This is a genomic window from Streptomyces sp. F63 (genome assembly GCF_018070345.1).
GTDB lineage: Bacteria > Actinomycetota > Actinomycetes > Streptomycetales > Streptomycetaceae > Streptomyces.
This window is the reverse complement of record NZ_JAGPXX010000013.1, coordinates 114747-166721: the sequence shown is the minus strand read 5'-3', so window position 1 is coordinate 166721 and position 51975 is coordinate 114747. Positions and strand designations below refer to the sequence as shown.

33 protein-coding genes and 1 pseudogene (1 of these 34 cut by a window edge) are annotated in these 51975 nt (G+C 74.0%); 9 read left to right on the top strand and 25 right to left on the bottom strand.

Going from position 1 to position 51975, the window contains the following annotated elements:
* Positions 1-9: 9 nt before the first annotated feature.
* Entirely contained in the window at positions 10-1785 is a 1776-nt protein-coding gene (locus KBZ10_RS16180; protein WP_247702451.1) for an IucA/IucC family siderophore biosynthesis protein, read from the bottom strand.
* A gap of 278 nt (positions 1786-2063) precedes the next feature.
* Positions 2064-3599, bottom strand: a complete 1536-nt coding sequence (locus KBZ10_RS16175) for an aminotransferase class V-fold PLP-dependent enzyme (RefSeq protein ID WP_210988343.1) — start codon at positions 3597-3599, stop codon at positions 2064-2066.
* 562 nt (positions 3600-4161) lie between these two features.
* Between KBZ10_RS16175 and KBZ10_RS16170 the strand changes: the two genes are divergently transcribed.
* Positions 4162-5880, top strand: coding sequence for a SpoIIE family protein phosphatase (locus tag KBZ10_RS16170; RefSeq protein WP_210988342.1), 1719 nt, complete (start codon positions 4162-4164; stop codon positions 5878-5880).
* 181 nt (positions 5881-6061) lie between these two features.
* Here the strand turns inward: KBZ10_RS16170 and pepN are convergent.
* Positions 6062-8816, bottom strand: a pseudogene (pepN, locus tag KBZ10_RS30590) (aminopeptidase N).
* Positions 8817-9066: 250 nt separating this feature from the next.
* Entirely contained in the window at positions 9067-9390 is a 324-nt protein-coding gene (locus KBZ10_RS16155; RefSeq protein WP_210988341.1) for a chorismate mutase, read from the bottom strand.
* Between the two features lie 118 nt (positions 9391-9508).
* On the opposite strand from KBZ10_RS16155, the gene KBZ10_RS16150 reads away from it, so the two are divergent.
* Positions 9509-10396 carry a hypothetical protein gene (locus KBZ10_RS16150; RefSeq protein WP_210988357.1) on the top strand — a complete coding sequence of 296 codons (888 nt, stop codon included), beginning with the start codon at positions 9509-9511 and terminating at the stop codon, positions 10394-10396.
* Between the two features lie 368 nt (positions 10397-10764).
* A complete protein-coding gene (locus KBZ10_RS16145; protein ID WP_210988340.1) occupies positions 10765-11199 on the top strand; it encodes a CBS domain-containing protein in 435 nt (144 codons plus the stop codon).
* A 193-nt stretch (positions 11200-11392) separates the two neighbouring features.
* Here KBZ10_RS16145 and KBZ10_RS16140 read toward each other — a convergent pair whose 3' ends face one another.
* The 15 genes from KBZ10_RS16140 to hisI form a co-directional block, all read right to left on the bottom strand.
* The gene (locus KBZ10_RS16140; RefSeq protein WP_210988339.1) at positions 11393-12268 is read right to left on the bottom strand and encodes a hypothetical protein; all 876 of its coding nucleotides are present in this window, start codon (positions 12266-12268) and stop codon (positions 11393-11395) included.
* Between the two features lie 371 nt (positions 12269-12639).
* Positions 12640-14100: a glutamate synthase subunit beta gene (locus KBZ10_RS16135; protein WP_210988338.1), complete on the bottom strand. Its 1461-nt coding sequence runs from the start codon at positions 14098-14100 to the stop codon at positions 12640-12642.
* The gene (gene gltB / locus KBZ10_RS16130) at positions 14093-18691 is read right to left on the bottom strand and encodes a glutamate synthase large subunit (RefSeq protein ID WP_210988337.1); all 4599 of its coding nucleotides are present in this window, start codon (positions 18689-18691) and stop codon (positions 14093-14095) included. Before gltB ends, KBZ10_RS16135 begins: the two co-directional genes overlap by 8 nt.
* A gap of 311 nt (positions 18692-19002) precedes the next feature.
* Positions 19003-19773 carry a VIT1/CCC1 transporter family protein gene (locus tag KBZ10_RS16125; RefSeq protein ID WP_210988336.1) on the bottom strand — a complete coding sequence of 257 codons (771 nt, stop codon included), beginning with the start codon at positions 19771-19773 and terminating at the stop codon, positions 19003-19005.
* A 279-nt stretch (positions 19774-20052) separates the two neighbouring features.
* On the bottom strand, positions 20053-21123 hold the full coding sequence (gene lgt, locus KBZ10_RS16120) for a prolipoprotein diacylglyceryl transferase (RefSeq protein WP_210988335.1): 1071 nt from the start codon (positions 21121-21123) through the stop codon (positions 20053-20055).
* Positions 21124-21309: 186 nt separating this feature from the next.
* Positions 21310-21693, bottom strand: a complete 384-nt coding sequence (locus KBZ10_RS16115) for a hypothetical protein (RefSeq protein WP_210988334.1) — start codon at positions 21691-21693, stop codon at positions 21310-21312.
* Between the two features lie 240 nt (positions 21694-21933).
* On the bottom strand, positions 21934-22749 hold the full coding sequence (gene trpA, locus KBZ10_RS16110; RefSeq protein WP_210988333.1) for a tryptophan synthase subunit alpha: 816 nt from the start codon (positions 22747-22749) through the stop codon (positions 21934-21936).
* Entirely contained in the window at positions 22749-23996 is a 1248-nt protein-coding gene (gene trpB, locus KBZ10_RS16105; protein ID WP_210988332.1) for a tryptophan synthase subunit beta, read from the bottom strand. The genes trpA and trpB overlap by 1 nt, the downstream gene beginning before the upstream one ends.
* Before the next feature lie 805 nt (positions 23997-24801).
* Positions 24802-24984 (bottom strand): tryptophan biosynthesis modulator TrpM, encoded by a 183-nt coding sequence (trpM, locus tag KBZ10_RS29495; protein ID WP_247702450.1) that lies wholly within the window; start codon positions 24982-24984, stop codon positions 24802-24804.
* A gap of 10 nt (positions 24985-24994) precedes the next feature.
* A complete protein-coding gene (trpC, locus tag KBZ10_RS16100) occupies positions 24995-25804 on the bottom strand; it encodes an indole-3-glycerol phosphate synthase TrpC (RefSeq protein WP_210988331.1) in 810 nt (269 codons plus the stop codon).
* A gap of 180 nt (positions 25805-25984) precedes the next feature.
* Entirely contained in the window at positions 25985-27055 is a 1071-nt protein-coding gene (locus tag KBZ10_RS30585) for a DUF2752 domain-containing protein (RefSeq protein WP_210988330.1), read from the bottom strand.
* An 83-nt stretch (positions 27056-27138) separates the two neighbouring features.
* On the bottom strand, positions 27139-27366 hold the full coding sequence (locus KBZ10_RS16090) for an HGxxPAAW family protein (protein WP_210988329.1): 228 nt from the start codon (positions 27364-27366) through the stop codon (positions 27139-27141).
* A gap of 253 nt (positions 27367-27619) precedes the next feature.
* The gene (locus KBZ10_RS16085) at positions 27620-28357 is read right to left on the bottom strand and encodes a TIGR02234 family membrane protein (protein ID WP_210988328.1); all 738 of its coding nucleotides are present in this window, start codon (positions 28355-28357) and stop codon (positions 27620-27622) included.
* Between the two features lie 447 nt (positions 28358-28804).
* On the bottom strand, positions 28805-30316 hold the full coding sequence (locus KBZ10_RS16080; protein WP_282107840.1) for an anthranilate synthase component I: 1512 nt from the start codon (positions 30314-30316) through the stop codon (positions 28805-28807).
* Between the two features lie 333 nt (positions 30317-30649).
* Complete coding sequence (gene hisI, locus KBZ10_RS16075; protein WP_210988327.1) at positions 30650-31069, bottom strand: phosphoribosyl-AMP cyclohydrolase; 420 nt, start codon at positions 31067-31069, stop codon at positions 30650-30652.
* Positions 31070-31284: 215 nt separating this feature from the next.
* Between hisI and KBZ10_RS16070 the strand changes: the two genes are divergently transcribed.
* From KBZ10_RS16070 to KBZ10_RS16055, 4 genes are all read left to right on the top strand, one after another.
* Positions 31285-31914, top strand: a complete 630-nt coding sequence (locus tag KBZ10_RS16070) for a TIGR03085 family metal-binding protein (RefSeq protein ID WP_210988326.1) — start codon at positions 31285-31287, stop codon at positions 31912-31914.
* A 47-nt stretch (positions 31915-31961) separates the two neighbouring features.
* Positions 31962-32228 carry a type II toxin-antitoxin system Phd/YefM family antitoxin gene (locus KBZ10_RS16065; RefSeq protein WP_210988325.1) on the top strand — a complete coding sequence of 89 codons (267 nt, stop codon included), beginning with the start codon at positions 31962-31964 and terminating at the stop codon, positions 32226-32228.
* Positions 32221-32625 carry a type II toxin-antitoxin system VapC family toxin gene (locus KBZ10_RS16060; RefSeq protein ID WP_307847475.1) on the top strand — a complete coding sequence of 135 codons (405 nt, stop codon included), beginning with the start codon at positions 32221-32223 and terminating at the stop codon, positions 32623-32625. The genes KBZ10_RS16065 and KBZ10_RS16060 overlap by 8 nt, the downstream gene beginning before the upstream one ends.
* Positions 32626-32714: 89 nt before the next feature.
* Positions 32715-33485, top strand: a complete 771-nt coding sequence (locus KBZ10_RS16055) for an isocitrate lyase/phosphoenolpyruvate mutase family protein (protein WP_210988323.1) — start codon at positions 32715-32717, stop codon at positions 33483-33485.
* Between the two features lie 92 nt (positions 33486-33577).
* On the opposite strand, the gene KBZ10_RS16050 is transcribed toward KBZ10_RS16055, so the two are convergent.
* From KBZ10_RS16050 to KBZ10_RS16035, 4 genes are read right to left on the bottom strand one after another with little or no spacing between them, the layout of a single operon-like run.
* The gene (locus KBZ10_RS16050; protein WP_210988322.1) at positions 33578-35731 is read right to left on the bottom strand and encodes a DEAD/DEAH box helicase; all 2154 of its coding nucleotides are present in this window, start codon (positions 35729-35731) and stop codon (positions 33578-33580) included.
* Positions 35728-37059, bottom strand: a complete 1332-nt coding sequence (gene brxD / locus KBZ10_RS16045; RefSeq protein WP_210988321.1) for a BREX system ATP-binding protein BrxD — start codon at positions 37057-37059, stop codon at positions 35728-35730. The genes KBZ10_RS16050 and brxD overlap by 4 nt, the downstream gene beginning before the upstream one ends.
* Positions 37056-39854, bottom strand: a complete 2799-nt coding sequence (gene pglZ / locus KBZ10_RS16040; RefSeq protein ID WP_210988320.1) for a BREX-2 system phosphatase PglZ — start codon at positions 39852-39854, stop codon at positions 37056-37058. Before pglZ ends, brxD begins: the two co-directional genes overlap by 4 nt.
* The gene (locus KBZ10_RS16035) at positions 39854-43831 is read right to left on the bottom strand and encodes a PglY protein (RefSeq protein ID WP_210988319.1); all 3978 of its coding nucleotides are present in this window, start codon (positions 43829-43831) and stop codon (positions 39854-39856) included. The genes pglZ and KBZ10_RS16035 overlap by 1 nt, the downstream gene beginning before the upstream one ends.
* A gap of 389 nt (positions 43832-44220) precedes the next feature.
* Here KBZ10_RS16035 and KBZ10_RS16030 point away from each other — a divergent pair, with 389 nt between their 5' ends.
* The gene (locus KBZ10_RS16030; protein WP_210988318.1) at positions 44221-47511 is read left to right on the top strand and encodes an AAA domain-containing protein; all 3291 of its coding nucleotides are present in this window, start codon (positions 44221-44223) and stop codon (positions 47509-47511) included.
* A 200-nt stretch (positions 47512-47711) separates the two neighbouring features.
* On the top strand, positions 47712-51263 hold the full coding sequence (locus KBZ10_RS16025; RefSeq protein WP_247702449.1) for a WD40 repeat domain-containing protein: 3552 nt from the start codon (positions 47712-47714) through the stop codon (positions 51261-51263).
* Here KBZ10_RS16025 and KBZ10_RS16020 read toward each other — a convergent pair.
* Positions 51250-51561 (bottom strand): NIPSNAP family protein, encoded by a 312-nt coding sequence (locus KBZ10_RS16020; protein WP_210988317.1) that lies wholly within the window; start codon positions 51559-51561, stop codon positions 51250-51252. The two genes, KBZ10_RS16025 and KBZ10_RS16020, sit on opposite strands and share 14 nt — an antisense overlap.
* Before the next feature lie 105 nt (positions 51562-51666).
* Positions 51667-51975 carry the 3' portion of an ATP-binding protein gene (locus KBZ10_RS16015; RefSeq protein WP_210988316.1) on the bottom strand. It continues 174 nt past the right edge of the window, so 309 of the gene's 483 nt are visible here — the last part of the coding sequence; the start codon falls outside the window, past its right edge — the gene reads right to left on this strand; it ends in the stop codon at positions 51667-51669.

The following is a 51975-nucleotide window of genomic DNA, read 5'->3' as shown; positions in this document are numbered from 1 at the left end:
GGTGGGGGGTCATCGGCGGGCCTCGGCGATGGGGTTGGGGATGTCGACGTAGACGGACTGGTTTTCGAGGGGGCCGATGAGTTCGTCCATGCCGTGGATGCGGGTGAGGAGGTTGGCTTTGCAGCGGAGGGTGGGGGCTTCGCGGAGGGTGGTGGCGAGGGTGAGGCGGTTGCCGTGGCGGGTGGCGAGGCCGGCGAGGTGGCGGTCGGTTTCGGCGAGGAGGTCGGTTTCGTCGGCGAGGCCTTGGGAGCCGAGGGCGCCGATGGTGCCGAGGATGTTGTTGATGCCGATGTAGTAGCCGAGGCGTTCGTCGATGACGGTGTCGTCGACGTAGGTGCCGAGGTCGCGGCCGGCGCCGGGGATCCATTGGTGGAGGGCTTGGCTGCGGGTGGGTGAGAAGTAGTAGCCCTGGTTGTCGCGGTAGTGGCCGCCGGTGGGCCAGCCGTCGGTGTCGAGGGTGACGAGGGTGTTCTGCTGGTGGGCTTCGAGGCCGAGTCCGTACTCGGCGTAGAGCCAGAGGAGGGGGGTGATGACGGTGTCGAGGTAGCGGGTGAACCAGGCGCGGGCGGTGCGGGGGGTGGTCTGGCCGGTGCGTTGGGCGAGGTGCTGGATGAGGTGGGCGAGGCGGCTGCGGTGGTCGGTTTGGTCGGGGCGTTCGGCGAGGAGTCCGGCGAGGCAGCCGGTGCGGGTGCGGGGGGCGCCGGGTGGGGTGGGGGTGGTGGTGCGGAAGGGGTTGTCGCGGATGACGGCGTCGAGGCCGGTGGGGGTGGTGGCGGTGGTGGTTCCGGGGGTGTCGACGGCGATCCAGGCGGGGTCGCGGACGATGTGGAAGTGGGGGTGGGTGGTGTGGAGAGCGTGGGCGAGGCCGGCGTCGAGGAGGCGGTGGACGGCGAGGCCGCGGCGGAGTTCGGTGCGGTTGTTCTCGCGGCGTGAGTTGGTGATGCGGATGCCGAGGGAGAGTTTGAGCATGACGGGGGCGTCGGGGCGGTAGAGGGTGCGGACGGAGCTGGTGGGGGTCCAGTGGGGGCCGGAGGGGCCGAGGTGGTGGAGGTGTCCGTCGTCGAGGAGGGTGCGGATGGCGGGGCGGTGGAGGAGGTCGTGGGCTTGCCAGGGGTGGGCGGGGACGAGGTGAGTGCCGGGGGGTGCGGTGGGGTGGCCGGCGAGTTCGGCGAGGAGGTCTTGGAGGGGTTGGCCGAGGGCGGTGTCGCTGTGGAGGACGGCGGGGTCGGCGGCGAACCAGTGGAGGGGGAAGTGTCCGTGGAGTTCGGGTGAGTAGTGGGCGGTTTCGGTGTCGCTGAGTCCTTCGCGGCTTTTGGGGGTGGGGTGGAGGGGGTGGCCGGTGATGAGGGCTTGTTCGGTGTCGAGGAAGGGGGTGGTTCCGGGGGTGGTGGGGGTGTGGGGGCGGGTGCGGAGGAATTGTTCGATGCGGTGGGCGGAGTCGGTGACGCGGCTGGTGAGGTCGGTGACGGAGGTGGGGTCTCCGGCGGCGATCTCGATGCCGAGGAGGGAGGCGATGAGGGGGGCGGGGGCTTTGGTGCCGGTGTGGAGGCGGGCGCGGCCGAAGCGGTGGTGGCCGGTGGGGGACCAGTGGATGACGGGGGCTTCGAGGGTGGTGCCGGAGGCGGGGAGGCGGAGGCGGAGGATGCCGTCGGTGGGTCTGGGGGTGCCGGTTTCGCGGATCCAGCAGCGGAGGAGGTTGCCGGTGGTGACGGCGTCGGCGATGGCCGCGGGGTCGCCGGGCCGGTGGTGGCCGGTGGTGGCGCGGGCGGGAAGCGTCATGCTCATCGGTTCTCTTTCTGTCCGGGGGCCGATGCGCCGGCCGGGCCGTCCGTGCCCTGGTGGGGTCGGTGGTCCGCGGTGGGTGGTGCGGTCGGGCCTGGTCCGTGTGGGGGTGGGCCGGGTGTGGCGTGTGGTACGTCGCACCGTCGGTGAGAAGTCGGTGGCTGCCGCTGTGCGTGGGGGGTGGTTGCCGGTGTGACGGCTGTGTGGTGCGTGGTCGGCGGGGTGTGCCGCCGGGGGGTGGCCGTCGTCCGGGGTGCTCTGTGCGGTCGGGGCCGGTGCGGTCAGGGGCGGGTGGCGGCGATGGTGTCGGCGAGGGCCTCCAGGTCGGTGGTGCGGGCGTCGGGGTGGAGCAGGGTGGCTTTGAGCCAGAGCCGGGGGCGGCCGTCGGTGTCCTCGGCGCGGGCGCGGCCGATGACGGCGGTTCCGGCCGTGAGGAGGCGGCGGCGTACGTCGGCGACGAGTGCGTCTCCGGCTTCGTCGCCGTCGGTGTCGGCGAGCCGGTCGGCGGCGGTGGGGCGGAGGAGGACGGTGCTGATGCCGATGGGGCCGGGGCGGCGGCGGAGTGCGGGGTGCCGGTCGGTGATGGCGGCGAGTTCTTCGGCGGAGTGGACGCAGTGTTCGACGAGCCGGGCGAGTCCGGTGCGGCCGAGGGCGCGGAGGGTGACGGCCATTTTGAAGGCGTCGGGGCGGCGGGTGGTGCGGATGGAGCGGCCGAGGAGGTCGGGGAGTCCGGCTTCGGTGTCGTCGTCGGCGTTGAGGTAGTCGGTCTGGTGGCTGAGGGGGTCGAGTTCGGTGGTGTCGCGGACCGCGAGGAGGCCGGCGGCGACGGGCTGCCAGCCGAGTTTGTGCAGGTCGAGGGTGACGCTGATGGCGTTGTCGAGTCCGTCGAGGCGGTGCCGGAGGGTGTCGCTGAAGAGGAGGGGGCCGCCGTAGGCGGCGTCGACGTGGAGTTCGGCGCCGTAGGTGGTGGCGATGCGGGCGAGTTGGGGCAGGGGGTCGATGAGTCCTTCGTCGGTGGTGCCGGCGGTGGCGACGACGAGGGCGGGTCCGGCGGTGTCGGCGAGGGCGCGGTCGAGGGCGGCGGGGATGATGCGGCCGGCGTGGCAGGCGACGGTGAGGGGGGTGGGGAGCCCGAGGAGCCAGGCGGCGCGGTGGACGCTGTGGTGGGCGTTGGTTCCGCAGACGACCTGGACGGTGCGGGCGCCGTGGGTGCGGGCGCGTTCGCGGGCGAGGAGGAGGGCGACGAGGTTGGACTCGGTGCCGCCGCTGGTGACGAGGGCGTCGGGCTGGGGGCTGCGGGGGTGGACGAGGGTGGCGACGGCGCGGGTGAGGCCGGTTTCGAGGGCGGTGGCGGCCGGGGCTTGGTCCCAGGAGTCCATGGAGGGGTTGAGGGCGGCGGCGGCGAGGTCGGCGGCCACGGCGACGGCGAGCGGGGGGCAGTGGAGGTGGGCGGCGCAGTGGGGGTCGGCGGGGTCGGCGGCGCCTTCGGTGAGGGCGTGGACGAGGGAGCGGAGGGCTTCGTGGGGTCCGGTGCCGTGTTCGGGGAGGACGGGGTCGAGGGTGGTGCGGAGCCGGTCGGTGACGATTTTGGGGCCGCCGGGTGGCAGGGGGCCGCGGCGGTCGCGGCTGCCGGTGCGGAGGGCGTCGAGGACGGTGTGGAGGAGGGGTTCCAGGGCGGTGGGGCCGCCCGCCCCGCCGGCCAGGGCGGCGGGGCCGGGCGGGGCCGGTGGGGCGGTGTCGTTCCGTGGCGTGTCGCGGGGGCCGGCCGGGGTGGCGGGGCCGGTGCGGTGCGGGGGGCGGGAGGCGCCGAGCGACATGGAGGAGCCCTTTGGTCGAGGTATGGAGGCACACGAACCAGTGGGGTGCCCCGGTCGGGCGGGGTGTGCCTCATACTCCTCTACACGCTTCCCGGTCGTGCCGGGTTCACCGCAGGACCGAACAGAACGGGCCAACTCCCGCAAAATCGCAGTGTGTTGAGGTGTGGTTACGGAGTGCGCGGCGTTCCGGGGCGGGGGTGATGGGGCGGGCGCCGTGTTGACATGGGCGGTCGGGGGGCCGGGGCGGGACGCCGGTGCGGGGGCCGGTGCCGGGGGGCCGGTGCCGGGGGGCCGGTGCGGGTGCGGATTCGCCGTTTCGGTGGTAGCGGGTGTTCCGGGGGTGACGGGTCCGGAAGGGGCTGCCGGGGTGCGGTGAGGGGCGTGAAACGGGGCGGGCTGGGTACTTCTGCGGTGCGTCCGCTGCCCGTCCCTTCCGTCCTGCCCGCCCGGTGTTCCGGTGTCCCCGTCTCCGGTGGCTCGTTTCCGTTCGTCCTCCGGTCCGCCCGTTCCGTCTTTCCCTTCCGTCCGTCTCCGTCCCCCCGTTCCGCAGGAGTGCCCGTTGATGGCTGATCCCGGGTATTCGTCCGGCGATGCCGAGTACCGTCCGCTGCCCGGCGAGGAGCTGCTGCAGGCGATGTTCTACGGCCTGGACGCCGGGGTGTGGGTGATGGATTCCGCGGGTCGGATCCTGGTGGTGAACCCGCGGGGTGCGGAGATCGTCCGGATGCCGCCGGAGCGGTTCATCGGTGCGGACGCGCACGATCTGCTGCACCGGGAGGAGGACGGCAGCCTTCAGCCGCGTTCCCGGTGTCCGCTGCTGGAGGCCATGGCGGCGGGTCTGCCGACGAGGACGCAGGCTGCCTGGTTCCGGCGGGGGGACGGTTCGCTGCTGCGGGTGGGGTGGCTGCTGGCTCCGTATCTGGTGCGGGGCGAGCAGGCGGGCGCGGTGGTGACCTTCTTCGACATCTCGGACCAGGAGGAGGAGGCGCGTCGCCGGGAGGCCCATCTGGCGGCATTGCGCAAGCGCGCCGAGCGGCTGTCGCTGGTGTCGGAGGTGACGGCGGTCCTGACCTCGACGCTGGATGTGCGGGAGGCGCTGCGGCGGCTGGTGCGGCTGGTGGCGCCCCGGCTGTCGGACTGGGCGGTGGTGGATCTGCTGGATGAGCAGGGAGAGGTGCTGCGGGTCGCGGTGGTTCACCACGAGAACGGCCGGCATGTGAGTGTCACGGAGCTGGAGGGGCCGCTGCCGGATCAGCTGTCGTGGGATTCCCGCTCGCCGCTGCAGCGGGTGCTGCGGGGTGCCCCGGCGCTGATCGCGGGCCCGGAGGACTATGCCGAGGTGCCGGACTCGGCCATTCAGCAGGTGCAGAGCGATCTGTTCCGTTTCACCGGGATCCATTCGGCGGTCCTGGCGCCGTTGCGGGGCGGCCGGGGAGTGCTGGGGGCGCTGACCCTGGGCCGGGCGGATCAGGAACAGCCGTTCGACCGGGAGGATCTGGAGCTGATCGACGACATCGCCCGGCGGGCCGGGCTGGCCGTGGACAACGCGCAGTTGTACGACCGGCAGCGGCGGGTGTCGGAGACGATGCAGCTGCATCTGCTGACGCCGCTGCCCCGGGTGGAGGGCCTGGAGATGGCGGCCCGCTATCTGCCGGCGCCGCACGGTTCGCAGGTGGGCGGTGACTGGTACGACGCGTTCGTCATGCCGGACGGGGCGACGACGCTGGTGATCGGGGATGTGATCGGGCACGACCTGCAGGCCGCGGCGAACATGTCGCAGGTGCGCAATATGCTGCGCGCGTTCGTCTGGGACCAGCGGGAGGTGCCGAGTCTGATCATCGACCGGCTGGACAGTGCCCTGGGGCACATCAGCGATGTGCCGATGGCGACGCTGGTGCTGTGCCGGCTGGAGGGCGGGGGTGGCGAGCCGTGGCTGCTGCGATGGTCCAACGCCGGGCACCCGCCGCCCCTGCTGATCGCGCCGGACGGGGAGGCCCGCTTCCTGTGGGAGGGGCACGGCCTGCTGCTGGGCACGGAGGCCGGCCCGCCGAGGGTGGACGCCACGGTGCCGCTGGCGCCGGACACCACCTTGGTGCTGTACACGGACGGGCTGGTGGAGGCGCCGGGGCAGCCCCTGGACACCGGGCTGGAGCGGTTGCGGCAGCGGGCGGCGCGGCTGGTGGAGCGGCCGCTGGGCGAGTTCTGCGACCGGCTGCTGGTGGAGGTGGCGCCGGAGGGGTCGGCGGACGACATCGCACTGCTGGTGGTGCGGGTGCCGTGACGCGGGTGCGGCGGCGCGGGTGCGGCGGCGCCCGCGTCACGGGGGATGGGTGCCGCCGCGGACGGGTCCGCGCCGCGGGTGGACGGGTCGGTGCGCCCTGCGGGTGGGTGCGTGTGCGTGCCGCGGCTGGTGGCCGCGTTCGCCTCCGGCGTTCCCCGCCGGGTGTGGCTCCCGGGCCGGGTCAGCCGCCGGCCCGTGTGACGGTGGCGCGGGCGCGCAGGATGCGGGCCAGGTCGTCGAGGTGGTCGGCGAGTTTCCGGCGGAGGGCCGGGAGGACGTCGTCGCGGCGGAGGCATTCCCGGCCGAGGCGGAGCGTTTCCTCGTCGACGGCGTGGGCGGGGTAGCCCTCGTGGCCGAGGAGGGTGGCGATGGCGGGTCCGCGCCGGGCGGCGGCCGCGACGGCCGCGGGGTGGTAGCGGCGGACGTAGCCGGTGAGGAGGTCGCGCTGCTCGGGCTGCCAGAAGCCCTCGGCGGTCGCTTCCACGATCCGGTTGGACAGCCCGTCGGAGTCGAACAGAGCGCTCCAGGCGGCCTCCTTGGCGTCGGGGTCGGGGAGGGCGGCACGGCAGCGGGCGGCGCCCTCCCGGCCGGTGGCGCCGGGGTCGGTGGCGAGTTCGGTGTCGATGTCGTCGGGTCCGGCGGCGCCTAGGACGGTGAGGCGCAGCAGCAGCCGCCAGCGGAGTTCGGGGTCGAGGGCGGGGCCGCCGGGGGCGGTGCCGGCGGTGAGCCAGGAGCGGAGTTCGCCGGTGTCGGTGAGGTTGTCGAGGCAGCCGCGCAGGGCGGCGAGCCGGAGGCCGGGGGCGTGGCCGTCGGTGGTGCGGTCGAGCAGGCCGCGGCAGACGGCGGCGAGGCCGGCGAGGGCCTCGGGGCGCTCCTGCGGGAGCAGGTGCCGGTCGGCTATCTCGTTCCGGGCGAAGCGGAGGACGCCCTGGACGATGGCGAGGTCGGTTTCGTGCGGGAGGTGGGCGCGGACGGCCCGGAGGTAGCCGGCGGGGGCGAGTTCGCCGTCGCGGACCATGTCGCGGACGGTGTTCCAGACGACGGCGCGGGTGATCGGTTCGGGGAGTCCGGAGAGGGCGTCGAGGGCGGTGTGCCGGGAGCAGGGGTCGAGCCGGATCTTGGCGTAGTCGAGGTCGTCCCCGTTGAGGAGGACGAGCGGGGGGCGGGGGCCGGGGAGGGTGCGGGCGGGGGCGTCGCCGTCGGCGGGGACGTCGGTGGTGAAGTGGTCGCGGAGGGTGAGCGCGGCCGGGGGGCCGGGGCGGGTGGCGGCAGGGTCTGTGCCGGGGCCCGCGGCCGGGGCGGGGGCGTGGTCGTAGGTGGTGACGGTGACCCGGTGGGGGCGGGTGCCGGTGTGGCGGAGGGTGAGCCGCCACGGGGGTGCTGCGGCGGGGGGGGGGGCCCGGGCCGTCGCCGGGGCCCGGGCCGTTCCGCGGGGTGTCGCCGCTGCCGGTGGCCGTCTGTTCCCCTGCGGCGGGGCCGCGGTGGCTGCCCGGTGGGGCCGGCACGGCCGGCGCGGCCGGCGCGGTGCCGGTGCCGGTGCCGTCCTCGGCGGCGTCGGCGGTGACCTCGGCGGTGAGGGTGTCGACGCCGGTGGTGCGGAGCCAGCGGTCGGCCCAGCCGTGCACGTCCTCGGTGGAGGCGCGGGCCAGGGAGTCGATGAAGTCGGCGAGCGTGGCGTTGCCGAACCGGTGCCGGGCGACGTGGTCGTTGATGCCGGCGAGGAAGGCTTCCCCGCCGAGGCGGGCGACGAGTTGGCGGAGGGCGGAGGCGCCCTTCCCGTAGGAGATCCCGTCGAAGTTGAGCAGCGCGGACGCGGTGTCCGGGACGTCCTCGGGGGCCGGGGCGACGGGGTGGGTGGTGAGCCGCTGGTCGGCGTCGTAGCCGTAGCTCTGGTGCACCATGGCGTAGTCGGTCCAGGTGTCGCGGTAGCGGGTGGCCCGGGTGAGGGTCTGGAAGCCCATGTACTCGGCGAAGGACTCGTTGAGCCAGATGTCGTCCCACCACTGGAGGGTGACGAGGTCGCCGAACCACATGTGGGCCATCTCGTGGGCGATGACCATGGCGCGGGTCTGCCGCTCGGTGTCGGTGACGGCGGAGCGGTGGATGTGCTCGTCGCGGAAGGTGACCAGTCCGGGGTTCTCCATCGCCCCGTAGTTGAACTCGGGGACGAACGCCTGGTCGTAGGAGTCGAAGGGGTACGGCTCGTCGAAGATCTCGTGGTAGTGGTCGAAGCAGCGGCGGGTGATGTCGAGGATCTCGTCGGCGTCGCGGTCGAGGTGGGGGCCGAGGGAGCGGCGGACGTGCAGGGCGAAGGGGAGCCCGGCGTGTTCGGTGCGGACGGAATGCCAGGGGCCGGCGGCGACGGCGAGGAGGTAGGTGCTGATCGGCGGGGTGGGGGCGGCGTGCCACCGGACGGGGGCGGAGGGGCCGGGTCCGGGGTCGGCGGGGGTGGTGACGGCGTTGCAGAGGACGGTCCAGCCGGCGGGGGCGGTGACGGAGACCTCGAACACCGCTTTGAGGTCGGGCTGGTCGAAGGCGGCGAAGACGCGCTGGCCGTCGTCGAGGAAGCTCTGGGTGTAGACGTAGGTCTCGCCGTCGGCGGGGTCGGTGAAGCGGTGCATGCCCTCACCGGTGCGGGAGCAGCGCATGTCGGCCTCGACGCGCAGTTCGTGGTCCCCGGCGGTGAGGCCGGTGAGCGGAAGCCGGTTGCCGTCGAGGACGGCCGGGTCGAGTTCCCTCCCGTCGAGGAGAACGCGGCGCAGCCGGGCGGGTCTGACCTCGGCGAAGGTGTCGCCGGCGGTGGTGGCGGTGAAGTGGATGACGGTGGTGGAGCCGAACAGGTCGCCGCCGCGGGTGAGATCGAGGTCGACGGCGTAGCGGTGGACGTCGAGGAGGCGGGCTCGGGTTCGCGCTTCGTCGCGCGTCAGTGCGGGCATGGCGCCATGCTGCCAAAGGGGGGTGACGGCGGGCCGGGGGGTGCGGGCCGGGCCGGGTCCCGGGCCGGGCGGGCACGGGCGGGCACGGGTGGGCGGGCACGGAGGGGTGGGCACGGAGGGGTGGGCCGACCGGGCGCGGGGTCCGAGCAGGCGCGGGACCCGAGCAGGCGCGGGACCCGAGCAGGCGCGGGGCGCGGCGGAGGCGGACGGGCTGTTCGCGGGCCCGCGTGAAGCCTTCCGCCCGGTGCGTTCAGGAGCGGGCGATGGTCTCGTGGTGCCGGATCACCTCGGCGATGATGAAGTTGAGGAGCTTCTCCGCGAAGGCGGGGTCGAGCCGCGCGTTCTCGGCGAGCTGCCGCAGCCGGGCGATCTGGCGTGCCTCGCGGGCCGGGTCGGCGGGCGGCAGGCGGTGCTCGGCCTTGAGCCGGCCGACCTGCTGGGTGCACTTGAAGCGCTCGGCGAGCATGTGGACGACCGCGGCGTCGATGTTGTCGATGCTCTCCCGGAGCCGCTCCAGTTCGGCCCGGACGGACGGGTCGGTGTCGGTGGCGGTGTTCGGGGGCTGGTTCGTCATCGCGGAGCTCTCCGGTCACTCAGCACGGGCGGAACAGGGCGTCACCGTAACAGGGGTGGGCGGCCGCCGCCGGGGGCGTCCATCCTGCGGGAAGGCCCGGCCGTAGAGTTGGGGCGTGATGCCGGGGAGCGAGGTCGAGCACGGTTATCCGCGTCTGGAGACGGTGCGGTCGGCGGTCACCGCGCTGCACCGGGCGCTGCCGTCGGTGCGGTCGTTCGCGGCCAGTGTGCTCCCCGCCGAGGTGGGTTTCTCCGAGGAGGAGGACCTGCGGGCGGGGGCGGAGCGGGTGGCGCGGGTGATGGTGGGGCATCTGGGGTTGCCGGACGGCCGGGTGACGGTCGCCTTCCGGGAGATGGCCGACGCGGCGCAGGTGGAACCGGCGGCCGGTCCCGGGTACGACATCGTGCTCAACTCGCGTTTCGACCGGCACCGGCGGGACATCGGCGCGGTGCTGGCGCACGAGATCACCCATGTGTTCCTGCACCGCCTGGGGCTGTCCTTCCCCACGACGGCCGACAACGAGATCCTGACCGACACGGCGGCGGCCTATCTGGGGATGGGCTGGCTGCTGCTGGACGCCTTCCGGCAGGACGCGCTCACCTCGCAGAAACTCGGCTATCTGACGCCGGAGGAGTACGGCTACGTCCTCGCCAAACGGGCGCTGCTGTTCGGGGAGGACCCCTCGCCCTGGTTCACCAGCCCGCAGGCGTACGCCGCGTACACCGAGGGGCTGGCGCGGGCCCGGGCCGACGAGCGGCAGCCGCCGCTGGCCGGGGCGAGCCGCTTCGCGCGGCTGCGGTACGGCCGGGCCCGCCGCGCCGCCTCGGAGCCGGGGACGGCTCCGCCGCCCCCGCTTCCGGACGCCCCGTACGCGTTCGATCCGGGCCCGCCGCCCCGGGTGGTCTTTCCCTGCCCCGTCTGCTGCCAGCGGCTCCGGGTCCCCGTGCGGGGGCCGGTGCGGGTGCGCTGCGGGCTCTGCCGGAGCGTTCTGGACTGCGACACCTGATCCGGCCGGGTGCGGGACCGCGCGGGCCGGTCGCGTACCGGGCGGTCCGCACCCGGACGAGGGCGTCCCGGGTGTGTTGACGAGCATCGGCGGAGGTCGTGGGTGAACCGGGGGCGGCGGTGCGCCCGGGGCTTCCGCGCACCCGGGTGTGCGGTCTGTGAGAGCACCGCCACGGTGGGGAGTGGAATGGCCCGGGACCTGGGCCGATTCCGGGGCGGAGGGGTGGGCCGGTCCGGGAGGCGGCGGCTCGGGAGGTGCGTTGCGGCCATCCGTGTTGTGATCGGTGGGGAGGGTTGCGCATGGAACGGGGCCGAACGGGAGACCCGTAGAGATCCGGATACGCCTGGAAGCAGAGAGGAAGCTCCGATATGGCAGCGAAGCAGAATCTGACGGTCCGCGACGTCATGACGGAGGGGACCCAGTGCATCGGCGAGAGCCAGACCATGTTCGACGCCTCGCGCATGATGCGTGATCTCGGCGTCGGCAGCCTCCCCATCTGCGGTGAGGACGACCGGCTCAAGGGCATGATCACGGACCGTGACATCGTGATCAAGTGCTGTGCCGAGGGGAAGGACCTGAACCAGGTCCGCGCCGGGGAACTCGCCGGTGAGCTGTTCTGGATCGATGTGGACGCGTCCATCAGCGAGGCGCTGGACACGATGGAGCGGCACCAGATCAAGCGGATCCCGGTGATCGACACCGGCGCCGGGCACCGGCTGGTCGGCATCGTCACCGAACACGATCTGGCCCGGAACATCAGCGACGAGATGCTCGCCGAGTTCGTCGAGAAGGTCTACGCCTGAGGGGCCCGCACCGCCGCCCGCCGGCCCGCCGCCCCGGCGTCGGCTGCGGGCGGCGGGGTGGCGGCGTCCGCGGGCGCCGGGGCGGACGTGCCGCGGCACCCGCCCCGGATCGGGTAGGACGGGTGCCGCGGTCCTTCGCTCCGCCCGTCCGGCCGGCCGGGCGGGTGGCCGGACGGCGGAGCGGGCCGGGCGGTCAGCCGACGCAGCCGGGGACGCCGCCCAGGGGCGTGCAGTTGTTGGGCGCGTTCCCGGTGATGGCGCTGCCGAGGGCGGCCACGGTGCCGCCGGCCTCGTAGACGCCTCCCCCGCCGGCCGGGGCGGTGGCGGTGTTGCCCCGGACCGTGCTGCGGAAGAAGACGGCGGTGCCGGCCCGGTTGAAGAGACCGCCGCCCTGCTCGGCGCGGTTGGCGTAGAGGCTGCTGCCGCGGACCCGCAGGGTGGCGGCGTTCACGATGCCGCCACCGCCGGAGGTCGCGAAATTCCCGTGGATCCGCGAGGAGTTGACGGTCGCGGAGCCCGCCACGTTGGCGAGGCCGCCGCCCGAGGAGGCGCTGTTGTCCCGGAGGGCGGAGTTGTAGATCCCGAGGACGCCGGAGTTGTGGATGCCGCTCCCGGTGTTGTCGCGGACCGTCGACCGGTGCAGGGCCAGCCGTCCCGCGTTGTGGATGCCTCCGCCCTGGGCCGCCTCACCACCGCGCACGGTGATCCGGTTCAGGGTGAGACTGCCGCCGGGCACCACGCTGAGGATGCGGAAGGTGTCGGTGGAGGAGCGCTGGAGGGTGGCACCCCCGAGGGACGCGATCTGGACGTTGCCGGTGATCTCCGGCAGCCCGTCGTCCGCGTTCGCCGGTGTGTCGGGAGCGGTCAGGGTGTAGGTGCAGCCGGAGGCGAGGAGGACGGGTCCGCCTCCCGCGTTGGCACTGGTGATGGCGGCCTTCAGGGCGGCGATGTTGCCGCAGGGGACGTAGACCCGGTCGCGGGCCTGCGTCTGTCCGGCGGGCAGCAGGGCAAGACACAGCCCCAGACCTGCGGCGGCGGCGATGCCCCCGCGTCGGATGGTGGCCTTCATGCGGACTTCCCGTCTGAGCGTGGAGTTTCGGGGAACGCCGCCGGCCGCCCACCGGGCCCGCCCCAGCAGCGGGACCCGGTGGGTGATCCGCGGCGACTCTCCGAGAAGTACCCGCAGCTCCCGGCCGCCGCGACCCGGGGCGGCCCGCCCGGGTGACGCCTCACCGGCCCGGCGGTGCCGGACGGCTGGAACGGCCGTCGCCCGGTCCGGGCATCCGCCGGCGCGGCGGGCGGCCGGCCACCTGCCGTGAGCCGCGGCGCAGCCGCTCCCGCCGTCCTGCCGAACGCCGCCGCGCCCGCCCCTCCGTGGTCGGAGGAGCGGGCGCGGCAGGTGGTCCGTACGCCGCCGGGCCGGTGGTGGGCCCCGGCGGGTCAGACCGTGAGGGCGCGGTCCGTCGGGCGGATCGGGGCGGGCAGGGAGCTGCCGCCGGTCAGGTACCGGTCCACACCGCGCGCCGCGGAGCGGCCCTCGGCGATGGCCCAGACGATGAGCGACTGGCCGCGCCCGGCGTCGCCGGCCACGAAGACGCCGTCGACGTTGGTGGCGTAGTGCTCGTCCCGCGCGATGTTGCCGCGGGCGTCGAGCTCCAGGCCGAACTGCTCGACCATGCCGTTCTCGCGGTCGGTGCCGGTGAAGCCCATGGCGAGGGTGACGAGCTGGGCGGGGATCCTCCGCTCGGTGCCGGGCTTCTGCTCCAGCTTGCCGTCCTTGAACTCCACCTCGATCAGGTGCAGCCCCTGGACGTTGCCGTCCTCGTCGCCCTCGAAGTGGGTGGTGGAGACGGAGTAGACCCGCTCGCCGCCCTCCTCGTGCGCGGAGGTGACCTTGTAGAGCATGGGGAAGGTCGGCCAGGGCTGGTTCGGTGCCCGCTCCTCGCCCGGCTGCGGCATGATCTCCAGCTGGGTGACGGAGGCGGCGCCCTGCCGGTGGGCGGTGCCGACGCAGTCGGCGCCGGTGTCGCCGCCGCCGATGACGACGACGTGCTTGCCCTCGGCGCTGATCGGGGAGACGGTGAGGTCGCCCTCCTGCACCTTGTTGGCGAGCGGCAGGTACTCCATCGCCTGGTGGATGCCGTTCAGCTCCCGCCCGGGGACGGGCAGGTCGCGGGCGGTGGTGGCGCCGACGGCGATGACGACGGCGTCGTACCGCTTGCGCAGCTTCGCGGCGTTGATGTCCCGGCCGATTTCCATCTCGGTGCGGAAGCGGGTGCCCTCCGCGCGCATCTGCTCGATGCGGCGGTTGATGTGGCGCTTCTCCATCTTGAACTCGGGGATGCCGTAGCGCAGCAGGCCGCCGATGCGGTCGGCGCGCTCGAAGACGGCGACGGTGTGGCCGGCCCGGGTGAGCTGCTGGGCGGCGGCCAGGCCGGCCGGGCCGGAGCCGATGACGGCGACGGTCTTGCCGGACAGCCGCTCCGGCGGCTGCGGGGTGACGTCGCCGCGCTCCCACGCCTTCTCGGCGATGGTGACCTCGACGTTCTTGATGGTCACCGGCGGCTGGTTGATGCCGAGGACGCAGGACGCCTCGCACGGCGCCGGGCACAGCTTCCCGGTGAACTCGGGGAAGTTGTTGGTGGCGTGCAGCCGCTCGCTCGCCGCCGTCCAGTCGTCGCGGTAGACGTAGTCGTTCCACTCGGGGATGAGGTTCCCCAGCGGGCAGCCCTGGTGGCAGAACGGGATGCCGCAGTCCATGCAGCGGCCGGCCTGCTTGCTGATGACCGGCAGCAGGGAGCCGGGGACGTAGACCTCGTTCCAGTCCTTGACGCGCTCGGGGACGGGGCGGGTCTGGGCGACCTCGCGGCCCGTGGTCAGGAAGCCCTTGGGGTCAGCCATTGATCGCCGCCTCCATCATCTTCTCGTGGGTCTCGGACTCGGAGAGTCCCGCTCGCTCGGCGGCGTCCTTGGCGGCGAGCACGGCCTTGTAGGTGGCGGGGACGACCTTGCCGAAGCGGGGCAGGGCCGCGTCCCAGTCGTCGAGCAGGGCCCGGGCGACGGTGGAGCCGGTCTCCTCGTGGTGGCGCCGCACGACGTCGTGCAGCCAGCGCGCGTCGTCGGCGTCGAGCGCCTCGACGGCGGACACGAGGTCCGGGTTGACGTTGTCCTTGTCCAGGTCGATGACGTAGGCGGTGCCGCCGGACATGCCGGCCGCGAAGTTGCGCCCGGTCTCGCCGAGGACGACCGCGTGGCCGCCGGTCATGTACTCGCAGCCGTGGTCGCCCACGCCCTCCGAGACGACCGTGGCGCCGGAATTGCGGACGCAGAAGCGCTCGCCGACCCGGCCGCGGAGGAAGATCTCGCCGCCGGTCGCGCCGTAGGCGATGGTGTTGCCCGCGATGGTGGAGTACTCGGCGAGGTGGTCGGCGCCGCGGTCCGGGCGGACGACGAGCCGGCCGCCGGAGAGGCCCTTGCCGACGTAGTCGTTGGCGTCGCCCTCCAGGCGCAGGGTGACACCGCGCGGCACGAAGGCGCCGAAGGACTGGCCGGCGGAGCCGGTGAAGGTGATGTCGATGGTGTCGTCGGGCAGTCCGGCGCCGCCGAACCGCTTGGTCACCTCGTGGCCGAGCATGGTGCCCACGGTCCGGTTGATGTTGCGGATCGCGAGCCGTGCCCGGACCGGCTGGGCCTTCTCGGCGCTGTCCGCGGCGAGGGCGTCGGAGGCCAGCTTGATCAGCTCGTTGTCGAGGGCCTTGGCCAGTCCGTGGTCCTGCTCGATCACCTGGTGCCGGGCGGCGCCGGCCGGCAGCTCCGGGACGTGGAGCAGCGGCTCCAGGTCCAGGCCCTGCGCCTTCCAGTGGCCGACGGCCCGGGAGGTGTCGAGCAGTTCGGCGTGGCCGACCGCCTCCTCCAGGGTGCGGAAGCCGAGCTCGGCGAGGAGTTCGCGGACCTCCTCGGCGATGAACTGGAAGTAGTTGACGATGTACTCGGCCTTGCCGCTGAACCGCTCGCGCAGCACGGGGTTCTGGGTGGCGATGCCGACCGGGCAGGTGTCCAGGTGGCAGACGCGCATCATGACGCAGCCGGAGACGACGAGCGGCGCAGTGGCGAAGCCGAACTCCTCGGCGCCGAGGAGCGCGGCGATGACGACGTCGCGGCCGGTCTTCAGCTGGCCGTCGGTCTGCACGACGATGCGGTCGCGGAGCCCGTTGAGCAGCAGGGTCTGCTGGGTCTCGGCGAGGCCGAGCTCCCAGGGGCCGCCCGCGTGCTTGAGGGAGGTGAGCGGTGAGGCGCCGGTGCCGCCGTCGTGGCCGGAGATCAGCACGACGTCGGCGTGTGCCTTGGAGACGCCGGCGGCGACGGTGCCGACGCCGACCTCGGAGACCAGCTTGACGTGAATGCGCGCCCCGGGGTTGGCGTTCTTCAGGTCGTGGATCAGCTGGGCGAGGTCCTCGATCGAGTAGATGTCGTGGTGCGGGGGCGGGGAGATCAGGCCGACGCCGGGGGTGGAGTGCCGGGTCTTCGCCACCCACGGATAGACCTTGTGGCCGGGGAGCTGGCCGCCCTCGCCGGGCTTGGCGCCCTGGGCCATCTTGATCTGGATGTCGTCGGAGTTGACGAGGTATTCGCTGGTGACGCCGAAGCGGCCGGAGGCCACCTGCTTGATCGACGACCGGCGGGCCGGGTCGTAGAGCCGGTCCGGGTCCTCGCCGCCCTCACCGGTGTTGGACTTGCCGCCGAGCTGGTTCATGGCGATCGCGAGGGTCTCGTGCGCCTCCTGGGAGATGGAGCCGTACGACATGGCGCCGGTGGAGAAGCGCTTGACGATCTCGGAGGCGGGCTCGACCTCGTCGAGGGGGATGGAGGGGCGGCCGGACTGGAAGGAGAACAGGCCGCGGAGCGTCATCAGCCGCTCGGACTGCTCGTCGACCCGCCGGGTGTACTCCTTGAAGATGTCGTAGCGGCGGGTGCGGGTGGAGTGCTGGAGCCGGAAGACCGTCTCCGGGTCGAAGAGGTGCGGTTCGCCCTCGCGGCGCCACTGGTACTCGCCGCCGATGTCGAGGGCGCGGTGGGCCGCGGGGATGCCGGAGGCCGGGTAGGCCTTGGCGTGCCGGGCGGCGACCTCCTGGGCGATCACGTCCAGGTCCGCGCCGCCGATCTTGGTGGTGGTGCCGTGGAAGTACTTCTCGACGAAGGCCTCGTCGAGGCCGACAGCCTCGAAGACCTGCGCGCCGCGGTAGGAGGCGACGGTCGAGATGCCCATCTTGGACATGACCTTGAGGACGCCCTTGCCGAGCGCCTTGATCAGGTTGCGGATGGCGGTCTCGGGCTCGACACCCGGCAGGTAGGTGCCGGCGCGGACCAGGTCCTCGACCGACTCCATCGCCAGGTACGGGTTCACGGCCGCGGCGCCGTAGCCGATCAGCAGGGCGACGTGGTGGACCTCGCGGACGTCGCCGGCCTCGACCAGCAGGCCCGCCTGGGTGCGCTGCTTGGTGCGGATGAGGTGGTGGTGGACGGCGGAGGTGAGCAGCAGCGAGGGGATCGGCGCGTGCTCGGCGTCGGAGTGCCGGTCGGAGAGGACGATCAGCCGGGCGCCGTCCTCGATGGCGGAGGCGGCCTCGGCGCAGATCTCGTCGATCCGCGCGGCCAGCGCCCGGCTCCCGCCGCCGACCCGGTAGAGACCGGAGAGGGTCACGGACTTGAAGCCGGGCAGGTCGCCGTCGGCGTTGATGTGGACGAGCTTCGCCAGCTCGTCGTTGTCGATCACCGGGAACGGCAGGGTCACGCTGCGGCAGGACGCGGCGGTCGGTTCCAGCAGGTTGCCCTGCGGGCCGAGGGAGGACAGCAGCGAGGTGACGAGCTCCTCGCGGATGGCGTCCAGCGGCGGGTTGGTGACCTGCGCGAACAGCTGGGTGAAGTAGTCGAAGACCAGCCGGGGCCGGTCGGAGAGCGCGGCGATGGGCGAGTCGGTGCCCATGGAGCCGATGGGCTCGGCGCCGGTCCTGGCCATCGGCGCGAGGAGGATGCGCAGCTCCTCCTCGGTGTAGCCGAAGGTCTGCTGGCGGCGGATGACGGAGGCGTGGGTGTGCGCGACGTGCTCGCGCTCCGGCAGGTCGGCCAGGTCGATCAGGCCGGTCTCCAGCCACTCCTGGTACGGCTGCTCGGCGGCGAGCCCGGCCTTGATCTCGTCGTCCTCGATGATGCGGTGCTCGGCGGTGTCCACGAGGAACATCCGGCCGGGCTGGAGGCGGCCCTTGCGGACGACCTTGGCCGGGTCGACGTCGACGACGCCGACCTCGGAGGAGAGCACGACGAGGCCGTCGTCGGTGACCCAGTAGCGGCCCGGGCGCAGGCCGTTGCGGTCGAGAACGGCGCCGACCTGGGTGCCGTCGGTGAAGGTGACGCAGGCGGGGCCGTCCCAGGGCTCCATCATCGTGGAGTGGTACTGGTAGAACGCCCGGCGGGCCGGGTCCATCGAGGTGTGGTTCTCCCACGCCTCCGGGATCATCATCAGCACGCTGTGCGGCAGCGAACGGCCGCCGAGGTGCAGCAGCTCCAGGACCTCGTCGAAGGAGGCGGAGTCGGAGGCGTCCGGGGTGCAGACCGGGAAGACGCGCTCGGCGGCCTTCTCGCCGAACAGGTCGCTGGCGAGCTGCGACTCGCGCGCCCGCATCCAGTTGCGGTTGCCCTTGACGGTGTTGATCTCGCCGTTGTGCGCGATGAACCGGTACGGGTGGGCGAGCGGCCAGCTCGGGAAGGTGTTGGTGGAGAAGCGGGAGTGGACCAGCGCGATCGCGGTGGCGAAGGAGCGGTCGGAGAGGTCCGGGAAGAAGGGCTCCAGCTGCCCGGTGGTGAGCATGCCCTTGTAGACGATCGTCCGGGCGGAGAGGGAGGGGAAGTACACCCCGGCCTCGCGCTCGGCGCGCTTGCGGAGCAGGAACGCCTTGCGGTCCAGCGCCTGCCCGGTGTTCTCGCCGTCGGCCACGAACAGCTGGGCGAAGTCCGGCATGGTGGCGCGGGCGCCGGAGCCGAGCAGCTGCGGGGCGACGGGCACCTCGCGCCAGCCGAGGACGGTCAGGCCCTCGTCGGCGGCGAGGGCCTCGACGCGGGCGGCTGCCTCGCTGTCGCCGGCGGGGAGGAAGGCGATGCCGACGGCGTAGGCGCCGGCCTCGGGGAGTGCGAAGGAGACGTTCTTCCGGAGGAAGGCGTCCGGGATCTGGAGCAGGATGCCCGCGCCGTCGCCGGAGTCGGGCTCGGAGCCGGTGGCGCCGCGGTGTTCCAGGTTGCGCAGCACGGTGAGGGCCTGCTGGACCATGGCGTGGCTCGCCTCACCGGTGAGGGTGGCCACGAAGCCGACGCCGCAGGCGTCGTGCTCGTTGCGCGGGTCGTACATGCCCTGCTGGTCAGGGCGCCCGGCCAGGGGCGACCAGGCGGTGTTACCACCGCTGGTCGCGGAGTGCTCGGACAGCAGGCGCGGCGTGCGCATCGGCTCTCCCGTCGTCGTCGTGGCAGTGTCAGTGCCGAGGGACGACGTTGGCCCTCTGCGAATTTCGTGCAGGTTACATGATGACGGCTGTCCCGCAACGCGAAAACGGCGTTCCATCATGCGGACACCACCAGCTCAGAGCGGTGGCGGGGAGACGGACCGGAGCGGCCGGCCCTGGTCTTCTCCGGCGCCGGACGGGCGGCACTGCCCGTAGCGCTCCCGGCTCATGCCCAGCCGGACGCCGGTTGAAACCCGCAAGTAACAACTGGTTTCCCGGCCGGGCGGGGCACCGGCCGGTGCGGCCGGTCCTCCTAGCTTACGGCTGTTCCGAGGAGAGAGCCCAGGCCGTACGTCACAGCGGCGGCCGCGCCGCCCAGGACGAGCTGCCGGAGCCCGCTGTACCACCAGGACCGTGCCGTGACCCTCGCCACCAGGCCGCCGCACAGGAACAGCCCGGCCAGGGCGACCAGCACCGCCGGCCACAGCCGCTCCGTCCCCAGCAGATACGGCAGCACCGGCAGGACGGCGCCCACGGCGAAGGCCCCGAAGGACGAGACGGCGGCGACCGCCGGCGAGGGCAGGTCGCCGGGGTCCACGCCGAGCTCCTCCCGGACGTGGATCTCCAGGGCCAGCTCGGGATCGCGGGACAGCTGCTCGGCGACCTGGCGGGCCAGCTCCGGCTCCACACCGCGCGACACGTACAGCGCCGCCAGCTCCCGCTCCTCCTCCGCCGGATTCGCCCGTATCTCCTCGCGCTCGACCTCCAGCTCGGCCAGCACCAGCTCACGCTGCGAGGCAACCGAGGTGTACTCGCCGGCGGCCATGGAGAAGGCGCCGGCGGCGAGGCCGGCCATCCCCGTGATCACGATGGTCTGCGAGGAGACGTTGCTGCCGGCGACGCCCGTGATCAGCGCCAGGTTCGACACCAGTCCGTCCATCGCGCCGAAGACCGCGGGGCGCAGCCAGCCGCCGTTGACGTCGCGGTGGGTGTGGTTGTCCCGGTGCGCGTCCTGCGGCCCGTCCTCGGTGAGACTCTCGGTGACGTTCCCGGCGAGGTTGTCGGCGGCGCTGCTGCTGGCCATCGGTGTGGTGCTCCCTTCCCCGGGACAGCCCGGCGGCTCCCCCGGCACTCGACGGTACGCGCGATGCCGTCGGCGGCGCCAGCAAGGAAGGCCGAACTTACCTGCCTGACCTGCGGTTTCTCAGGGCGGGGGCTGCGGACGGTTTCCGGGGAAGGTGCGGACGGCTCCGCGGCGGGGCCGCTGCCGGCGGTTCCGCGACGGGCGCGGACAGACCGGCGGCGGACCCCCGGAAGGGTCCGCCGCCGGTCTCGGGAGGTCCGCGATCGCGTGATCTCCGCCTCAGAGCTTCTTGGCGGCGTCCGCCCCGGAGTCCGCGGTGTCGTCGCCGTCGCCCGGGCCCTCGGGGCCGGCCGGTTCCCCGGACGCGGCCGCTCCGGCGGGCTCGTCGTCGCGCTGCGCGTCCCCGGCCGCCCCGGCGGTCTCGCCGTCCTTCTCGGTCCCGGCGGTTTTCCCGGGCTCGGCGTCCTTCCCCGGCTCCTTGCCGGCCTCACCGTCCGTCTCACCGCCGCCGCCGGCGGCGGCCTCCGCCGCGCGGGCCTCCTCCGCCGCCGGTTCCACGACGGCCTCCCGGCCGGGACGCAGCCGGGACGAGACGATCATGTAGGCCACCGCCCCGAGGAAGACGACCATCGAGGTCCAGACGTTGAAGCGCAGACCGAGCACGTGGTGCGCCTCGTCGATCCGCAGGTACTCGATCCAGCCGCGGCCCACGGTGTACGCGGCGACGTACAGCGCGAAGGCCCGCCCGTGGCCCAGCCTGAAGCGGCGGTCGGCCCAGATCACCAGCAGCGCCACGCCGATGCACCACAGCGATTCGTAGAGGAACGTGGGGTGGTAGTAGCCGGGTTCGGGGCCCTTGTCGATCTTCAGGGCCCAGGGCAGGTCCGTGGCCTTGCCGTACAGCTCCTGGTTGAACCAGTTGCCCCAGCGGCCGATGGCCTGGGCGATGGCGATGCCCGGCGCAACGGCGTCCGCGTAGGCCGGCAGCGGGACGCCGCGGCGCCGGGCGCCGATCCACGCCCCGACGGCGCCGAGGGCGATGGCACCCCAGATCCCGAGCCCGCCCTCCCAGATCTTGAAGGCGTCGACCCAGTTGCCGTGCTCACCGAAGTACGGCTCGTACGTGGTGAAGATATGGTAAAGACGGCCGCCGACCAGACCGAATGGGACGGCCCAGACGGCGATGTCGGCCACCGTGCCGGGCAGGCCGCCGCGGGCGACCCAGCGCCGGCCTCCGATCCAGACGGCGGCGAAGACGCCGATGAGGATGCTGAACGCGTAGCCGCGCAGCGGGATCGGGCCGAGTTCGATCACGCCGGTCGACGGACTGGGAATGTATGCGAGGTCCATGGCGGTCCCGACGCTACCGTGCCGGGCCGGGTACCGGGCAACCAGCCCGGCAACGGCTCCGTAACGGGGCCGCGCCCGGTGCGGCCCCGCGCCCCCGCCCCCGGCGGACTCCGGTCGCCGGACGGTCACGGGGCGGCCCCGGGGAGGGGGCCGGCCGGGCCCGGTGCCGGAAGACCGGGAACGGCGTCAGGGGAGGACCCGGGCCGGGCCGGCCGCCACCACGACCAGCAGGACGACGAAGACCACGCCGGCCGCCACCCCCCACCACCGCTGCCCGCGCGCCGCCGGCCGGGGCGGCGTCGCGGTCCGCCACCCCTCCGGCCGCGGGGGCTCCGCCGGACTCCCCCCGCGGCGCCACCGGCGGAGGGCGCCCTGCCGCTGGGCGGCCGCCTCGTCCTGCCGGCGCAGCCGTTCGGTGACCATACGGGCTCGCGCCGACGGCTCCCTGGGCGCGCGGGCCCGGCCCGGCCCGGCACTCTCCTCGATGAACCGCGCCCACTCCTCGTCGGGTATCGGGGGCAGGTCGGGGTCGTCCGCGGCCCGGCCGGTGGCGGGCGGCTCTGCGGTCACGGTCCTCACATCTCCTGGGGTCGGCAGCGCGACGGCGGCCGGGCGGGGCACGCGGCGGCCCGGCCGGTGACGGGGTGTGGGGGGTGCTGCCAGGGTAGACCAGCGGGCCGACAGCGGCGGGTGGCCGGGCGGGGAAACGGGGAGGCGCCTGCGCGCCTCCCCGTTGGAGGGCTCCCCCGCGGTACCGCTCCCCCGCTGCCTCCATGCCCCCGCTGCCTCCATGCCCCCGCTGCCGCGCGGTCAGGCCCCGCGGCTCACGCCCTTCGCCAACTCCCCTGCCAGGGTGCGGACTTCGGTGAGCCCGGTCTCCAGGTCCGGGGCGTCCAGCAGCCGTTTGACGAAGGCCGAGCCGACGATCACGCCGTCGGCGAAGGCCGCGACCTCCGCCGCCTGCCCCGGGTTGGAGACCCCGAGCCCGACGCAGACGGGCAGCTCCGTGGTGGCCCGGGTGCGGCGCACCAGGTCCTGCGCCTGCTCGCCGACCGACTCCCGGGTGCCGGTGACCCCCATCAGCGAGGCCGCGTACACGAAGCCGCTGCCGGCCGCCGTGATCTTCGCCAGCCGCTCGTCCCGGCTGCTCGGCGCGACCACGAAGACCGTGGCCAGACCGTGCCGCTCGGCGGCCGCGCGCCACACCGCGGACTCCTCGACGGGCAGGTCGGGCAGGATGCAGCCCGCTCCGCCGGCCCCGGCCAGATCGGCGGCGAACCGCTCCACGCCGTACCGGTCGACCGGGTTCCAGTACGTCATGCAGAGCACCGGCGCGCCGGTCGCCGCGTGCACCTCGGCCACCGTGCGGATCACGTCGGTGATCCGCAGCCCGGCGCGCAGGGCGATGTCGTCGGCGGTCTGGATGACCGGACCGTCCAGCACCGGGTCGCTGTGCGGCAGCCCGACCTCGACCACGTCGCAGCCGCCCTCGAGCATCGCCGTGACGGCGCGCACCCCGCCGTCCACGGTCGGGAAGCCGGCGGGCAGGTAGCCGACCAGCGCGGCCCGGCCCTCCCCCCTGGCCTTGGCCAGGACGGATTCCAGGAGTTCCAGGTTGCCCGCCATCACTCGGCCTCGATCTCGTCGCTCGGGTCGTACAGCTTGAAGTAGCGCGCGGCGGTCTCCATGTCCTTGTCGCCGCGGCCGGAGAGATTGACCAGCACCAGCCCGTCCGGGCCGAGTTCGCGGCCGAGGAGGAGGGCGCCGGCCAGGGCGTGCGCGCTCTCGATGGCCGGGATGATGCCCTCGGTCTCCGACAGGAGGCGCAGCGCCCGCATCGCCTCGTCGTCGGTCACCGCGCGGTACTCGGCGCGGCCGGTGTCCTTGAGGTAGGCGTGCTCGGGGCCGACGCCCGGGTAGTCGAGCCCGGCGGAGATCGAGTACGGCTCGGTGATCTGGCCGTCCTCGTCCTGCAGGACGTAGCTGCGGGAGCCGTGCAGGATGCCGGAGGTGCCCTCGGTGAGGGTCGCCGCGTGCTCGCCGGTCTCCACGCCGTGCCCGCCGGGCTCGAAGCCGACGAGCCGGACGGACGTGTCGGGGATGAACGCGTGGAACAGGCCGATGGCGTTGGAGCCGCCGCCCACGCAGGCGGCGACCGCGTCCGGCAGCCGGCCCGTGCGCTCCAGGATCTGCCGGCGCGCCTCGACGCCGATCACCCGGTGGAAGTCCCGGACCAGGGCGGGGAAGGGGTGGGGCCCGGCCACGGTGCCGAAGAGGTAGTGGGTGCGGTCGACGTTGGCGACCCAGTCGCGGAACGCCTCGTTGATGGCGTCCTTCAGGGTGCGGCTGCCGGACTTGACGGCGATGACCTCGGCGCCGAGCATCCGCATCCGCGCCACGTTGAGCGCCTGCCGCTCGGTGTCGATCTCGCCCATGTAGATGGTGCATTCGAGGCCGAAGAGGGCGCAGGCGGTGGCGGTCGCCACCCCGTGCTGGCCGGCGCCGGTCTCGGCGATGACGCGGGTCTTGCCCATGCGACGGGTCAGCAGCGCCTGCCCCAGCACGTTGTTGATCTTGTGGGAACCGGTGTGGTTGAGGTCCTCCCGCTTGAGGAAGACCCGGGCGCCGCCGGCGTGCCCGGCGAACCGCCGGACCTCGGTGAGGGCGCTGGGGCGGCCGGTGTAGTTGACGAGCAGTTCGTCCAGCTCGGCGGCGAAGGCCGGGTCGGCCTTGGCCTTGGCGTACTCGGCGGCCACCTCGTCGACCGCGGCGACCAGCGCCTCGGGGATGAACTTGCCGCCGAACGCGCCGAAGTAGCCCTCGGGGCTGGGGACCAGACCCTCGGGATCCGGAATGAAGAAGTCGGAGGACATCTGCGGTGCTCCTCGTTACGGGGCGCGGGGCCCCGGCTGGTGGGTGGTGACAGTGGTGGAAGTGAACGGTCCGCGGGGAGGGCACGCGCACGCCCGGCCGAGGGCGGTACCGGCGCCCGGGCCGCCGCCCGGGCCGGGACCGCAGGCGGGGGCGGGACGGGAGCGGCCGGGCACCCGGCGCCGCACGCCCTGCACGCCGCCACCGAGGCCCCGGACCCCGAGCGGACCGGGCCCGGACGAACCGGGACGGGTCCGGGGCTCCGGATCCCGGGGCCGTTCCCGGCCCCCGGGCACTCGGCCGTCCCCGGCCCGGCCCGGGGCGGTCCGGACCACCTGAGCAGTCCGGGCCCGGTACCGAGCCGGTCCGGCAGGGCACGGAGAACGGAGCCGAGTCCGTCCCCGGCCCCCGAACGGTGCGGGAGCCGGGTTGCGGCCCCGAACCGCTCCGGGTCCGCTGTCCGGGCTGTGGACCGGTCCGGCTACCACGGCCGGAGCCGTATGCGGGTCCGGATACTCCCGAGCGGGCACCGGTCCGAACCGGTCCGGCCCCTCTCCGGGGCTCCGGGCTCCGGGGCTCCGGGGCTCCGGGGCTCCGGGGCTCCGGGGCTCCGGGGCTCCGGGCTCCGGGCAGGGTCCGGATGCGGTCTCCGGCCCAGGCCGCGGGGCGGGGCCGAGAGCCCGGCACCGCGGGCCCGAGGTGCCGGGCCCGGAAGCCGGGCGACGGACGGGAGAGGCCGGAGTGGCCCGGACGGCGGCGACGCCGGGGGGGCGGCCCGCTCGACAGCGGGCGGCGCGCCGGGCGGTGTCAGGCCGCGCCGGCGGGCGTACGCGTGGCCACCGCACGCCATCGCATGCCGTTGATCTGCCCCGGCTCACTGCCGATGTGGTACCGCACCCGCCGCCCCCGCACCCGCCGCGCGGGCGCGCGGCAGCCCCGCGGCCGGCAGCCGCGGGCGAGCCGTGCGTACGGGGAGCGGGCCATGGCCATCGCGGGCTCCTCAGCCGCGCCCGTGCCGGAGGGCCGGGTGCGCGCCGGCCGCCACGAGGTCGGACACCGCCGTCTTCGGGTCGCGGCCGGTGACCAGCGACTCCCCGACGAGCACGGCGTCCGCGCCCTCGTTGGCGTAAGCGATCAGGTCGTGCGGCCCGCGCACACCCGATTCCGCGATCTTGACGATGTGGTCCGGGATGCCCGGTGCGATCCGGCCGAAGTTGGACCGGTCCACTTCCAGCGTCTTGAGGTTCCGCGCGTTGACGCCGATGACGCGGGCGCCGGCGACGACGGCCCGCTCGACCTCCTCCTCGTCGTGCACCTCCACGAGCGGCGTCAGGCCGATCGACTCGGCGCGCTCCACGAGCGAGACCAGGGCCGCCTGGTCCAGCGCCGCGACGATGAGCAGAGCCAGGTCGGCGCCGTGGGCCCGGGCCTCCCACAACTGGTAGGAGGTGACGATGAAGTCCTTGCGCAGCACGGGGATGTCGACCCGGGCGCGGACGGCCTCCAAGTCGGCGAGCGAGCCGCCGAACTTCCGTTCCTCGGTCAGCACGCTGATGACGGCCGCGCCGCCCGCCTCGTAGTCGGCGGCGAGCCCGGCCGGGTCGGCGATCGCGGCGAGCGCGCCCTTGGACGGGCTGGAGCGCTTGACCTCGCAGATCACCTTGACGCTGTCACCGCGGAGCGCCGCGGCGCCGTCCTTGGCCGGAGGGGTCCTGGCCGCCCGCTCCTTGAGCTCGTCGAGACTCACGCGCGCCTGCCGCTCCGCGAGGTCGGCACGGACTCCCTCGATGATCTCGTCGAGCACACTCACGGGAGCGGCCCCCTTCCGGGACGGTGGTGGAGCGATCGCGGCCGTCCGGTGCCCGCCGGGCACCGCCCCGCCCGCGACTGCGCGAGACTCTGCGATGGTATCCGGCCGGGTGCGCACCCTTCACATCCGGGCGCCCGGGGTCCCGGTACGTGGACATACCGGTGCGATCGGTTCCGGTTCTCACGGCGCCAGGCCCCCGCCGAACGGCAGGTTCCGGACAACCGTGAACGCCGTGACGAGCGCTCCGGCGACCCACCACGGCAGCCGGCCCCGCACCGCTCGCCCGGTGTGCCCGGTACGCCCGGTGCGCCCGGTGCGCCCGGTGCGCCCGGTGCGCTCCCGGGCCGCCGGAGCCCTCGGGTCCGCGGGGTCCGCGGAGCCCGCAGAGTCCGCGCCCCGCGCGGTACACCCCGTCGGCGCGCTCCGGGCAGCCCGAGTCGGCCCGGGGGCGCGCACGGGCCCGGGGGCGCGCACGAGCCCGGGGGCGGCCCGCAGGGCGCGTACCGTCCAGGCCCCCCAGACGACGGCCGCCGCGGCCGCGGCCAGGACGACCAGCGCGTTGGTACCGAACGCGGCGGCCGGATCGCCGTGCGCGAGGGCGTGGACACTGCGGAGACCACCGCAGCCGGGGCACAGCAGGCCGGTCGTGTGGAACAGCGGGCACACCGGGTAGCGCCCCGGAACGCCCGGATCCACGGCCCCGACCCAGCCGAGGGCTCCCGCACCGGCGGCGAGCGCCCCCACGGGCGCGGCCAGGGCCCTCAGGCGGGCCGAGGGAAACCGCCCGGCACGGCCGGCCGGGTGACGGCCGCCACCGGGCGGCACAGCCGGGCCGGGCACGGCAGTGCCCGCCGGCGGGCCCGGAGCCGGGGCGGGGCCCGTCACCGGACGCCCGGACGGGACAGCGGAATCCGGCACGGAAGCACAGAAGCCGGAGACGCGGCCGGAGCCGCGGGCACGGACCGAGCCCGTCGCCCAGCCGAGGCCGCGGGGGAAGCCGGATGCCCGGGCAGAGCCGCGGACGAACCCGGACACGGGGCCGCGGCCCCGGCCTGGGCCTGGGCCAGGACGCCCCGCGCGGGCGGGGCCGGGTACGCGGACGGAGCCGGGCGCGGCACCGGGTACGCGGACGGAGCCGGGTACGCGGACGGGGCCGGGTGTGGTGCGAGGTGCGCGGGTTCGTCGCTCACGGTCCCGAGTCTCGCCGCGGACGCGGAAAGGCGCAGCCCCGGGCCCTCGTACGCCGTCCATACGGCCGTACGGGCCACGGGGCCGCGCCGTCACGGTCCTGTCCCGGCTCGCGGGGGCGCCGGCGCCGTCCGCGAGCGGCCGGGTCAGTGCTGCGGCTGCCGCCTCTGCGCCTCGCGCGGGGCGTCCTGGCCCAGGCCGGCCTTCTTCATCATCCAGCCGACGATGCCGCCCAGGAAGACGATGGCGATACCCACCCAGAAGCCCACGGGGCTGGCCATCACGGTGAAGGCGCTGGCCACGCAGAAACCGATGAAGGCGATGATGACGCCGGTCCAGGCGGCCGGGGTGTGTCCGTGGTCGGTGCCCGCCATGAGTTCTCCTCGTTGCTCTGTGTGCGCCTGGCTCGGGCGCGGTGAACGCTCGGTGTCCATTCTTGCCGACGGGCTGTGACGCCGTCGCGCCGGGGTGCCGTCCGGGAGCGCCGGAACGGGGCGGGCCCGCCGGAAGGGGCCGGGGGATGGCCGGGCGTGGGCAGGACCTGGCGCGGAGGCGGGCCGGGAGGCGGGCCGGACACGGCGCGGACGTCCTCAGAGGCATGCCCCGGCCCGGCCATGGGCGGTGGTGTCAGCGGTCGCGGGTCGGGTCCTCGCCCCGGTCCAGGGCGCGCCACATCTCGTCGGGGCGCTCCGGGTCGGGTGCGGCGGCGCCGCGGCGCGCGGCACCGGCCGGGCGCTCGTACCGTCCGGACATGGCGGGCCAGCGGCGCCCGTGACGCAGGGCGATGAGGCCCGCGAGCAGCAGGAGCAGCCCGGCCGCGGTGGAGACCAGCGGCCAGCCGGTGTGCGTGACGTTCTCCACACCGGCGCCGACCAGGCCGGTGACCCGGGCCGCCTCGGCCTCCAGGGTTCCGGTGTCGCCCCGGCCGAGGAGGGAGCCGGCGGCCGTGCCCGCCCCGCTGAGGGCCAGCAGCGCGGCCACGGCGGTGCGGCCGGCGCGGCGTACGGCGAACACGGCGACCAGCGCGGCGAGTCCGACGATGGCCAGCGCGGCGGGTGCCCCCGTTACGTCCCGGCCCTCGGCGGCCACGGGCAGCGCCCCCTGGGCGGCGGTGGTCGTGGCTTCGGACCAGGTCTGCCCGCCGGCGACCAGGGCGAGGGCCGCGCCCGCGGCACCGAGGGCCAGTGCGGCGGCGAGGCTGCGCCGGCCGGTGCCGACGGCGGGCCCGGGCGCCGGGTCGGGCCCGGCCCGGTCGGGGCCGGCCGCCGGACGCCCGGGTCCGGGTTCGCCGGGTCCGGGTTCGGGGTGTTCGAGTTCGGGGTGTTCGAGTTCGGGGTGGCTGCGCGGCTCGGGTACGGGACTCACGTTTCCACTATGACCCGTACCGTCCCGCCGCCCGAACCCGGGTCAGCGCGGAACCCGGCACGGCGCGGAACCCGGCACGGCGCGGAACCCGGTACGCGGGCCGCACTCGCCCCGTGGCCGGACGCGGCTTCCGGGAGCAGGTGCGAGGGCCGTGGAGGAGCAGCTCGCCGACGGCCCGCGCCAGGTCCGGGGAGCCCGGCCTCAGCCGGCTGCCCACGCCGGCTGAGGGCCGGCCGGCGTGCGGGGTGCCCGAGTACCGCCCCCGGCGAAGGACGGTCCGCGGCATCCGGGGGGGGGGCGTTCCGTCCGGGCGCGCGCGGCCCGGACCGGACCGCCCCGCACGGGGCCGGTGCGGCCCCGCCCGCACGGAGGCCGGTGCGGCCCCGCCCGCACGGAGGCCGGCGTTGCGGTCCCCGGCGGGGCCCGCAACGGCCGCTCCGGCCGGCCCTACCGCAGCCCGGAGGCCATCCGGACCGCGCGCAGCACCGCCGCCGCCTTGTTGCGGCATTCCGTGTCCTCGGAGACCGGGTCGGAGTCGGCCACGACCCCGGCCCCGGCCTGCACGTAGGCGGTGCCGTCGCGCAGCAGGGCCGTGCGGATGGCGATGGCGGTGTCGGAGTCGCCGGCGAAGTCGAGATAGCCGACGCAGCCCCCGTACAGGCCCCGCCGGGTCGGCTCCAGTTCCTCGATGATCTGCAGGGCGCGGGGCTTGGGGGCACCCGAGAGGGTGCCGGCCGGGAAGCAGGCGGTGAGCACGTCGAAGGCGGTCCGGCCCTCGGCGAGGCGGCCGGTGACGGTGGACACGATGTGCATGACGTGGCTGTAGCGCTCCACCGACATGAAGTCCACGACCTCGACGCTGCCCGGCTCGCAGACCCGGCCGAGGTCGTTGCGCCCGAGGTCGACGAGCATCAGGTGCTCGGCGCGCTCCTTGGGGTCGGCCAGCAGTTCCTCGGCGAGCGCGGCGTCCTGCTGCGGGGTGGCGCCGCGCGGCCGGGTGCCCGCGATGGGATGCAGCAGGGCGCGCCCGTCCTCGACCTTGACCAGCGCCTCGGGGCTGGAGCCGACGACGTCGAAGCCGTCGAACCGGAGGAGGTACATGTACGGGCTGGGGTTGGTGGCGCGCAGCACGCGGTAGACGTCCAGGGCGGAGGCCGGGCAGGGCGTCTCGAACCGCTGGGACGGAACGACCTGGAACGCCTCCCCCGCCCGGATGCGCTCCTTGATGTCCTCCACGGCCTCCTGGTACGCGGCGCCGCCCCAGCGCTGGGTGAACTCGGGCAGCTCGGAGGGCGGCAGGACGGCGGCGCCGCCGGGGAGGGGCCGGGCCAGGTCGGCGGTCATCGCGTCGAGGCGGGCGACGGCGTCCGCGTACGCCTCGTCGACGCCGGTGTCGAGGTCGTTGTGGTTGATCGCGTTGGCGATGAGCAGGACGGTGCCGTCCCAGTGGTCGAGCACGGCGAGGTCGGAGGTGAGCAGCATGGTGAGCTCGGGCAGGCCGAGGTCGTCACGGGTGCTGTCGCCGATCCGCTCCAGGCGGCGGACGATGTCGTAGCCGAGATAGCCCACCATGCCGCCGGTGAACGGTGGCAGGCCGAGGAGGTCGCCGAGGTCGCGGGGGGTGTGCAGGGCCTCGACGGTGGCGCGCAGCGCCTCCAGCGGATCTCCGCCGGTGGGGACGCCGACGGGTGGTGTGCCCAGCCAGTGCGTCTCGCCGTCGCGGACGGTGAGGGTGGCGTCGCTGCGGACGCCGACGAAGGAGTACCGCGACCAGGAGCGGCCGTTCTCCGCCGATTCCAGGAGGAACGTGCCGGGGCGTTCGGCCGCGAGCTTGCGGTACAGGCCGACCGGGGTGTCCCCGTCGGCGAGCAGCCTGCGGCTGACGGGGATGACGCGGCGGTCGGCCGCCAGCTTGCGGAAGGTCGTGAGATCCATCGTGGTGGCGGCACCGGTGCTCATGGGCCCGGATCCTAGTGGCCCGGGCGGGCCCGGCCGGGGCCGTTCCAGCATGCGGCCGCAGGGCCGTTCCCACGGCGGCGCCCGTCACGGTGCGGCTCGCGGGGCCGGTCCCGCCGGGCCGGGGCGCCGGGTGTGCGGGAACGGACGGCCGCGGAGACGGGCGGCGGGGCCCACCGCGCGTGCTCCCTCCCCCGCTGCCGCGCGGGCCGCACCGCCCGCCCGGGCGACATGGGGAGAAAGCGGACCGGAGCGGACGGGACGCCGGCCGGCGCCGGGCACAGCCGGCCGGGGCGGGCCGGGACGAACCGGAAGTGACCGGGAGGGAACGGCGGTTCAGGCGGAGGCGGCGGCCGGGCCGAGCGGCAGTTCGTGGGCGTCGAAGCAGGTGCGGTCGCCGGTGTGGCAGGCGGCGCCCACCTGGTCGACCTTGACGAGCACGGTGTCGCCGTCGCAGTCGAGCGCCACCGACTTGACGTGCTGGACGTGGCCCGAGGTGTCGCCCTTCACCCAGTACTCGCCGCGGCTGCGGCTCCAGTAGGTGCAGCGGCCCGTGGTGAGGGTGCGGTGCAGGGCCTCGTCGTCCATCCATCCCAGCATCAGCACCTCGCCGGTGTCGTACTGCTGCGCGATGGCCGGGACGAGCCCGTCGGCGTTCCGCTTGAGCCGCGCGGCGACGGCGGGGTCGAGGCCGGAGGAGCCGGCCGGACCGGCGGGGGCGGCGCGGCCGCCGGAGTCACGGGAGTCGCTGGACATGGGCGCCATTGTGCCGCCGCGGCGGGTACCTCGGGAAATCCACCGCACGGCCGGGGCGGCGCGGCGGCACAGGACACGCGGCCGGACCGTCCCGGGGCGCGGCCCGGTCCACCCCCCGAGACCGCCCCCGACCTCCCTCGGGGTTCTCCCCCACTGCCCCCGGAACACCGCGCGGCATCATGGCCGCTCCCCCGGCACGGTCGTAGGGTGGCGGTATGACCCATGCGAAGCGTGAACGTCTGCTCCTGGCCGATCTGTTGGAGAACGCGGGCCCGGGGGCCCCGACCCTGTGCGAAGGCTGGACCACCCGCGACCTCGCCGTGCACCTGGTGGTGCGCGAGCGGCGTCCCGACGCGGCCGCGGGCATGTTCGTCAAGCCGCTCGCGGCGCGGCTGGACCGGGTGGGTGCCGAGTTCGGCGCGAAGCCGTACGAGGAGCTGATCCAGCTCGTCCGGACCGGCCCGCCCCGGATGTCGCCGTTCTCGCTGAAGCAGATCGACGAGGTCGCCAACACCGTCGAGTTCTACGTCCACGCCGAGGACGTCCGCCGCGCCCAGCCGGACTGGACCCCCCGCGAGCTGGACCCGGTCCTGGCCGACGCCCTGTGGGCGCGTGTCGAGAAGGTGGCCCGGATGATGGGCCGCAAGTCGCCGGTCGGCCTGGTGCTGCGCCGCCCGGACGGCCGCACGGCCGTCGCGCACCGCGGCACCCCCGTGGTCACGGTCACCGGCGAACCGGGCGAACTGCTGCTCTTCCTCTACGGCCGCCAGGAGCAGGCACGCGTGGACACGGAGGGCGACAAGGACGCCGTCGCCAAGGCGTACGCGGCCAAGCTGGGCATCTGAGAAAAACTGCCGTATCACGCCGTATTGCGGCGCGATACACTGGCTCCATGAAGACCATCACCCAGCGCGAACTGGCCGCCCGGTCCAAAGCCGTCCTGGACGAGGTGGAGGCGGGCGAGACCTACCACATCACCCGCAACGGGACCGAGATCGCTGAAGTCCGTCCTCTCACCACGCGCCGGCGGTTCGTTCCCGTGGAGGAGCTTCAGCGCAAGTGGCGCAACGCGCCCGCGGTGGACTACGCGAGGATGCGCGCCGAGGCAGACGAGTTCTACGGCGATGAGGACCGTGTCGGAGAAGACGACCGTGACTGAGCGGCGCCCACGTGGCCTGTTGGACACCTGCGTGGTCATCGACCTTCCTCTGATCGCCCGGGAACGTCTGCCGTTGGAGGCCGCCGTCTCCTCCGTGGTGCTGGCAGAGCTCGCCCAGGGGGTCGCCATGACCGGTGACCCCGTCGAAATACTGGCCAGGGCGGAGCGTCTGGCGGACACGGAGGCGGCCTTCACCGCCATTCCCTTCGATCGCGAAGCGGCTCGCCGGTTCGGAACTCTGGTGGCCCTGACGATCAAAACTCAGCGCACTCCGCGTCCGCGGCGCATGGATCTGATGATCGCGGCCACGGCCGCCGCACAGGGACTCCCCCTGTACACCCGGAATGCGGACGACTTCAGGGGACTGGAGCAGGCCGTGGAGATCATTCCCGTCTGACCGGCGAACCTGCCGGGCGCGTCACCGGCCCGCGGCCGAAACCTTTCCGCGAGAGGCGCCTCGGAGGAGAGTTGCCTACCCTCGCCCACATGACTGCGACGACCGGTACCACCGACAGCCCCAACGGGAGCGCATCGCGGGCCGGAATCTTCCGCGCCCTCCACCACGACCGGGCCCCCTCCGCCCCGCTCGTCCTCCCCGGCCCGTGGGACGCCGTCAGCGCGCGGGCCTTCGAGGCCGCCGGCTTCCCGGCCCTGGCCACGCCCAGCGCGGGCGTCTCGGCGGCCCTCGGTCGTCCGGACGGCGGGGGCACGCCGCCGGAGGAGATGTTCGCGGCGATCAGGCGGATCGCCCGCTCCGTCTCCGTCCCCGTCTCGGCGGACATCGAGGACGGCTACGGCCTGCCGCCCGCCGAGCTGGTCGAACGGCTGCTGGAGGCCGGGGCGGTGGGCTGCAACCTGGAGGACTCCGGCCCGGCGGACCGGCAGCTCGCCGATCCGCGGCGGCACGCCGACCGGCTGGCGGCGGTCCGGGCCGCGGCGGGCGGCGCCCTGTTCGTCAACGCCCGTGTCGACACCTTCCTGCGCGGTGTGCCGGACGCCGGGGCGGCGATCGAACGCGGCCGGCTCTACCGCGAGGCCGGCGCCGACTGCGTCTACCCGATCCTCGCCCCGCCCGAGCTGCTGCCCGAACTCGCCGCCGGCATCGGCGGACCGCTCAACGCGATCGCCGTCCCCGGCGGCCCGTCCCCGCGCGAACTGGGTGAACTGGGCGCCACCCGCGTCACGTTCGGCGGCGGTCTGCAGCGCCGGATCGCGGAGGAGATCCAGGACCTGGCACGGGAACTGCGGGGCGGCTGACCCGGGACACCGTTCCGGGACCGGGGTCCGGGTGCCGTCTCGGCGGAAGCGCTCCAGAAGCCCGAGCAGGTCCCGTGCCGAGACCGGAGGTCTCAGCGGATGAAGAAGCGGACCGGTTCCCGCAGCACCGTGGCAGCCGCTTCCGTGTCCGCCAGGCGTGCGGACAGCGTCGCTTCGGCCAGCCGTGGCGGAAGGGCCTCGGCGAACTTCAGACCGCGTACCGCCCGCCCGTCGACCGCGGGCAGGCAGATCCGGTCCGGCGCGTCAGCTGTCGCCTCTTTCCAGGCCAGGGGCGTCACGTCCTCCCGCAGCCGGATCCAGCGGTCCTCGATCTGCTGGCCGGGAACGGCCAGGCCGCCGAGAGTCGCGGCCAGTGTGGCGTTCGCCAGATGTCCGGCCCAGGTCCACCAGCGCAGATGGCCTTCCGGATCACGGATGACGAGGGTGCCCGCCGGGTGCACCCGCTCCAGGTACCGCTCGCGGGCCCGGAGCAGTGCCCCGTTCGCGCGCCGGGTCAGTACGACGGGAGGGGCGGCGCCCAGCAGGACATCGCGTTCGGCCCGGGTCACGGCGAAGGAACCGACCCGGCGGGTTCCGCTCCACTTGGCCTTGCCTCCGCCGTCGGCGGGTTCCACGTGGCAGCGCCGCCGGCGCCAGTCGATGTACGTCACCTGCCAGCTCCGTCCGGCGAGGAGCAGCCGGCGCGGCCCGTCGATCCGCTCGGTGAGGAGACTCGGATCGGTCCAGCCGATTTCGGTGCGCCCCTGAACGACGGTGAACTGCGGAGGGGCCGTGAACACGGCGGTGAGGTTCATGAAGTGGCGGTGTCCGAAGCGCCGTTCGGCTTCGGGCCCGATGAACAGCATTCCGCCGTCCCGGTCCAGGTAGCCTCCGTCGACGAGGTGCCGGACGACGGGGCCGGCCGAGGGACCGAGGAAGTCGAGGCCGTTCCACCACTCCTGCCACAGGTGCTCGCCGACCCGGCCTTCCTGAAGGCAGAGCGCGAGCAGTTGCTGGGCGGCGATGTGCCGGGGCTCGGGCGGAGCCGTCACCGGCTCCACCCAGCCCCGGGACCACTGGAGCAGCAGACCCGCCGCGGCCAGCAGTCCGTCTTCGTCGAGGGCGAGGAACAGGCAGTTGCGGCTGGTGTCACGGCGCCGTCCGGAACGGCCGAGGCGCTGCAGGAAGGAGGCGACCGATGACGGGGCGTCGATCTGGATGACGCGGTCGAGGTCGCCGACGTCGATGCCGAGTTCGAGGGTGCTGGTGGAGATGATGACGCAGTCACGCGCCTCCGCGAAGGCCGCCTCGGCCCGCCTGCGTTCGTCCAGCGACAGCGAGGCGTGGGAGAGGAAGGTGGTGACGCCCCTCGCCCGCAGTTTCTCCCCGAGTTCTTCGACGAGCTGCCGGGACTCGCAGAAGACCAGGCGCTTCTCGCCGCGGTGCAGGGCGCTGATGACGGTGGCGGCGTTGTCGAGCGAGCCGACGTGGTCGAGCTGGATGTCCCCGGGCGGGACAACGGCGGACGCTCCAGAGGCCCCGGCGGCCTCCTGCCCCGGTCCCTCCGGCGGCTGTCCCGTATCGGCAAGGTGGGGGGCGACCACCGTGCCCGGCCGCCGGCCCGCCCCCGAGCCCTGCAGCCAGTGGAGCAGCGCATCCGGGTTGCCGACGGTCGCCGAGAGCCCCACGCGCTGGAGGGGGCGCCCGGTCACCCGCTGCAGCCGTTCCAGGACGGCGAGCACATGCCAGCCGCGGTCGTCGCCGGCGAAGGCATGCACCTCGTCGACGACCACGGCCCGCAGCCCGGAGAAGAAGGATCGGTGGTCGACATTGACGCTGACCAGCATCGCTTCCAGTGACTCCGGTGTGGTGAGCAGGATGTCGGGCCGGGCGGCGAGGATCCGCTTCCTGGCCCCGGAGGTGGTGTCCCCGTGCCACAGGGCGGCGGTGCGGCCCAGCCACGAGGTGTAGCTCTCCAGCCGCGGTGCGAGGTTGTTGAGCAGCGCCTTCAGCGGACAGAGGTAGAGCACCGAGGTGCCCGTCCAGCGGTTCGCCGTCATCCGGGAGAGCAGGGGGAAACAGGCGGCTTCGGTCTTGCCGCCCGCGGTGGGGGCGAGCAGGAGGGCGTCGTGGCCGCCGGTGAGCGGTTCGACGGCGGCTTCCTGCAGCGGTCGCAGGCTCTGCCAGCCCAGGGTGTTGACGATGTGGTGGACGAGGACCGGTTCAAGCCCGTCCGGGACGCTCACGGCAGGTCCAGCGGGACGGCGTCGGCGTTCCCGGCCGCCGCGTTCCGTTCCGTCTCGGTCAGTTCGGCCGGCCTGACGGTGAGCGCGTAGTGCGCCCGCGGGTCGAAGTCGGCGAATTCGTCGACCCGGTCGAGGATGTCGGCGACGAGCTTGCGCAGGAACACGCGCGGGGCGACACCGACGTTCCCGCCGAGGCCGCCGGTGACGGCGGTGGCCAGTTCCCCGATGTACGCGTCGTCGACGCGTTCGGCGACCCGCTGCGGGTGCCGTGCCGTCTCCCGGTACAAGTCCCTCACCCTCCGGCCGAGTTGGCCGAGCCCCGGCAGGTCGAAGCCGGGCAGCCGGAGCTGGACGGCGCGCGGGGAGTCGAAGCGCGGGTCGGTGGTGAAGTCGGTGGCGAGGCGCTGGGCGAGCGGCGGCAGCCGCTGGGCTCCCTGTTGCCCGTCGTAGAACGCGGGGGTTCCGGTGATGACGAGGAAAAGGCCGGGGAAGCGGCCGGCGTCGATCTCATCGAGGAGCTGCCGCAGCGCGTTGAGGCCCTTCTCCCGGACGTCCCCGCGGACCCGCTGCAGCGTCTCGATCTCGTCGAGGACGAGCAGCAGCCCGGGATGACCGCAGTCCCGCAGCACCGTGAGCAGCCCCTGGAGGAAGCCGAGTGCCGCGAAGTGGTCGAGGTCTCCCCGGACGCCCGCGGCCCGGCGCGCCGAGGCGGCGACGGACTTCTGCCCGCCGAGCCAGGCGATGAGCGCCTCCGCGGTGGCCGCGTCACCGGCCGCCACCGCCCGGCGGTAGCCGCGCAGGGCGGAGGAGAAGGCCGGGGTGGTCCTGGCGACTTCGGCGAGCCGGCGTTCCATCAGGGTGTCGACGGCTTCGGCGAGCGCTTCCTCGTTCTCCTCGTCCGTCTCGCCGGCGTCGAGGACTTCCTCCTCCAGCGTGTAGAACCAGGAGTCGATGACGGCCCGCAGCGCGCTGGGCCGGTGGGTCGCGGTCGTCAGCCGTTCGGTGAGTCTGCGGTAGACGGTCTCCAGCCGGTGCAGCGGTGTCTCCGTCTCGGAGATCTGCACCTCGGCCGTGGCCAGTCCGGACCGTTTGGCGCGTTCGGCCAGCCACCGGGCGAAGAACGTCTTGCCGGAGCCGTATGCGCCGCGGACGGCGTGGAAGGCGGCCCCGCCGCGGGCGGTGGCTGCGAGGTCGTCGTCGAGGGCCTGCTCGAACCGGTCGAGGCCGACCGCGAGCAGGCCGAGCCCGGACTGTGGCACGGTGCCGCGGCGCAGCGCGTCGATGACCTCCCGCCGCCGTACCGCGCTCGCCGGGGACGGGGTGCTCACGTGTTCTCCTCCGCCGGCAGGAACTGGTCGCGCAGCAGCCGGACGTCGAGCTTCACGGCGTGGCCGGCGTCGATGAAGCCGAGAACGGGATATCCCTCGACGTTCAGCAGACGCTGGACGGTGGCGACGAAGCCCTCGATGTTGCGCCTCACCCGTCCGGTCGCGGAGATCGCGGCGCCCAGGGCGGCCGGGGACATGGTGCCCCCGGCGGCTGCGAGCGCGTCGATGACGGAGGCCACCACCTTGGCCTCCGGTGCCTTGCGGACGTACTCCTTCTGCGCCTCGTACACCTCGCTCGCCACCACGCGTCCGCCCAGGGTGCGCGGTTCGGCGGGCGTCCTGCCGTCCGGCCGGGACGGTGCTGCCGGGACCTGGTCGTCGGTGAACAGCCCTTCCATCTGCCGACTGAGCTTCTCCTGCTTCGCCTTCCGCGGTGCGGCGGGCGGCTCCGTGCGGTCCTTCGGGGTCTCTGCCGCCGGTGCCGGTACGGGCGGATGCCACCAGTGGGGTGCCGTCTGCTCCCGGGGCAGCGGGTCCCATCCCTTCGGCGTCCGGTCCGCGGACGGGGCGAGGACGAGGACGGGCACGGTCACCTCGGCGAGGGACGCCCCGCCGTGATAGCCCGCCCGGCGTCCGGAGTAGCGGATGTCCTCCCGCCAGGGGGCGGTGAGGGTGCCGTTCCCTTCGAGGACGCGGGGCCCGCTGAGCACGACTTCCCCCGTCCGGGCGTCCGCTCCGGGGCGCCAGCGCGCGGAGCCGCCGGTGTCCTGGGCGCCGTCGCCGCCGAGGGGGCCTTCGCCGTGCCCGCGTTCGAGGACGTGGCCGTGGTCGGAGGTGAGGACGACGGGGCGCCCGTAGCTGCTGGCGGCGGCCAGCAGTTCCCGGAGGTAGGTGATGTCCCCCAGTGACCAGGAGGTGCGCTGCCCCTGCTGGCCGGAGTCGAGGGCGTCGTCGATCGTGTTGAGGACGACGCCGACGACCGCGTCGGAGGCGAGCGCGACCATGAGCCCCTCGGCGAGGAAGTGCCCGGCGTCCCCGCCGATCGCGGCCTTGTGGAAGAGCACGGCCTCGCGGCGCCGCTTCCTCCAGAACGCGGCGAACCCGGCGGTCTCCGCCGACTGCCCGCCCCTGGCGGCCGCGCCGGTGAGCAGGGACGTCCTGCTGCACTGGGTGACGGAGGGCAGCGCCGACACGGCCGCGAGCCGCCGCGCGGGGTCTCCGGCCTCCGGACGCGGCGCGATCTCCCGCCAGCCCTCACGCTCCGCCTCCTCGCCGAGCTGGGCGGCAACGGCGCTGCTCATGCCGTCGAGGACGAGGACGAGCGGCGGGGCGACGGCGGCCAGGGGCCGTACGACGGTCTCCAGGACGTTCTCGATCAGCAGGCAGCCGCCGGGCTGCTGTGCGGTGGCGTGCGCGGTCCAGGAGGCCAGCCGCCGCGCGAACTCCTCGTCCAGGCGCTCCCTTCGCGTCCGGCCCTCCTCGTACAGCTCCTTGAGGTGCGGGGCCGCGGCCCGGCTGGTGCCGGGGTCGCCGCCCCACAGGACGGTGAGAGCCCGGTCCGCCCAGCCCCAGTCGGCCGCGTGGTCCCGCACGCCCGCCGCCACCGAGGTGACGCGGGGGTCGGGCCGGCGCAGCCAGCGCGCGGTCCGCACGGCCATCTCGGCGACGCGCAGCCGGTCGGGGTGGAGGCCGGCCAGGGCGTGCCCGGTCAGGTCGGCGAGTGCGGCCTGGCCCTCCTCCGGGGAGCGCCGGGCCGCCGCGGTGACGCGGCCGAGCTGGGTGTCGAAACCGGAGGGGAGGAAGCGGCTGTTGGCCAGGTTGTCCGTGAGGCCCGCCGCCCGGGCCAGTTCGTCGGCCCGGTCGAGGACGGCGAAGACCTGTTGCCGGGCGGCGGGCGCGGTGCGCGCCTCCCCGATCCAGCGGAGCAGCGTTCCCTCCACCGCGTCGGTGAACGCCCGCAGCCCGGCCCGGCCCGGCATGACCTGCCCGAACAGTCCGCCGACGGCGAGGACGGCGTCGGGGCCGGCGCCGGGGTCGCGCAGCGCGGCGCCGAGCAGGCCGAGCGGCATGGCGTCGCGGCCCCGGCCGGTTTCGGCCAGGGACATCAGGACCGGGGCGGCGGGTCCCGCGACCTCGCCGAGCCAGGTCCTCAGCTCGGCGCGTTCGGTCGCGTCCAGTTCGGCGTAGCGGCCGGGGCCGGCGGGGGTGCGGGACCAGGCCAGGAGCGCGTCCGCGTCCACGGCCGGACGGCTCCCGGAGTCGCCGGGGCCGGTGGGGCGGGGCAGTCCCAGGCGTTCGCCGACGAGCGCCCGCAGGGCCGCGTCGCGGGTGAGCACGGCTCCGGTCCGCGGCCATCCCTCGGCGGGTTCGGCTTCCAGCAGGGCGTCGAGCAGCCAGTCCTCGCGGTACATCCGGACATCGAGGCTGCTCGCGCCGAACCGCTGCAGCACGATCTGGGCCTTCTCGACGGTGAGCGTGCGGCGGCGGAGCGCGTGGGCGCGCAGGTCCCAGCCGAGCTGGGTGTCCTCGACTCCGGTGGTGACGACGAGGAGGTCGCCGGAGGCGGCTCCGTCCCGGTGCTCCTGCCAGGCCGAGAGAACACCGAGGACGGAGTTCTCGTCCCGGACGCTGACGCGCCGGGGCCGGTCGTCCACCGTGGCCGTGAAGGCGGTGGCGGAATCCGGCGCGTAGCGGCCGTGGACGAGGACGAGACGGCGGTCGCCCAGGCGGGAGGCGTTCGCGGCGAGCAGTGCCTCGACGGTGCGCCGTCCGATGCGCGGCGGTGGCGGTGCCATCAGCGCTCCGTCCCGTCCGTGCCGTTCCGTTCCGCGCCGCCCTGGCCGGTGCCGCCCTGGTCCGCGCCGGGCGGATCGGCCTGCCAGGAGACCCTGACGCGGGCGCCGGGGTTGGCCGCGAGGAAGGTGCGGATCTCCTCGCTCACCTCGGTCATCGCGGCGGCGAGGCTCGCTTCGAGCCGGGTGGGCTCCACGACGTGCGCGGCCGCGGCGCCGCGCTGCTGCGCGGGGACGGCGGCCGGGCCGGGCCGGTCCAGTGCCACGGCCGTCCGGGGGTCGGCGGGCGGCGGGAGGTGCGGTCCCGGCACGGGCGGGTTGCCGTGGAGGGTGAGCCGGACGTCCTCGGCCGTGGGCCGGGGCCCGTCGGGCGGCGGGGCCACCGGCCGCGCCGCCTGCGCCAGCCGCGCGGCGTCCCGCATCAGCGCGACGGCCCCGTCCTGCAGTCCGCCGAGCACGGGGGCGAGGGGTTCGGTCCGCTCGTGGGCGCCGGCGGTGCGGCACACGGTGTCGAGCAGGCGTGCGGCCCGGTCGCCGAGGCCGTCCTCGCGCTCCGCGAGTTCGCGGACGGTGTCCAGCAGGGACCAGTCGGTGGACCGCAGGGCGCCGAGCACCTCGGGGGCGCTCTTGAGGGCGGCGCCGATCTCGTCGTCCGCCGTCTCGTAGGAGGCGGAGGCGAGTTCGCGGACGAAGTCGGCGGGGTCCCCGGTGCGCAGCAGTCTGGCGACGAGGTCGGCGGCGGCCTTCATGGACCGCAGCCGGGGCGCGCCGGCTCCGGCGGGTCCGTCCAGTCCGAGCCGGACGGCGTGCTGCTGCAGCAGCGTGCGGGCTTCGCCGAGGGCCGTGCGGTACTCCTCGGCGACCTCGCGGACCCGGCTGCCGAGCCGGGCCACGTTCCGCGCGAAGAGCACCGGGGAGACGCTCACGCCGAAGACCGCCCCGGAGCGGCGGAGGGCGGCGGCGAAGGTCTCCTCGTCGGGGAGCCGCACGGCCCGCAGTCCGTAGCCGGGGCCGATCCGCTCCAGTTCCGGTGCCCGGGGCAGCGGCGAGGTCTGGTACACCCAGGTGCGGTCGTCGAGCAGCGCGTAGGCGGCGATGACGAGGTTGGCGACGTTCCGGTCCAGCCCGTCGTAGCCCAGGTCCGCGATCCACTCGCGGATGGTCTCGACGGCCAGGTCGGTGCCGGCGTCGGGGGTCTCCGCGGCCTTCTTGTTGATCCGCAGCCGCCAGTCGGCGGAGAGGGTGAGCGGCCCGTCGTGGACCTCGCCCAGCCCCAGGCCGTGCACGATCTTCCGGACGACCGGCAGGTGGTGCTGGTCGATCACCACGCGCCGTGAGCCGTCCTCCATAGCCCGGGTGATCCACTCCAGGGTGGTCCTCAGCTCCCGCGGGGTGACGGCCTTGCGGGTGAGCCGGGGGTCGAAGTCGGGGTGCTTGGGGTAGCGGGCCGTGAACATGCCGTCGGCGAGCAGCAGGAGGTTGGCCTCGAAGCCGACCGCCGGCTCCGGCCTGGTGCGGGTGAAGCCGGGCAGCAGGGAGACGAGGTGCTGCCCGTCGGGCACCCGGGCCCCGGTGGTGCCGGGTTCGGCCCGGTTGATGCCGTAGAGCTGGAGCAGGGCTTCGGTGAGCCGGTCGGTGAGGGCGTCGCGGGACGCCTTGAGCTGGTTGCGGATCTGGACGCGCTCGTCGGCGGGGCGGGTGGCCGTGTGGTCCTCCAGCCGGTCCCGCTCCAGCAGATAGTTGATCTTCATCAGCCGGCCGAGCTGCCGGCCCGTCTGTTCGGAGAAGAAGTCGGGCAGCCACACCAGGGTCGGCCACTGCCGGCCCGCCCGCTTGAGCCGGTCGACGCGCTGCACGTCGTCCATGGGCGAGCGGTCGCCCTCGTCGAAGGGGTAGTCGAAAACGAAGCGGATGTTGCCGGGCAGCTGCGGCTGGAACTCCTCGTCCGGCAGATGCGGGTCGCGGACGTTGCCGAAGACGAACTCGGCGGTGCGTTTCGTCCCGCGCCAGACGATTTCCCGCTCGCAGACGAAGGCCTGGGTGTCCCGGATGCCGAGCGCGCTCCAGAGCCGGTCCTTGATCCACTGGCGGCGGTAGCCGAGCTGGTCGGCGACGCCCTGCACCTCTTCGAGGAGCGGCTCCACGTCCAGGTCGGACAGGTGCAGGTGGAAGACGGGGTCGCTGCTGTCGCCCTCGCTGCGCAGCTCGCCGTCGAACTCGACCTGCAGTTCCCGCAGCCGCTTCGCCGCGAGGGAACCGGCGTCGCCGACCCGGGTGCGGATCGTGCCGTGGTTGAGCGCGGCGAGCCGGCCCCCGGTGAGCCGGGTCAGCGCGGGCACGTTGGGGGCGAGGGACGCCAGCAGCAGCGTCTTGACCAGCCGTTCGTCGGTGCGGAACCGCTTGTCCTCCGGCGACTGGTACTTCTCCAGCAGCTTCTCCCGCACCCGGCCGTGGAAGCGGTGCGCGATCTCCGACTCCCGGCGCAGCTTGGGGGTGAAGGCCGCGCCGGTGCGCTCCGCGATGACGTCCCACAGGTCGCCGAGCGGGATCAGCTCGCCGAGCCGGAGGGTGTCGCGGTTGCGGCGCAGCAGTTCCTGTACGAGTTTCAGGCCGGTGCGTTCGCGCTGGAGCGCCCCGGAGAGGTCCACCAGCACATTGAGCAGGGCGGGCGAGAGCGGGTACAGCTCCCGGAAGTCGTCCCAGCCGGCCTCGGTGCGGCCCTGGGCGTCCAGCAGGATCTGGCGGACCTCGTCCTTGGAGGACTCGACCGCCTTGAAGGCGTCGTCCCGCGCCTGCTCCATCCCCGGCTTGGGGGACAGCACCCGGTGCTTGATGATCTCGACGAGGTTGCTGTCCTCCAGATCGACGACGTCCAGCCGCTCGGCGAGGTAGTCGATCTGCTGCTCCAGGTTCTGCACGTCGGCGCCGGCCACGTCGGAGCCGATGAGCTGGGACAGGTCGCGCTGGCGGGAGATGAAGGAGATGATCGGCACCGGCCGGCCGCTGTCCGCGGACTCGATCAGCTTGACGAGCCGCTGCACCTGGTCCCGGACGAAGTCCTGGTCCCCCATGTGTGCCTGGAGCCAGAGGACCAGCTCGTCGAGGAAGAGGACCACACCGCTGTAGCCGAGGGACTTCGCGTGCCGGGAGATGACCTTCAGCCCGTTCTCCAGCGGGACGAAGGCGCCCGACTCGCCGCGTACGCCCTGGGCGTACGAGGCCATCGGCCCGGCGAGGAGCGCCGAGACGAGCTTCTCCCGGTACGGGTCGTCCACGGCGGTCGCGCCGAAGGCCCGGTCGAAGTCCGCGCCGCTCCAGGCCCCGGTGGCGGGCAGTCCGGCGCCGCCGTCCAGCGGTTCCAGGTCGTCGGGGTCGGCGGCCACCGGCGCGGCGCCGCCCGGCGCGAGCGCCGCGGCGCCCTCACCGAGCCACCGCAGGAACTTGGCGTCGTCCGCGAGGAACTCCCGCTGCCGCCGGGCGTCGGCGAGCAGCGCGTCGGCCCGGTACACGGCGGGCGGCGCCTGGTCGGGGTGGAGCCGGCGCACGGTGTGGACGTACCCGCCGAGCAGGGCGGAGTCGAGGTCGGCGGAGCCGACGAGGTGGTACGGCACCATGAGGAAACGGCTGCGGCGCAGCCATTCGTCGTGCTCGGCGACGACCTCCAGCAGGCGCGGCTTGTCGCTGCTGCGGGTGCCCGGGTGGTTGTTCAGGACGGCGTGCAGCACGGACAGGAAGTGGCTCTTGCCGGCGCCGAACGAGCCGTGCAGATACGCGGCGTGCGAGTCGCCCGTGCGGACCGCCGCCGCGACGAGACCGAGCGCCTTCCGGAACGCGCCCTGCAGCTGCTCGGTGACCACGTACTCGGCGACCCGCGCGTCGGTCTCGCTGAACCCCTTGGACAGCTCGACCTTGAAGTCGCCGGCATGGACGTCTTCCTTGATGTCGATGACATCCTTCAGGAAGAGTTCACTCGTGGGCATCGGGCGATCAGTCCCTCGGGTCGGCTGCACGGGGCGCGGGTGCGGGCGCGCCGCCGGTCCGGGGCCGGGGCGGCGCCCCCCAATCCTGCCATTCCGCGGGCCGTCGAAATCCGGTCATTGAGGGATCTCCGCGACGCGGAAACCCAGGGTGACGATCCCCTCCGGACCGGGGCCGGACGGTGACCCAGGGCGACGGTCCGCAGGGGGTTCCCCGTACGCGGGAGCCGCGCAGACGCCCACCCGGGAGCCGCGCTTCCCGCCCCTACTTCTCCCCCGTGCCACGGCCGGTATCCGGAAGCGCCCGTACCGCCTTCTGCCGGGGTGAGGCCCGCCGGCCGGTGGGTAGGGTGCGGGCCCGGACCGGTTACCGAGCGGGGGGCGGCGGCAGGGTGGGGTGGCGCGAGGAGATCGCGACAGCACTGGGAGAGTGGATCGCCGCGGAGGGCGGCGCGGGGCGGCAGGCGCGGTGGCTGCGCGTCGGACGGGCGGTGCGCACCGGTGAACCCGGCGTCCACGCGGTGGACATGCGGGGTTCCGACATCGGTCCCGACCAGCTCGAAAGCCTGCGGCTGGCCGGCCCGGAGCAGCACGGTGTCGAAACGGACGGTTTCTCCGTCACCGAGACCGCGCAGAACGGCTCCCTGCTGACGCTCAGGGTCGCCGAGTTCGCCGACCTGCCCGAGCCGTATCTGTGGATGCTGAAGCAGCCGCCCACGTTCCTCGTGGAAGCCCTGCGCGACGGCATCGCCAAACTGGGTGAGGCGCCGCTCGCCGCCGCCCTGGCCGCCGGGCGCGTCGGCGGCGACATCCCGCCCGCCGCCCGGCCGCCGGGTTTCCACGACGCCCAGCACGAGGCGTACCGCGCCTGCCTCGGCCGGGGCGTCCACCTGGTGTGGGGCCCGCCGGGGACGGGCAAGACCACCGTCCTCAAGCGCGCCATAGGGGACCTGATCGCCCGTGGGGAGCGGGTGCTGCTGGTGTCCGCCACCAATGTGGCCGTGGACAACGCCCTGCTCGGGGTGGTGCGGGAGCGGCGGCACAGCCCCGGCGACATCGTCCGGGTCGGCCCACCGCAACTGAGGGAAGTGGCGGACGACCCCGGGGTGTCCCTGCCGCTGATGGTGCGGGAGCGGCTGGCGGAGACGACCGCGCGCCGCGGCGGGATCGAGACGGAACTCGTCGCGATCCGCTCCCGCGCCGCGCAACTGGCCGCCCTGGGAACGGAACTCACCGGCTTCGACTCCGCCGCCTACTTCGCGGCCCTGAAGCTGCTGCGCACCCCGGGACGGGATGCGGCCTCGGCCCGCGCCCGGGCGGACGACGCCGACCGCCGGCTGGCCGAGGCCGTGGAAACGCTGCGGTGGGCGGATACGGAGCTGGAGCAGAAGCGCTCGCTCGTCGCGGCGGCGGAGCCGTCCCGCCGGGAGTGGCAGCGGGTGGAGACCTTACGGCAGGAGCAGGCCCGGCTCCGGAAGGCGGCCGAACGGAGAGCCGCGGAAGCCTTGCTGGCCGAGGACCGCTGCGGCGAACTCCGCGCTGAGTTGCGCGAGTTCGAGGCGAAGGGAGCCGTGGCCCGGTGGCGTGCACGCGACCGGCAGGAGGAGCTGCGTCAGGAATTGACGGGAGCCGAGCAGCGGGCCGCCCATGAGCGGGGAGAGGCCGCCGCCGCCCGCGCCACGGCCAACGCCCGCTCCGAGGAACTCAAGGAACAGATCGCGGATCTGGTTCGCGGTATCCCGCACACCCCCGACCGGATCACCGCCCTCGACCGGGAACTCCGCGCAGCGGAGGCCGCACAGCGCCTCGCCCGGGACCAGGCGCGGTCCGCCCGGCAGGCGGCTGAGGGCGCCCGGCAGGCGGCGCACCGGGCCGAGGAGGCGCAGACCCTCGCCGACGAGGCCGCACGGAAGGGCTGGCCGAAGCGGCACGCCGACGCGGAACGCCTGCGCCCGCTCGTGGCGGCCGACGGCAAGCGCCGCCCCGCGCTGGAGAAGGAGTTCAAGAAGGTCCAGGAGGAGTACGAGCGGCTGGCCCGCAACGCCCAGGGCGAGATCATCAAGGGCGCCAAGCTGGTCGCCACCACCCTGGCCCGCTTCCGCACCAACAAGGCTGTCTTCGAGGGCCCGTACGACGTGGTCCTGGTGGACGAGGCCGGGTCGGCGACCCTGCCCGAGGTGCTGCTCGCCACCGCGAAGGCGTCCGGCACCGCCGTACTCCTCGGCGACTTCATGCAGCTCGGAGCCGTCGTCCCGCCCGAAATCCGGGACTCGGACCGGCCCGACGTCAAGCGCTGGCTGCTCCCGGACGTCTTCGAGCACTGCGGCATCACCGAGCCGGAGCAGGCGGCACGCCACCCGGCCTGCGTCACGCTCACCGAGCAGCACCGCTTCGGCCCGGCCGTCATGCGGCTCGCCAACTCCCTGGCGTACGGGGGCGTGCTGCGCGGCGGCGCCCGGTCCGCCGTGCCCCGCGAGCCGAACGACCCCGAGATCGTCTTCGTCGACACCGACGGCCTGCACGAGCTGGCGCGGCCTCACCTCACGGGCCGGCGCAAGGGCTGGTGGCCGGCCGGCGCGCTGCTCTCCCGCGCCTTGGTCGAGTACCACCGGGAGCAGGGCGAGGAGGTGGGCGTCGTCACCCCGTACGGCGACCAGACCGCCGCCACCCTGGAGACGCTGCGGGACGCCGAGGGCGGCGGCGGGCCGCTCGCCGAGGTCGGGACCGCGCACCGCTTCCAGGGCCGCGAGTTCCCCGTCGTCATTTTCGACATGGTGGAGGGTGCCCACGGCCGCCCGCTGTGGATGGGCATGGCCCACCGGAAGCCGGGCGCCGGCCCGTGGGTGCGCAATGGTGTCCGGCTCCTCAATGTCGCCGTCACCCGGACGCAGACCCGCCTCTACATCCTGGGCAGCGGGGAACGCATCTCCCGGGCGGAGGACGGCATGGCGCTCGCCTGCCTGAACGCGATGGTGGGCACTCCCGGCGTGCGCCGGCTCCGGGCGCAGCACCTCATCACCCCGCCGGACACCCACGGCCCGCACCTCGGCGAGTTCGGCTCGGCCCTCGCCGAGGTGCTGAGCCGCCACGTGGAGGTGACGGACGTCCAGGACGAGCTGGCGTTCTACGCCACCTTCGCCGACCGTCTCCGCGCCGCCCGCAGTTCCATCTGGCTGTGGGCGCCCTGGGTCGCGCAGCGGGTCCGCGCCATCCTGCCCGAACTGCGGGAGGCGGTACGGCGGGGCGTGCGCGTGACGGTCTTCATCCGCGACGACACCGACCAGCTCCAGCAGCGGAACCCGGACCTCATCGCCGATCTGCGAGCCGTGGTGGACACCGTCGTCCCGATGAACGTCATGCACCAGAAGATCGTGGTGATCGACGACCGGACGGTGATGCTCGGCAGCCTGAACGCCCTCTCCCAGAGCTGGACCCGGGAGGTGATGGTGACGATGGAGGGAGCCCACTTCGCCCGCAAGCTGCTGGAGCACGAGCACGCGGAGGTCTTCGCCCGCCCGCCGAAGTGCGGCCGGTGCGGAGGGCGGGACATCGAGATCCGCCGCCGCAAGAACGCAACCTGGTACTGGCGCTGTTACGAGACCCACTGCAAGACCGACCCGAAGACGGGCCGCAGCAACGCCTGGAACCAGGACATCCGGCTGAGCGGCGGCCGGCCGCGCTGAGGGCGGCCGCCGGGCGCAGCACCGGTCCGCGCGTTGTGGCTGGTTCTGCTGTGCGCTGTTGAGCTCGCCTCCTCAACCTTCGATGATGTTCGCGGGCACCGACACCGCCGCACTTTCCCGGCGGACGGCGGTGGACCGGTTTCGACAGCGATGAGGCGGGGGCGGGAAGTGCTGCGGGGACGCGACGAGGCTGATGCCCCATGAGGCACCGCGTGCAGTTGGCTCTCCAGATCATGCTGGTGCTCGTCGCGAGTCTCCTCGGCATTGTCACCAACTACGCCACCAATGTGGATGAAGCGCCCTGGTTCCTGCGCGTCCTGCAGCAGGCGTCCGTCCCCGCCATCGGACTGCTGATCGTCGCCATGGTGGCCGGTCAGGTCGTGGTGTACCGGTTGGAGAATCCCGCGCCCCCACCGGCTGACTGGCCTCCCGACCGGGTGCCCTACCCAGGGCTGGACGCCTTCGCCGAGGAGGAGGCACCGGTCTTCTTCGGCCGGGAGGTCCAGGCCTCGGAGCTCACGCGCCGTCTCCACGCGCCGCCGGAGCGCCCCGCCGACCGGTTCCTGGTCCTCGTCGGAGCATCCGGGAGCGGCAAGTCCTCGCTGGTGCGCGCAGGCGTGCTGCCACGGCTGCGGGGACGCCGATGGACAATCCTCCCGGCCTTCTCTCCCGGGGCGAATCCACTGGGGTCTCTGGCCTCCTCCCTTGCGGCCGCCAGTGGAGGGCAGGAGCCCGTGGCAGCTGTCCTGCGGCGCCTGCGGAGGGGGCCCACTTCCCTGGCGACAGAACTGTCGCGGCTGCGGGGCGGCCGGTTCCGGCGCACGCTCCTGGTGATCGACCAATTCGAAGAAGTCGTCACGCTCGCTGGTGAGAGGGAGCGTTCGCAGTTCCTCGAAGCGCTCCGTTCCTGTGTGGAACGATCTCCCGAGGTCCGGGTGCTGGCCACGCTCCGGGTCGACTTCCTTGGGCAACTGCTCGCCACCGAACACGCCGAACTCGTTCAGCATCCGACGGCCATCGGCGCGTTGGGCCGAGGCCAACTGGCCCAGGTGGTGGAACGCCCCGGCGCCCTGGTGAATCTGTCCTTCGCCCCCGGGGTGGTGGACCGCATCGTGGACGACGTGGGCACGGACGACGCGCTGCCTCTGCTCGCGTATCTCCTCCAGGAGCTCTACTTCGCTTCCGGGCCCGGCGGAACGGTCACCGAGGAGCTCTACCGTGACCTGGGCGGTGTAGCGGGAGCTCTCGCACGGCAGGCCGACCAGACCATGGCCGAGATCGGAGCCGAAGACGGGGTCGAGAGCGTCCTCCGGACACTCCTCAGATTCGTCACGGTGCAGGGCCGGGAAGTGGCTCGCAGACGCGTCCCCCTGTCCGAGCTCACGGAAGCGGAGCGCCGCGTCGTGGACGCCTTCGTGAACGCGCGCCTGCTGATGTCCGGGGTCCGTGGCGACACGCTCTCCGGCCGGGAGCCCTACGCTCAGGTCACGCACGAGGCGCTCTTCCGCCAATGGGCTCCGCTGAGGCAGGAGGTCGAAGCGCGCGTCGAGCAACTGCGCCGCCGAGCCGAACTCGAACGGTGGGCCGCGGACTGGGAGAACTCAGGCCACAGCGACGACTATCTCCTCACCGGCGAACGGCTCGCCCTGGCCCAACGCTGGCTCGCCGCTCTGGAGGAGTCCGGACAGGCATCGGAGCCGGTACGTTCGCTCGTCCAGTCCTCGCAGCGCCGTGATCTGGCCTTCCTGCGCCGCGCGTCGGAGAGTATCGGCCAGTTCGCACTCGGCAGCGCCGAGAGCCACCCGGAGCGGGCGATCCTCCTCTCCCTGGCCGCGCTCGGCGAATGCGCACCGACACCGGCTGCCCATCGCAGCCTGATGACGGCACTGGCCTTCAGCCATCTCCGCCTCCAACTCTCCGGGCACACGGACACGGTCCGGCACATCGCGTGGTCCCCGGACGGCCGTCTGCTGGCCACGGCGTCACGGGACGGCACGGCCCGGGTCTTCGATGCCGCCTCGGGACGTTCACTGCTCGAGCTTCCGTCCGACGGCGTGATGGTCGAATCGGTCGCGTGGTCGGCCGACTCCTCCCGCATCGCCACTACGGGACGCGACTGTGTCGTACGGATCTGGGACGCCGTCTCCGGGGCGCCCGTGCGGCTGCTGACCGGTGCCGGCGACATCAGCAGGCAGGTGGCCTGGTCGCCCGACGGCAGGTTCGTCGCGGGTACGTCCAGGGACCGCATCGTGCGGGTGTGGGAGGCCGATACCGGGGATCTTGTCCATGCCCTGCACGGGCACCGCGACGATGTCTGGGGAGTGGCCTGGTCCCCGGACGGCTCCGGCCTCGCCTCCGCCTCCCACGACCAGACGGCCATCGTGTGGGACCTGGCGACGGGGTCGCCCAGGACGACGCTGACAGGTCATGCCGACTTCGTCGAAGGCATCGCCTGGTCGCCGGACGGGCGCAGCATCGCCACCGGCTCCGGTGATCACACCGTGCGCATCCACGACGCGGAGACCGGCGGCCTGCGGCTGCTGCTGCGCGGCCACACCGACTACGTCTGGAATGTGGCCTGGTCCCCCGACGGCCGGGCGCTCGCCTCCGCGTCGTCCGACCGGACCGTCCGCGTCGTCAGCACCCGCGACGCGAAGGTCATCGCGGTGCTCCGGGGCCATACCGACACCGTGTGGGGCGTCGGCTGGTCACCCTCCGGCGACCGGCTCGCCACCAGTTCCACCGACGGCACGGGGCGGGTGTGGGACCTTCGCCCGCGAGGTGCCGAGCAGATCCTGCTCGACGGTCACCGCGGCCCGGTGCACCAAGCTGCCTGGTCCCGCGACGAGAGCCGCATCGCGACCGCTTCCGGCGACGCCACCGTCCGGATCTGGGACGCCGTCACCGGAGAGGCCACAGGAGAATGCCTCGCTCTGGAGGACCGGGTCTGGAGCGTCGCCTGGCCGCCCCGGGACCAACGGCTCGCGCTGAGCACCAACGACGGATTGTTCCGCGTCGTGGACGAGAACCTGAACGGCGTGTTCGACCACCACGGCGACATCGTCGAATCCTGTACCTGGGCACCGGACGGCACCCGCATCGCCACCGGTGGCCACGACGGCACCGTGCGCGTATGGGCGGCCGGCACGGGTACCGAACTCCTGCCGCTGGCCGGACACCAGGACTGGGTGGGCCGCGTCGCCTGGTCACCGGGTGGCCGACTGCTCGCCAGCGCCTCCGACGACCGCACGTGCCGAGTGTGGGACGTCGCCGAAGGCCGGCAGCTCACGGTGCTGCGCGGCCACGACAACTACGTGGACGACGTGGCATGGTCCCCGGACGACCAACACGTCGCCACCGCTTCGGGCGACTGGACGGCGGCGGTGTGGGACACCGCGACGGGCCGCCGTACCGGCACGTTGAGAGGCCATGAGGGGCGGGTCCGTGCCGTCGCCTGGTCGCCCGACGGCCGGTTCCTCGCCACCGGCTCCGACGACCTCACCGTGCGCGTGTGGTCCGCCGAGACCTTCGAGGAGATCGCGATCGCAGGTGTCCACCAGGACAAGGTGTCCTCGGTCGCCTGGTCACGGGACGGCACGAGACTGCTCACCGCTTCCTTCGACGGCACCGCCCGGGTGTGGCTCGCGGACCCGGACGTGGACCGGCTGGAAGCACGGGCCCGGGGGCGGGTCTTCCGGACACTCAGCGAGGAGGAACGGGACCGGCACATGCTGCCGGTCAGTCGGCCGTAGTCGCCAGTACCTCGACGGTGCGGTCATCCGTGTGCAGCAGGTAGTCCTCCGGATCGAGGTTCATCCGTTCCCGTGCCGGTGACGACCAGTACAGCGCGTTGCGCTCCGCGAAAGTCTCCGGGCCGTCATAGGAAATCAGCCAGATGAACTGATTGCGCTCCCGGTCCGCCCACGCCCCGCCGATGGTGAACCCCAGCTCCAGACGCAGCGGGACGATTTCCGTCCGCCACCGCTCCACCCACTCGTCGAGCAAGCCGTCGCGGACGGTGTACGTGCGGAGCTGAGTGGTCCGGGGCATGGGAGACATCCCTCCAGGGGTTCACCTCGGTGTGCAGCCCTCAGACTACGCACCGAGGCACAGGAGACGCACGGGCCGCCGGAAACCCGCGCAAGGGGCGTCGCGTTACCCCTGTCCCCCGCCGCGGACGGCGGGGCGCTCCGCGTTCTCGCAGCCCGCCGCGACGGCGCACTCGGCCCAGACGGTCTTGCCGGGTCCGTTCCGGTCCTGCACGCCCCAGCGGAGGGCGATCGCCTCGACCAGGGCCAGCCCACGCCCCCGGTCGTAGGCGGGTGAGGGCTCGACGCGGGCGGGGCGGCCGGGGTGGGTGTCGGACACCTCGATGCGGAGGACGCCGGTCCCAGTGTCGTACGCGAGGCGCAGCGCGCAGTCCCGGCCGGGGACGAGGCCGTGCAGCACGGCGTTCGAGGCGAG

Bases quoted from the DNA above. Each gene is read 5' to 3' on its own strand.
- KBZ10_RS16065 (WP_210988325.1), top strand. From the start codon at position 31,962: ATGAAGACCATCACCCAGCGCGAACTGGCCGCCCGGTCCAAAGCCGTC.
- trpM (WP_247702450.1), bottom strand. From the start codon at position 24,984: ATGGCCATGGCCCGCTCCCCGTACGCACGGCTCGCCCGCGGCTGCCGG.
- KBZ10_RS16180 (WP_247702451.1), bottom strand. From the start codon at position 1,785: ATGAGCATGACGCTTCCCGCCCGCGCCACCACCGGCCACCACCGGCCC.
- lgt (WP_210988335.1), bottom strand. From the start codon at position 21,123: ATGGACCTCGCATACATTCCCAGTCCGTCGACCGGCGTGATCGAACTC.
- pglZ (WP_210988320.1), bottom strand. From the start codon at position 39,854: ATGGCACCGCCACCGCCGCGCATCGGACGGCGCACCGTCGAGGCACTG.
- KBZ10_RS16035 (WP_210988319.1), bottom strand. From the start codon at position 43,831: ATGCCCACGAGTGAACTCTTCCTGAAGGATGTCATCGACATCAAGGAA.
- KBZ10_RS16155 (WP_210988341.1), bottom strand. From the start codon at position 9,390: ATGACGAACCAGCCCCCGAACACCGCCACCGACACCGACCCGTCCGTC.
- KBZ10_RS16150 (WP_210988357.1), top strand. From the start codon at position 9,509: ATGCCGGGGAGCGAGGTCGAGCACGGTTATCCGCGTCTGGAGACGGTG.
- KBZ10_RS16020 (WP_210988317.1), bottom strand. From the start codon at position 51,561: ATGCCCCGGACCACTCAGCTCCGCACGTACACCGTCCGCGACGGCTTG.
- gltB (WP_210988337.1), bottom strand. From the start codon at position 18,691: ATGCGCACGCCGCGCCTGCTGTCCGAGCACTCCGCGACCAGCGGTGGT.
- KBZ10_RS16080 (WP_282107840.1), bottom strand. From the start codon at position 30,316: ATGAGCACCGGTGCCGCCACCACGATGGATCTCACGACCTTCCGCAAG.
- KBZ10_RS16070 (WP_210988326.1), top strand. From the start codon at position 31,285: ATGACCCATGCGAAGCGTGAACGTCTGCTCCTGGCCGATCTGTTGGAG.
- KBZ10_RS16025 (WP_247702449.1), top strand. From the start codon at position 47,712: ATGAGGCACCGCGTGCAGTTGGCTCTCCAGATCATGCTGGTGCTCGTC.
- KBZ10_RS16145 (WP_210988340.1), top strand. From the start codon at position 10,765: ATGGCAGCGAAGCAGAATCTGACGGTCCGCGACGTCATGACGGAGGGG.
- trpA (WP_210988333.1), bottom strand. From the start codon at position 22,749: ATGGCGGGCAACCTGGAACTCCTGGAATCCGTCCTGGCCAAGGCCAGG.
- KBZ10_RS16140 (WP_210988339.1), bottom strand. From the start codon at position 12,268: ATGAAGGCCACCATCCGACGCGGGGGCATCGCCGCCGCCGCAGGTCTG.
- hisI (WP_210988327.1), bottom strand. From the start codon at position 31,069: ATGTCCAGCGACTCCCGTGACTCCGGCGGCCGCGCCGCCCCCGCCGGT.
- trpB (WP_210988332.1), bottom strand. From the start codon at position 23,996: ATGTCCTCCGACTTCTTCATTCCGGATCCCGAGGGTCTGGTCCCCAGC.
- KBZ10_RS16055 (WP_210988323.1), top strand. From the start codon at position 32,715: ATGACTGCGACGACCGGTACCACCGACAGCCCCAACGGGAGCGCATCG.
- KBZ10_RS30585 (WP_210988330.1), bottom strand. From the start codon at position 27,055: ATGGACGGCGTACGAGGGCCCGGGGCTGCGCCTTTCCGCGTCCGCGGC.
- KBZ10_RS16175 (WP_210988343.1), bottom strand. From the start codon at position 3,599: ATGTCGCTCGGCGCCTCCCGCCCCCCGCACCGCACCGGCCCCGCCACC.
- KBZ10_RS16135 (WP_210988338.1), bottom strand. From the start codon at position 14,100: ATGGCTGACCCCAAGGGCTTCCTGACCACGGGCCGCGAGGTCGCCCAG.
- KBZ10_RS16170 (WP_210988342.1), top strand. From the start codon at position 4,162: ATGGCTGATCCCGGGTATTCGTCCGGCGATGCCGAGTACCGTCCGCTG.
- KBZ10_RS16090 (WP_210988329.1), bottom strand. From the start codon at position 27,366: ATGGCGGGCACCGACCACGGACACACCCCGGCCGCCTGGACCGGCGTC.
- KBZ10_RS16125 (WP_210988336.1), bottom strand. From the start codon at position 19,773: ATGGCCAGCAGCAGCGCCGCCGACAACCTCGCCGGGAACGTCACCGAG.